Here is a 55,994-nt window from a genome sequence, read left to right on the forward strand (position 1 = left end):
GCCGAGGATCCGCTCGATGTGGCTCACGAGCACCTCGACGTCGTAGCCGACGCCACGCGTGCCGTACGAGCCGATGTAGGACAGGTCCTTGCGGAGCTTCGCCGAGTTGACCCCGGCCGCACCCGCCAGTTCCTCGCTGGAGATGGTGGTCACGCCCTGCTCGACCATGCCCGAGAGGACGCGGAGGTAGACCGCGAGCCGCGCCACCGCCGCCTCGGGGATCGCGCGTGCCCGCTCCCGGACGTCGGCGGGCGCTTCGGTACCGGTCTCCCCTGGGCGGGTCACGACACCGTCACCCTCGCCCCGCTGAGCCGCCACGCTGGAACTCCTCGACATCCGTCGCACTGACCCGCCGGGTACCGCCACCAGCGGAGTGATGCGACCACCGTACCGCTTGTGAACGCTTGCACAAAGTCGGTGACCGGACCCCCGACCCCACTGCGCCCCCGTGGGGTGAATTCCGCACCAGCACCTGTTCGGGTGATCTAGCGGACGGTGCAGAAGACGCTGTGCCAGCCGGTCGCCCCGTCCGGCAGGGGCGCGACGCGGGCCTGCGGTTGGGTGAACCCGGCCCGGTCCGTGGCACGTACCTCGACGGTGTGACCTCCGGGCGCCAGGCCGTCGAGCTCGACCCGCCACATGCGCCAAGCCGAGCCGTTCACCTCGGCGGCGAGGGTCGCGGTCCGCCACGGTCCGCTGTCGACCCGGACCTCGACCCGGTCGACGCCGATGGGCTGGGCCCAGGCGACACCGGTGGCGACGACCCGGCCGGAGACGGTGGACCCGCGCTCCGGGCGGTCGATCCGGGACATCACCTTGACCGGCGCCTCCCGCGCCCACGCGCGGTCGATCCAGTAGCCGCGCCTCGCCTCGAACGTGGTCAGCTCCAGGTCGACCACCCACTTCGTGGCCGAGACGTACCCGTACAGGCCGGGCACGACCAGGCGGGCCGGGAACCCGTGCTCCAGCGGCAGCGGCTCGCCGTTCATGCCGAGCGCGATGAGGGCGCCGCGGTCGGGGTCCAGGACGACGTCGACCGGCGAACCGGCCGTCCAGCCGTCCGCGCTGGTGGAGAACAGCTGGTCGGCGCCGTCCCGGACGCCGGCTTCCAGCAGGACGTCGCGCAGCGGCACGCCGACGAAGTGGGCGGTGGAGATGTAGGGCCCGCCGACCTCGTTGGAGACGCAGACCATGGTCACCGTGCGTTCGACCAGGTCACGGCGGCGCAGGTCGTCGTAGCGGAGGACGAGCTCGCGGTCGACCAGGCCGTGCACGCGCAGCGCCCAGTCCTCGGCGCGGACGCGCGGCACGCTCAGCGCCGTGTCGATCCGGTAGAAGTCCGCGTTCGGCGTGATGAAGGTGGGCGTGCCCTCGGCGGCGAAGTCCGCGCCCGGCGGGATCGGCGGTGCGGGCGAGGCGGGCTTGAGCTCCCCGACCGCACGACGTGACGCCTCGACGTCCACCCGGCTGCCCGCGAACTGGCCGACGAGGGCGGCGAGACCCGTGGCGGCCGAGGTGATCAGGAACGCGCGGCGACCGGCGGTCGGCTCGGTGGGGTTGGTGGCCGTGGCGTGCAGCCACCGGAAGACGGCGACACCGGTGGCCAGGGCGGCGACCGGGGCGAGGACGCCCAGTTGGCCCAGGTCGGGCCGGTACAGCACGGCGGAGACGCCGAGCAGGCCGAGGACGACGGCCAGCACCGTGCCGGGCAGTGGCGTGCGGCGGGACAGCAGGCCCGCGGCGACGGCCGCGCCCAGCAGGACGGCGGCCATGCCGAGCAGCAGCACGAGCTTGTCGTGGGTGCCGAACGCGCGGACCGCGAAGTCCTTCAGCGGGCTCGGCGCCAGGTCGATCGCCGTGTTGCCGACCGCCACGAACGGTGACGCCGAGGGCCCGACCACACCCGCGACCAGGTGACCGGCCGCGAGGGCGGCGACCACGCCGAGGAGTCCCACGAGGGCGGCGGTCAGGCGTGTCATGGGTCAATTCGACACCCTCGGCGCCCCTGGCCGCCGAATCCGTAAGCGGCCGGTAATCGTCAGCGCAGGGCGGCGCGCAGGCGGTCCTCCTCGACCGACCAGTACCCGTGCTCCTCGCCGTCGACCAGGATCACCGGCACCCGGTCGCCGTACTCGGCGCGCAGCTCGCGGTCCGAGTCGACGTCCCGCACGTCCCACGGCACGCCCAGTTCGCCGCAGATCCGTTCCAGGTCGGCTCTGGCCTGCTCACAGGCGTGGCAGTCGACCCGGCTCATCAAGGTGACGTGGTGGCTCACGGCGTTCAGGCTAGGGGTAGGCGCAGCCGGGCCCGCGCGAGCTTGCCGGTCGGCGAGTGCGGGAGCGTGGTGGCGAACTCGACCACGGTCGGGACCTTGAACTTCGCCAGCCGTCCCGCGCAGTGGTCCAGCACGGCGTCCTCGGTCAGCTCCGCGCCCTCGGCGGGCACCACGACGACCTTCACCGACTCGCCGGTCCGCTCGTCCGGCACGCCGACCGCCGCCGCCTCGGCCACGCCGTCCAGCTCGGCCAGCACCTGCTCGACCTCGTGCGGGTAGACGTTGAAGCCGTTGACGATGATCAGGTCACCCGCCCGGTCGACGAGGTGCAGGTCGCCGTCCGCGTCCAGGTAGCCGACGTCACCGGTGCGGAACCAGCCCTCCGCGTCCGGGCCGTGCGCGCCGTCCGGCCAGTAGCCGCTGAACAGGTTGTCGCCCCTGGCCGCGACCAGGCCGGTGCCCGGCTCGTCCTCGTCCTGGTCGAGCGGCCTGCCGTCGGTGTCGACCAGCCGGACCTGCACGCCGGGCAGCGCACGCCCGACCGAACCGGCCTTGGGCACGCCGCCGGCCAGGGTCGTGGTCAGCACGGGGCCGGTCTCGGTGAGCCCGTAGCCCTCGTAGACGGGCAGGCCGGTCGCGACGCGCATGGCGTCCAGCAGGCCGGGCGACAGGGGCGCGGCGCCGGAGGTGAACAGGCGGACCGTGGCCAGGTCCGCGCGGAGCCGTTCGACGGGCTGGGCCAGGATCGCCGCGTACATCGGCGGCACGCCGACCAGCGTGGTCACCCGGTGCTCGCGGATCGCGGTCAACGCCTGGTCCGGGTCGAACCGCTCCAGCAGCACGGCCGTCGCGCCCGCACCCGCCACCTGCAGCAGGCCGGGGCCGAGGCCGTAGACGTGGAACAGCGGCAGCGCGAGCAGCACCCGGTCGCCCGCCGTCACCGGGGCGGGGCGCAGGGCCGCGCACTGCTCGACGTTGGCCAGCAGCGCCCGGTGCGACAGCATCGCGCCACGCGGCGAGCCGGACGTGCCGGAGGTGTAGCCGAGCACGGCCAGGTCCTCGCCCGAGCCGATGGCGGTGAACTCCTCGCCCGGCGCCATGGTCGGCGGTGGCAGCACGGCGACGTCCACACCGCCGGGGTCGCCGATGAGCAGCTTCGCGCCGCTGTCGGCGACCAGGCGCTCCAGCTCGCGCTTCGGCTGGCCCGGTCCGACCGGCACCAGCACGCCACCCGCGCGCAGCACGCCGAACACGGCGACGCAGAACTCCGCTCCGGTGGGCAGCCGCACGACGACCCGGTCGCCGGGTGCCACGCCCGCCGCGGCCAGCCGGTGCGCCTCACCGTCCACGGCGGCGTCGAACTCGGCCCAGGTGTGGCTGTTCGCGGTCGTCCGGTTCCCGGCTTCGCCGGAGGCCGTGACATCGACCAGCGCGACGTGCTTGGGTCCACGGTGCGCGGAGGCGCGAACCAGGTCGGCGATGTTGCTTGCGGAAGCGGTCAACGTGACCTCCTGGTGAACCACAGCGGACCTCAGCGCAGTCTGTCACGCGCGGGCGGCGTCACGCAGTGCCTCCGTCCGGGTCGCAGACTCGACACCACTTGCCGCTACCTACTACGGAGTAACAACACGTATGCTGCCGGCACGGCGACTCTGTGGAGGTGCCGCGAGCCGATGACCGCACGGGCACGCGAGAACTCCGTCCGAACCATCCGGACGCTCCGATCGAGGTGGAGGGCGGGAGGGCAGTCCAGCACGATCGAGAGCGTGGAGAGCAACGCGGCCGAAGAGCCGTGGAACCTGGTCCGCGCCGCTCAGGGCGGCGACACGGACGCGTTCGGCGCGCTGTACGACCGGTACGTCGACGTGGTCTACCGGTACGTGCTCTTCCGGGTGAGCGACCGCACGCTGGCCGAGGACGTCACCAGCGAGACGTTCCTCCGCGCGCTGCGCAGCATCCGGTCCATCAGCTACCAGGGCCGCGACGTCGGCGCCTGGTTCGTCACGATCGCGCGCAACATCGTGTTCGACCACGTCAAGTCGAGCCGCTACCGGCTGGAGGTCACGACGGCCGAACTGGCGGACAACCGCGAGGTCACGGACGGCCCCGAGCAGGAAGTGCTGACCGACGCGACGAACGCCGAACTGCTCCGCTGCGTCGCCCAACTGGGTGACGACCAGCGGGAATGCATCACCCTCCGCTTCATCCAGGGCTTGTCCGTGGCGGAAACGGCGGCGAGGATGGGCCGCAACGAGGGCGCCATCAAGGCGCTGCAGCACCGAGCGGTGCGCCGGTTGGCCCAGCTGCTGCCGACCTGGCTGCGGTGATCACCGTCGCACCACTCGTCGCTCGCGTAACCCCGGAACCTCCCGGTTCGTTGTTCGGGGCAGGATCGCCTAGACAGTGCGGGATGGTTGGCCGAGCGGGATGGCAGGCAAAGGGATCACGCCGCTGTGGCGTCACAGGCAGCGCGAGCAGTTCGCTCGCGCGGTCGACGCGCGGCCCGGTCCGGAGTCGGAAGAGGTCGAGGGCGACGAGCTCGCCGACGAGCTGGCCGTGGTGGCCCTGCTGCGGAAAGCCGCAGTCACGGCGGGGCCCGACGAGGCAGCCAAGGCGCGGATGCGGGCCAGGGTCCTCGGCGCGGCCGCGGCACCGCCCACGAAGCTCGACCAGCCCGTGCGGGAGCGCCGCACCGGTGCGCGCGGCCGATTAGTGGTGGCGCTCGCCGCGGCGCTGTGCCTGTTGTTCTCGCTGACCGGGATGAGCCTGCTGCTCAGCCGGGACGCGTTGCCGGGCGACGCGCTGTACGGCGTCAAGCGCACCGCCGAGTCCGCCTCGCTCGGCCTCACCTTCGACGAGGAGTCGAAGGGCTACAAGCGCCTGGAGTTCGCCGCCGCGCGCGTCGCCGAGATCGAGACGCTGGCCGACCGGTACCGGGAGTCCGGCGGCGGGCCGCTCGGCGGCTACCTGACCGCGTTGACCGACTTCGACGCCGACGCCGCGGCCGGGTCCCGCGTGCTGGCCGCCCTCGGCTCGAACTCGGATCAGCGCGCGCTGGAGGAGCTGCGCGACTGGGCCGAGACGCAGACGACCCGGCTGACCGAACTGCGCGCGTCCCTGCCGCCCGAGGCCGCCGACCGGGCGGGCACGTCGCTGGACCTGCTCGCCCGGATCGCCGAACGCGCGTCCGCGCTGCGCGCCAGGGCCGACTGCGCGTCCGTGACGTCCGGGCAGACCGACCAGGTCGGCCCGGTGCCCGCCGCGGACGCCTGCGCGGTGGCACCCGCCGACCCCGGCACGCCGCCGCCGGGCGTGCCGTCGTCCGTGCCGCCGTCCACGACCGCCGTCGCGCCCACCACGTCCGGCGACGCACCCGGCGAGACCGGCACCGGCACGCCGAGCGGTGTGCCGGGCAGCGGCAAGCCGTCGACCACGGTCCCGCCGACCACCACGACACCCGGCGGACCGCTGCCGCCGCTGCCCACGTTGACGCTCCCGTCGCTGCCGCTGCCGCTGCCCGGCCTCGGCGGCTGATCGCTACCCTGTCCCCATCGGACCGCGGGAGGCGCTGACGTGGTGAAAAGGCGTGTGGTGGAGGGCTCGGCGGAACGGGAGCGGCGTGCCGCGCTGGCCGGCGCGGCCTCGGCCGAGGCCGCGCTCACGATCGCGCCGTCCGGGAGCGCGCCCACCGACCTCACCGCCGCCGCCTTCTTCGACGTCGACAACACCATGATGATGGGCGCGTCGATCTTCCACTTCGCCCGCGGGCTCGCCGCGCGCAAGTACTTCAAGAACTCCGACCTGGCCGGTTTCGCCTGGCAGCAGCTCAAGTTCCGGGTCGGTGGCCGGGAGGACCCGCAGAGCGTGGCGGCGTCGCGGGAGCAGGCGCTGTCGTTCGTGGCCGGGCGGTCCGTGGCGGAGCTGGTGTCGCTCGGCGAGGAGATCTACGACGAGCTGATGGCCGACCGGATCTGGGCGGGCACGCAGGCGTTGGCGCAGATGCACCTGGACGCCGGCCAGCGGGTGTGGCTGGTCACGGCGACGCCGGTGGAGCTGGCGCAGATCATCGCGCGGCGGCTCGGCCTGACCGGTGCGCTGGGCACCGTGTCGGAGAGCGAGGACGGCATCTACACCGGCCGGTTGGTCGGCGACCTGCTGCACGGCCGGGCGAAGGCGCACGCGGTCCGGGCGCTGGCCGCGAAGGAGGGCCTGGACCTGCGGCGCTGCACGGCGTACTCGGACTCGGTGAACGACGTGCCGATGCTGTCGGTCGTCGGTACGGCGGTCGCGGTGAACCCCGACTCCGGCCTGCGCGAGACGGCGCGCAAGCGCGGGTGGGAGATCCGGGACTTCCGGACCGGGCGCAAGGCGGCGAAGATCGGCGTGCCGTCGGTGCTGGGGGCGGGTGCGCTGGCCGGTGCCGTGGCGGCGACCCTGGCCTACCGGCGTCGTGACCGTTGATCGTCGGGTTCATCCCAGGAAGACGTTCCGACGCTGGGTGAGCAGCCGGTACAAGGTCTGCTGGATGGTCTCGCGCACCTGGTCGGTCAGGTTGAACACGAGCATCGGGTCGTCCGCCGCGTGCGCACCGTGGACATCGGTCCGGATCGGCTCGCCGAACTCGATGTACCACTTCGACGGCAACGGGATGGCACCGAGCGGCCCCAGGAACGGGAAGAACGGCGTCACCGGGAAGTAGGGGAAGCCGAACAGCCTGGCCAGCGCCTTGATGTCGCCGATCTTCGGGTAGATCTCCTCGGCACCCACGATCGAGCAGGGGATGATCGGCACGCCGGTGTTCAGCGCCGCCGACACGAACCCGCCCCGCCCGAACCGCTGCAGCTTGTACCGGTCCTTGAACGGCTTGCCGATGCCCTTGAAGCCCTCCGGCCACACGCCGACCAGCTCACCGGACCTGAGCAGCCGTTCCGCGTCCGGGTTGCACGCCAGCGTCTGCCCCGACTTGCGCGCCAACGCGCCGAGCACCGGCGTCTTGAACACCAGGTCCGCGCCCAGCATCCGCAGGTGACGACGTTTCGGGTGCTCGGACCGGATGGCGATCGCGGTCATCGTCGCGTCCAGCGGCAGGGTGCCGGAGTGGTTGGCGACGATCAGCGCACCGCCCTCGCCGGGCACGTTGTGCAGGCCGATCGTCTCGACCCGGAACCACTTCTCGTACAGCGGCTTGAGCGGTGGCATCAGGACGTGGTCGGTCAGGTCCGGGTCGAAGCCGAACTCGTCCACCTCGTAGTCGCCGCGCAGGCGCCTGCGGGCGAACGCCAGCAGTTCCGCCAAGCGCTGCTCCCAGCCCGCCGGCTCGACCGCGTCCTCGACCTCCGGTGCCTCTTCCGCGGCCTCCGTCGCGGCCGGCTCGGGCACGGGAACCGGCCCGAGGGCACCGGTCGTGCCACGCCGTCGTCGAGCCGCCTCCCGGTCGGCACCGTGCAGCGGGATCACCCGTGCCTCTTCCACGCGTCCACCTCCTCGCCCTCGATCGGAACCCGCTAGCGGAACCTGGCGGCCAGGTCGAGCACACCGCGCTCGACGGACGCCACCAGCTCCGGGTCGACGAGCGGACGCAGCGCGCGCCCGCTCACGTAGTCGTCGAACGCCTGCTGGGTGGTCCACCTCGGCGTGAAGCCGAACTCCTCCTTGAGCAGCGTCGTGTCCACCACCCGGCCCCAGTTCAGGAACCTCATCTGGTCCGGGGAGAAGTCCACCAGCCGCGCGCCCCGGAAGAACCGGCCCATGGTCGGCACCGCCGCGCTCGGCACGGGCAGGCTGATCCGGCCGGCACGGCGGATGGCCTGCGACAGCATCAGCACGCCGTCACCACCCACGTTGTAGACACCGGGCAGGTCGTGCAGCGCCGCGCGTTCCAGCACGGCCAGCGCGTCCTCCGAGTGCAGCAGCTGGACCCTGGCGTCGTAGCCCATCACCGTCGGCACCACGGGCAGGGCGAAGTACCTGGTCAGGACCGTGTCGATGCGCGGGCCGATGAAGTTGGTGAACCGCAGCGCGGTCACGTCCACGTCCGGCCTGCGGCGCGCGAACCCGCGCACGTACCCCTCGACCTCGACCGCGTCCTTGGCGTACCCGCTGGACGGCAGGTCCTTCGGGCCCATGTCCTCGGTGAACACGGCCGGGTCGCGCGAGCTCGACCCGTAGACCGCGCTGGTCGACTTGACCACGAGCTTGCGCACGTGCGGCGACTTCTGGCACGCGGCCAGCAGCTGCATCGTGCCGATGACGTTCATCTCCTTCATCACGGTCCGCCCGGACGGGCCGGCCGGGTTCGCCGTCACCGACGCGTGCACGACCGTGTCGACGTGCGCGGTGGAGATGACCTTCGCGATGAGGGGGTTGCGGATGTCGGCGCGCACGAACTCGGCGCGGCCCATGCGGCGCAGCAGGTCGCGTGACGGCGGTTCGGTGTCCACGCCGAGCACGCGGTCGATGTCCGGGTTCGCCGCGAAGCGCGCGGCGAGGTGACCGCCGAGGTACCGGCTGCAGCCGGTGACGAGAACGACCTTGGGCGCCATGCGACTCCCTGTGCGGGTGGGGCGACTCGACGATGCTATCCGGGATCCCGCAGTGGGATCGGCCGTGGAACGTCGTCTTGACGCAGGTCACCGAGGCTTTACCGGTGAATCACCCGGATGGCGGGACGGCACGTCCTGCCCTGGGACGAGCACACCGCCAGTCCCGCGACCCGCAGGGCCGGGGACTGGCGGTGGCAGAACCCGCAGGGGCTACTTGCCGCGCTTCCTGCGCTGGACCCGCGTCTTGCGCAGCAACTTGCGGTGCTTCTTCTTCGACATGCGCTTGCGGCGCTTCTTGATGACCGAGCCCATGCGGGTTCCTTCACTACTAGACGTTGGTGGTCTCCACGCGCCGGTGGAGACACCCGTCAAGTGGGCGCGCCGACACCAGGCACGAACGGCCTATGAGTTTACCCGGCGGCCCGCACGCGCTCTCACCCGGCGTCGAAGTAGGCGTTGCGCAGGTACTCGTGCACCGCCTTCTCCGGCACCCTGAACGACTTGCCCACGCGCACCGCCGTCAGCTCACCGGAGTGGACCAGGCGGTACACCGTCATCTTCGACACGCGCATCATCAGCGCGACCTCGGCGACCGTCATGAATCTGACTTGACCGAGCGACTTCTCCTCCGCAGGCATGGATCACCGCGTCCTTCGACACGCGTCGTGCCGTCGGCTTCCCCACCGACGGTTCGACACGCACGTGCTGCCTTGAGAGTAACGGGACAGGTGGGACTGGTGCGACGGCCAATGGCGGTATCAGTCCGCCTCGTGGGCGCGTCCCAGCTCCACCGAACGGTCGCGCGCCGCCTCCAGGGCCGCCAGCATCGCCGCGCGCACGCCGTGCCGCTCCAGCTCGCGGATGGCCATGATGGTGGTGCCGGCGGGCGACGTGACGGCCTCGCGCAGGATCGTCGGGTGCTGCCCGCCCTCGCTGAGCATGGTGGCCGCGCCGACCGCCGACTGGATGATCAGGCTGCTGGCGAGGTCGCGCGGGATGCCGAGCAGGATGCCCGCGTCGATCATGGCCTCGACCAGGTAGAAGAAGTAGGCCGGGCCGGAGCCGGACAGCGCGGTGACGGCGTCCTGCTGGTTCTCCGGGACGCGGGCCACCTTGCCGACCGTGGTGAGCAGCTCCTCGACCAGGTTCAGGTGCTCGTCGGTGGCGTACTTGCCGGCCGAGATGGCGCTCATCGCCTCGCCGACGAGCATCGGGGTGTTCGGCATGACCCGGACCACGGGGGTGCTGTCGGGCAGCCTGCGCTCGTACAGGGACGTCGGCAAACCCGCGCACAGCGACACCACGAGCGTGCCGGGCTGGAGCACGGGTGCCAGCTCGTCCAGCAGCGGTTCGATGTCCTGCGGCTTGACCGCGACCACGAGGACGTCGGCCCGCTGGGCGGCGCCGGGCACGTCCAGGCCCTCCACCCCGTACCGCTCGGTCAGCGCGGCGGCCCGCTCCGGGTGCTTCTCGGTGAACAGCAGCTCGTCGGCCTTGCGCCCGCCCTGCAACAGCCCCGACAGCAGCGCTTCACCGATCTTGCCAGCCCCCAACACGGCGATGGTCGTCATGCGCCAAGCCTGCCACGGTGGCGCAACGGCAATACCGCAGGTCCCCGGGTCAGGTGGCCGGCGTCAGCGCCAGCTGCCGCGCCTGGCACACCAGCCGCCCCGCCGAGTCGATCACCACGGCGTCCTCGTCGAACCACTGCCCGTGCACCGCGCTGCACGACACCCGCACGCGCAGCCACCCCGGCGCCGGGTTCGCCCGCAGCAACGCCGTCAGCTGCACCGTGGGCGACCACCCGAACCGGCCCAGGTTGAACGTCACCGGCATCGAGACGTCCCCGGCGACCAGCGCGAAGTACGGGTCCGGCCGCTCACCCAGCGGACGGGCCCACAGCCGCAGCACCAGCGGGTCGCCCACCCGCCCGGTCAGGAAACCGGCACCCTCCTGGTCGAGCCGCACGTCGCACACCGCACCGAGCTTGTACACGCCGCCGGAGCCCATGGACGCCAGGTCGATCGCGTCCGCGGGCGGCGCGGCGGGCATGTCGGGCAGGTCCACGTAGTCCGGCGCGGCGGTGGGCATCCGCCCGACCGTGACCACCGACTCCACGCAGCTGCGGCCCCGCTGCTCCAGCGTCGACGCCACCACGGTCGCCGTCCGCCCCGCCTTGCGCACTTGGGTCCGCACCAGCACCGGCCCCACCTCGGGCGCGCGCAGGAACTGCGTGCTCACCGCCAGCGGCGCCAGGTCGTCGGCACCCGGCATGGCCGACCGCGCGCTGTCCACCGCCGCCCGTGCCACCAGGGCCAGCAGGAACCCGCCGTGCGGCTTGGGACCGATCGTCCACTCGGCGGGCAGGGACGCGGTGTACGTGCCGTCGCCCAGGGGGCGGACCGCACTGGCTACCGAGAAGGACACGAGGCTCCTCACGAGCGGCTGACCAGCGAACGCAGGAAGAACGCGACGTTGGCCGGTCGTTCGGCGAGCCGGCGCATCAGGTACCCGTACCACTGCCCGCCGAACGGCACGTAGACGCGCACGACGTGCCCTTCCGCCGCGAGGTGCCGCTGTTCGCCGGTCCGGACGCCGTAGAGCATCTGGAACTCGAAGTCCTCGACCGACCTGCCGTACCAGCGGGCGCGTTCGGAGACGATCTCGACCAGCCGGGGGTCGTGGGTGGCGAACATCGGGTAACCGGAGCCGGCCAGCAGGACGTTGGCGCAGCGCACGTAGTTGAGGTCGACCTCGTGCGGGTCGACGTAGGCCACCGATGGCGGTTCGGCGTAGGCGCCCTTGCACAGCCGGACGCGCGTGTCCGCGAGTTCGCGCACGTCGTCGAGGGTGCGGCGCAGGTACGCCTGGAGCACGGCGCCCACCGAGGGCCAGTGGCGGCGCAGTTCGGCGAGCACGCGCAGGGTCGCGTCGGTGGTGGTGTGGTCCTCCATGTCGAGCGTGACCGTGGTGCCCGCCTGCTCGGCCGCCGCGCAGACGCGGGAGGCGTTGTCGAGCGCGAGCGTCCCGCCCAGGCCGAGGCCCACGGCGGACAGCTTCACGCTGACCTCGGCGTCCGCGGCGAGGCCGACGTCGTGCAGCTGGTCGAGCAGCTCGAGGTACGCGCGCACGGTGCGTTCGGCGGTGGCGCGGTCGGTGGTGTCCTCGCCCAGGTGGTCGAGGGTGACGCGGAGGCCGTCGCCGATCAGCCCGCCGGCGGCGTCGATCGCGTCGGCGGTGGTCTCGCCCGCCACGAACCGGCGCACCACGTCACGGCTGACGGGTGCGGTCGCGACGACCCGGCGCACCGCGTCGTTGCCCGCGGCGGCGAGGATCAACGTGCGCAACGGGTTCACGATCAAGACCCTAGCCGCTGACCGGCGCGGAAGCGGGTGCGAGTTGGCCTGCCGTTGACCTGAACGTTGAATTCGGGGGTCCTGAACGTAGGACACGCGCGTTCTGAACGTAGGACACGCGGGGTCGTGCGGGGTCAGAGGTGCAGGCGGGCGAAGAGGAGCGATTCGGAGAGCAGCTCGGCGCGTTCGGCGGCGGTGCGGGCGCGGCGGGTGTTGACCTCCAGCACGACCTGGCCGGTGAAGCCCGTGCGGGTCAGGTGGGACAGCAGCTCGCCGCACGGCTGGGTGCCGCGGCCGGGCACCAGGTGCTCGTCCTTGGGCAGGCCGGAACCGTCGGCCAGGTGCACGTGGGTCAGCCCGTCGCCCATGCGCTTGGCCAGCTCCATCGTGTCCTGGTGCGCGGCAGAGGCGTGCGACAGGTCCAGCGTGTAGTTCCGGTGGCCCACGTCGGTCGGGTCGATCGACGGCCGGAACGCCGTGACCTGCACCGATCGTCCACGGCCCAGCGGCCTCCGCACCGGGAACATGTTCTCCACCGCGATCGCGACACCGCTGGCGTCCTCCAACGACGCCACCAGGTCGGCGAACCCGTCCGCGTACCGCCGCTGCCACACGAACGGCGGGTGCAGCACGACCGTGCGCGCACCCAGGTCGGAAGCCGCCTGCACACTGCGCCGCAGCCGTTCCGCCGGGTCGGGCGACCACACCCGCTGGCTGATCAGCAGGCACGGCGCGTGCACGGCCAGCACCGGCACCCGGTAGCGCTTGGCCAGCCGTTCGACCGCCTTCACGTCCTGGCTGACGGGGTCGGCCCACACCATGACCTCGACGCCGTCGTACCCCAGCTCGGCCGCCGCCTCGAACGCGGCACCCGCGGGCTGCGGCCACACGGCCGCGGTGGACAGGCCGACCGGGATCAAGAGTTCACCAGCAGCATCGCCGCGGGCGACACCGTCACGATCAGCCCGACCAGCACGGCCAGCACGGTGGTCTGGAGGTCGTCCGCCCGGCGGATCTTGCGGACCATCATCACCAGGCCCACGGTCACCGCCAGGGCCACCACCAGCGCCGCGGGCGCGGCCGTGCGCCACAGGAAGTTGAAGCCGAGCCACAGCGCCGCGCCACCGATCACGCCCGCCGCGAGCTGCCCGATCATGAGCAGCCACTCCTTGCCGGCCGAGCGGTCGGCGGGGCGCTCGTCGTCCTCGTCGTCCAGGTCGGCCAGCCCGGCGGGCCCGTCGTCGTCCGGCTCGCGGCGCTGGAAGCCCCGGCTCGGGTAGTCGTCGTCGTCTTCCTCGTCGAGGTCGACGTACGGGTGGAACGCGGTGCTCTCCTGCTCGACGACCTCTTCCGGCTCGTCGTCGCCGAACCAGTCCTCGGGTGTCTGGTCGGGCAGCGGTTCCGGCAGCCTCGGCGGCGCGGGCGGCACGATCAGCACCGACTCGGTCGGCAACGACTCCAGCGGCACGTTCGGCGTGAGCTTGTCGGCGATGCGCGGCATCACCTCGGTCACCGGCTCGCGCCCGGGCGGGTTCGCCACCGGCGGCTTCACCACGGGCGGCACGCCGGGAGGCGGCCCGGGACGCACCAGGTTCGAGCGCGACGGCTCGGGCTTGACCGGTGGTTTCGGCAGGGTGGACCGGGACGGCTCGCCCGGGTAGTCGGCCACGATCGGCGGCACGACCCTGGTCTCCTCGGCCGGGTCGACCTCGGGCGCGCGTCTGCGCCCCGTTTCGGCCTTCTTCGGCGGCTCCAGCCGGGACACGGGTGGTTCGAGCCGCGAGACCGGCGGCTCCAGCCGGGACACCGGCGGTTCCGGGCGCGCGGCGGGCGGCTCCGGCCGCGACAGCGGCGGCGGGGGTGGCTGGTAGGCCGTGCGCTCGGCCTCGACCGGCCGTTTCCGCTGGGGCAACGGCGCGGGTGGTGGCGCGGCGGGCGGCTCGGGCTCGTCCCGCAGGGCGCGCAGCCTGCCGCTGTCGGAGTTGACCCGGTCGATGATGGCCTGCGGAGCGGTGTCCGAGGACTCTTCGGCCCGGCGCCGTCGCCGACGCGGCGTCACCTCGCCGGAGCCCCCGCCGTACTGGGCGAGCAACTCCGCGACGGTGCGCTGGGTCTGCTCCGACTCGCTCTCTCGACTCATCAACTCCACCGTGCCCCGTGGCGGCCAGTCCGTCCAGTGTCACCCGTCCGGCGGGTGCGGTCCGGCGGGGTGTCCAGGTCCGAACCATTAGTGTGGTCCAGCCGACGCAGGATGACACCTTCCCGCAGCGCCCAGGGGCAAATCTCCAGCTCGTCCAGTGACAGGGCTCGCATCGTGGCCTCCGCCACCAGGGCACCCGCCACGAGCTGGTGGGCGCGGCTGGCGCTCACCCCTTCGAGCTCGGCCAGGTCGGCCGCGGACATCCGGGAGATGAACGCGATGAGCTGCCGCAGCCCCGCGTCGGTGAGCACGCGCCGCGTCCGCGGACCGGACGAGGACGGCGCCGCGCCGGTCAGCCTGGCCAGCGTGCGGAACGTCTTCGACGTCGCCACCACGCGGTCGGGGACGCCCACCCGGCGGATCTTCTTCGCCACCGGCGCCAGCTGCCCGGCCAGCCACTCGGTGGTCTCGCGCACCTCGGCCCGGGTCGGCGGGTCGTGGCGGAACCGGGTCCGGGTCAGCCTGCCCGCGCCCAGCGGCACCGAGAACGCCTCCTCCGGCTCCTCGTCCACGCCGACCGCCAGCTCCAGCGACCCGCCGCCGATGTCCAGGCACAGCAGCCTGCCCGCCGACCAGCCGTACCAGCGGCGCACCGCGAGGAACGTGTACCGCGCCTCGTCCTCGCCGGTCAGCACCTGCAGGTCGACGCCGGTCTCGGCGCGCACCCGGTCCAGCACCTCGGCCGAGTTGCCCGCCTCGCGCACCGCGGACGTGGCGAACGCCATCAGGTCCTCGCAGCCCAGCCGCTCCGCCGCCGCCTTGGACGCGGCGACGGTGCGCACCAGCTGGTCGGCGCCCGCACGCCCGAGCAGCCCGGAGCCGTCCAGCTGCTCCGCGAGGCGCAGCACGGACTTCTCCGAACTCATCGGCGTCGGGTGGGCACCACGATGAGCGTCCACCACCAAGAGGTGGACGGTGTTGGACCCGACATCAAGCACCCCTAGGCGCACGCGGTGCACCGTACCTGGTCGGGATGATCAGGATTCGAACTTGTATCCCAGTCCGCGCACGGTGACCAGGTGGCGCGGCGCCGACGGGTCGGGCTCGATCTTCGACCGCAGCCGCTTGACGTGCACGTCCAGGGTTTTGGTGTCGCCGACGTAGTCCGCGCCCCACACCCGGTCGATCAGTTGGCCACGGGTCAACACCCGGCCGACGTTGCGCAGCAAGTACTCCAGGAGGTCGAATTCCTTGAGCGGCAGGCTCACCTCGGTGCCGTCGACGGTCACCACGTGCCGCTCGACGTCCATCCGGACCGGTCCCGCCTCCAGGACCTGCGGCAGCAGCTCCTCGGACTCGCCGCCGCGGCGGAGCACGGCGCGGATCCGGGCGATCAGCTCGCGGGCCGAGTACGGCTTGGTGACGTAGTCGTCCGCGCCCAGTTCCAGGCCGACGACCTTGTCGATCTCGCTGTCCCGCGCCGTGACCATGATCACCGGCACGGCGGAGCGCGCGCGCAGCTGCTTGCACACGTCCGTGCCGCTCATCCCGGGCAGCATGAGGTCGAGCAGCACGATGTCGGCGCCGTTGCGGTCGAACTCCTCCAGTGCCTCCTGGCCGGTGGCCGCGAGCGCCGCGGTGAAGCCCTCCTTGCGCAGCAGGAAGGCGAGCGGATCGGCGAAGGACTCCTCGTCCTCCACGATGAGCACCCTGGTCACAGCTCTCCTCCGTGGTTGCTGCCCGCGCCGCTCGGCACGGGGCTCGCCAGCGCCTGCGTCGGCAGGTCCTGGGTCGGCTCGTCCTGGTCGGGATGGGCCGGGATGCGCAGCGTGAACGTGGAGCCGGTGCCCGGCAGGCTCCACAGCTTCACCTCGCCGCCGTGGTTGTTGGCGACGTGCTTGACGATGGCCAGGCCGAGCCCGGTGCCGCCGGTGGCGCGCGAACGGGCCTTGTCGACCCGGTAGAAGCGCTCGAACACGCGGGTCTGCTGGTCCTCGGCGATGCCGATGCCGCGGTCGGTGACGGCGATCTCCACGAACCCGTCCGCGAGCTTGCGGCTGACCGACACCGGGCTGCCCGGCGGCGAGTACGCGACCGCGTTGTCGAGCAGGTTGCTCAACGCGGTGACCAGCAGCGTCCGGTCGCCCTCGACCTCGAGGCCGCTGGGCTCGTCGGTGGCGATCTCGATGTTGGCGGACTCGGCGGCCAGCTTGGACCGGCTCAACGCCTCGTCGATGACCACGTCGACCTCGACCCGGCTCAGCTCCGGCAGCTTCTCCGCGCCCTGCAGCCGCGACAGCGCGATCAGCTCGGTGACCAGCGTGCCCAGCCGGGTGGCCTCCTGCATGATCTTGGCGCTGAACCGGCGGACCTCCTCCTGGTCGTCCGCCGCGTCCAGCACCGCCTCGGCCAGCAGCGCGAGCGCGCCGACCGGTGTCTTCAGCTCGTGGCTGACGTTGGCCACGAAGTCGCGCCGGGTCGCCTCCAGCCGCACCGACTCCGACTCGTCGGAGGCGTCCACCACGACGAAGCCCTCGATGAGCACCTTGACGGTGGCGTGCACGGCCTGCGGCTGGCGGCCCTTGATGACCTCCAGCGACGACAGGTCCACCGCCACCACGCCGCCGTTGCGGCGGGCCATCTCGGCGGCGCTCCTGGCCCGGTCGTCCACCCGGTTGTTGCGCACCACGCCCAGCTCCTCGGCACGGGCGTTGTGCAGCACGACGTCACCGAAGCCGTTGAGCACGGCGATGCCGTCGGGGGACGAGTGGACGACCATGGCCATCAGGTCGGCGACCGTGAGGCCACGCGGGCGCGTGTCGCGGACGCGCGCGGTAGCCCGTCCGACGAGAAACGCGGTGCCGCCGATCAGCAGAGCGCCGATCGACAGGACGAGGTAACCCGTTGCGGTCACAAGCGCATCGTAAGCAGGTCAGGCGGGGTACGGCCTAGAGCTCACGCCTGGTTCGTGACGCCTACGACACCGTCCGGGTCCGAAGTTCTCCCCGGAGTCGACCGCCGTTCACCCAATCGTGTCCAATTGAGCCAGGTCGTGTTCGGACAGGTGCAGATCGGCGGACGCCAGGTTCTCCTCCAGGTGACGAGTGGAGGACGTGCCGGGGATGAGGAGCACGTTCGGCGCGCGGTGCCGGCGTGATGCGGGACGGCGGGAGAACGCGACGGCGGCACGGGCGCCGGGCATGTCCCTGCGCACGTGCCGCCGTCGCTTGGCGGAGCTGATGAGGCGTCAGCGGCCCTGGTTGGCGACGGCCTTGATGGCGTCGGCCGCCGCGTCCGGGTCGAGGTACTCGCCGCCCGGCTTGATCGGCTTGAGCTCGTCGTCCAGGTCGTAGCGCAGCGGGATGCCGGTGGGGATGTTCAGGCCCGCGATCGCCTCGTCGGAGATGCCGTCGAGGTGCTTGACCAGGGCGCGCAGCGAGTTGCCGTGCGCGGCGACGAGCACCGTCTTGCCGGTGCGCAGGTCCGGCACGATGGCGGACTCCCAGTACGGGATCATCCGCTTGACCACGTCCAGCAGGCACTCGGTGAGCGGCAGGTCGGGGCCGAGGTCGGCGTAGCGGGGGTCGCTGTCCTGGCTGTACTCCGTGCCGGGCTCGATCGGCGGCGGCGGGGTGTCGTAGGAGCGGCGCCAGAGCATGAACTGCTCTTCGCCGAACTCCTCCAGCGTCTGCTTCTTGTTCTTGCCCTGCAGCGCGCCGTAGTGGCGCTCGTTGAGCCGCCAGTCCCGGCGGACCGGGATCCAGTGCCGGTCGGCCGCGTCGAGCGCGAGGTTGGCGGTGCCGATGGCCCGCCGCAGCAGCGACGTGTGCACCACCTCGGGCAGCACGCCCGCTTCGCGCAGCAGCACGCCGCCGCGCTTCGCCTCGTTCACACCCTTCTCCGAGAGGGGGACGTCCACCCAACCGGTGAACAGGTTCTCCGCGTTCCAGACGCTCTCGCCGTGGCGGAGCAGCACCAGGGTTCCGACAGCCATGGGCGTCAGCCTGCCAGATGGAGGGGCCCGGCTCACGCCGGTGGTAGGTGTGATCTTGATCGGTGCAGCGACCGGGCCGGGTCGGGCCTCGAGCGGGCCCGACCCGAAGCCTGATCAGCCGCCGAGCACGCCGCCGACGCCGGCGAGACCACCGACGCCGGCGAGACCACCGACACCGCCCAGACCACCGACACCGCCCAGGCCGAGACCGCCGGTCAACTGGTTCACCGTGCTCGTGAGCGCCGTCTGCACGGCGCCCGTCGGGCTGCCGCCGGGCACCTGGTCCATCGGGGCCGCGTTGGCGGCCGGTGCGGCGAGCAGGATGGCGGCGGTGGCGCCGGCCGCGAAGGCCAGCCTTCCGAGAATGCGCATGCGTGTGTTCTCCGATGTGTGGTTTCGATTCGCACCCGACATGGTCGTGGAGCGTGACCGGTCCGGCTCGGTGAGTAGCCGGTGTCCACACGATCGTGGGACACCCGAGCGCGAAAACCCCCGGTGGCGTGGTCGCCACCGGGGGTTTCACCGGGCTCGCGTCAGGCGGAGGCCTCGCGGGCGCGCAGGTCCTTGCGGAGGATCTTGCCCGAGGCCGACTTGGGGATCGCCTCGATGAACTCCACGACCCGCACCTTCTTGTGCGGCGCCACCTGGGAGGCCACGAACGCCATCACGCCGGACTCGTCCAGCGCCGTGCCCGGCTGGCGGACGACGAAGGCCTTCGGGACCTCCTCGCCCTCGTCGTCGCGCACACCCACGACGGCCGCGTCGGCGATCTCCGGGTGGGTCAGCAGCAGCGCCTCCAGCTCGGCCGGCGGGACCTGGTAGCCCTTGTACTTGATCAGTTCCTTGACCCTGTCCACGATGCTGACCAGGCCGTTCTCGTCGATGACGGCGACGTCGCCGGTGTGCAGCCAGCCCTCGTCGTCGAGCGTGGCGGCGGTGGCGTCGGGGTTGTTCAGGTAGCCCTTCATGACGTTCGGGCCGCGGCACCAGAGCTCGCCGCGCTCGCCGACGCCGACGTCCTCGCCGGTGGCCGGGTCCACGAAGCGGCACTCCATGTTCGGCGCGATGACGCCCACCGTGCCGACCGGGATGTCGTCGCGGCCGTCCGGGATCGCGTGGCTGACCGGGCTCATCTCGGTCATCCCGTAGCCCTGCGAGACGCGGCAGCCCAGGCGCTCGGCCACGGCCGCGGCCAGGTCGACGTCCAGCGGCGCGGCGCCGGAGAAGATCGTGTCGATGCCGGACAGGTCGTACTGGTCGACCAGCGGGTGCTTGGCCAGCGCCACCGCGACCGGCGGTGCGATGTAGACGCGGTCGGTGCGGTGGTCCTGGATCACCCGGAGGAACTCGGGCAGGTCGAACTTCGGCAGCGTCACCACCGTCGCGCCGACGTGCAGGCCGTTGTTCATCAGCACCTGCATGCCGTAGATGTGGAAGAACGGCAGCACGGCGAGGATCTTCGTGCTCGCGCCGACCTTGAGCAGCGGCCCGCACTGGACGATGTTCGCCACCAGGTTGCGGTGCGTCAGCATCACGCCCTTGGCCCGGCCGGTCGTCCCGGACGAGTACGGCAGCACGGCCACGTCCCCGGCCGGGTCGATCGACACCTCCGGCACCGGCTCCTCGTTCGCCAGCAACGACGACAGGCTGGGGTAGCCCTCGGCGGCGTCCAGCACGACCACGTCCGAGATGCCCGCCTTCTCGGCGCCCGGCGCGGCGTTGGGCAGCAGCACCGACACCGTGAACAGCATCTTCGCGCCCGCGTCCGCCAGCTGGTGCGCGACCTCGTCCGCGGTGTACAGGGCGTTGATCGTGGTCGCGGTGGCTCCCGCGCGCAGGATGCCGTGGAACACGACCGCGTAGTACGGGGTGTTCGGGCTGAGGATGCCGACGACGTCGCCCTTGCCGATACCCCTGGCGGCCAGCGCGGCGGCGAGGCGGTCGACCGCCCCGGCCAGTTGGCGGTACGTCAGGGACGCGCCCGAGGTGCCGTCGACCAGGGCGACCCGGTCGGCGCGCTCGCCGAGGTCGGCGAACAGCAACTCGTGCAGCGTGACGTCCGGGACCGCGACATCGGGGAACGGACTGCGGAAGACCATGCGGCTGCCTCATTCATCCAGGGGGCCGGGATCCCGCCATCGTGAGTCAAGCCACATCGCCGGTCAAGGCACTCGCTCGTGACGCTACAGCGTTACTTAACTCGGCTAAGTACACACGAATGGACTAGCGCCGCCCCTTGTGGTGATCACCGGCGATCTGCCAAGTTGGCAGGGCTTCGCGGGTCGGCTCCCACGCACTCCGATCGACCGGCGCGGCACCACCGCGGTTTGCCATCCCCCCGTCGAACCGCGGCCCGCTTGGACAAACCGGGCTCCCCCCGCCCGGGGTCCAATCGCAGCGGGGAACGACGCGGGGCGGCTTGAACTTGCGACTCCCCCTCTCTCCCAAGCCGCCCCGCGCTCCCGCTCGATGTTGCTCTCAGTAGGTTTTTTCGCTCCGGAACCCGACTCGACCGGGTGTCACGGCGTGCTCGACGACGCGACCGGAACGGCCTTCCGGCGCCGCCGCCACCACAGGTAGCCGAACGTCGGCAGCCCCAGCACCACCGCGAACGGCAGCACGCCGCCCACCACCACCAGCAGCCAGCCGAACGCCTTCAGCAACGCGTTCCAGCCACCGGCGAACGCCGCCAGGAACTCGTTCTCCTCCTCCGGCACCACCACCGGCTCGCCGGTCGCCGAGATCACCACGGTGAGCGTCGACAGGGCGACCTGGCCCTTCAACGTCTCGTACCGGCGCTGCAACGACTCCAGCTCGGACTGGCGCTTGGTCAGCTCGGCCTCGATGTCGGTGATCTCGGCCGTGGTCGTGGCGCGGTCCAGCAGCCCGCGCACCCGCTCCACGCTGGCCCGCTGGTTCGCCAGCCGGACCTCGACGTCCACGATCTGCTCGGTCACGTCCTCGGTGTGCAGCTCCCGCTTGCTGACCTCGGTGCCCTCGAGCTTCGAGATGGACTCCACCACCCCGTCCAACCGGTCACCGGGCACCATCAGCGTCACCGAGGCCCGGTTGGGCTGCGTCTTCTCCTGCGCCGGATAACCGCCCTCGGCCAGGACCAGGTCCTTGACCTGCGTCAACACCGCGTCGGAGTCCGGCGCGCGCAGCTCGACCGTCGCCTTGCGGACGAGCTGCCGGTTCTGCTGCGCCGACGTGCCCGACTGCTGCGCCTCACCCGTCCCGGACTGCTGCTCCTGCTTCGGCGTGCCGCCACCCCGCTGCGCGTTGTCCTGCGCCGGAGCGGGCGCCACCGCCGGTGCGTCCGCCGACTGCCCCGACGTGCTGTTCGCGCCACAACCCGCCAGCGCCAGCGCCGCGAAGGCGGCCACCACCAGCCCCACCCGTCTGCCCATGTGACCCTCCCTGGTTTCCGGTCACCGGTGGGACGGGGCGCGGGTTCACCCCCGTTGCCCGGAGGTGATCACGATTCGGACACCAGGTGCCGGAACGCCTGGAGGTTGGCCAGCGACTCGCCCCGCGAGACCCGCCAGTCCCACTCCCGCTGGATGGCGCCTGCGAACCCCAGTTCCAGCAGCGTGTTGAAGTCGCCGTCCGCGGCCTCCACGACCTGCCCGAGCACCCGGTCCAGCTCGTCGGGCGTCACGGCGTGCAACGCGATCCGGCCGACCAGGTAGATGTCACCGGTCGTGTCGATCGTGTAGTGCACGCCGTACAGCCTGGCGTTGCGGCGCAACAGGAACCGGTAGACGTCCTCGTGCGCCTCGTCCGGCTTGCGGCACACGAACGCCTCCACCACCAGCGCGTGCCTGCCGACCACCAGCCAGCAGTTCGTCTGGAGCTTCTTCGTGCCGGGCAGGGTCACGAAGAAGCGGCCCGGCTCCTTGTGCTCGTAGCGCAGCTCGCGGTCGTCCAACGTCGACCGGATGACGTCGTCCAGGCTCAAGCGAAGACCTCCTCGCGGAACACATCACGTGCCTCGGCGTACCCCGCGAGCAGTGAATCAGTCGTCCGGTCCCACGAGAACCGGCGGGCGTGGCCCACCGCGTTGCCCGCCAGCTCCTCCCGGAACGCCGGGTTCAGCGCGATGGTCGACAGCGCCCGTGCCCACGTCCCGGAGTCGTGACCGTCCACCAGCGCACCGGACAGCCCGTCGCGCACGGCCACCGGCAACCCGCCGACCGCCGCCGCGACCACCGGCGTGCCGCACGCCTGCGCCTCCAGCGCCACCAGCCCGAACGACTCGTTGTAGCTCGGCACGGCCACCACGTCGGCCGCCCGGTAGACCCGCGCCAACGCCTCACCGCCCTGCGGCGGCAAGAACCGCACCACGTCGGAGATCCGCAGCTCGGCCGCCAACCGCACCAGCTCGTCCGGCGTCCTCATGCCCGACCCCGACGGCCCGCCGACGACCAGCACCACCAACCGCGACCGCAACCCCGGCTCACGCGCCACCATCTCCGCCGCCGCTCGCAGCAGCACGTCGGGCGCCTTCAACGGCTGGATGCGCCCCACGAACGCCAGCACGATCGCGTCCGACCGCAACCCCAACGCCGCCCGCGCACCGTCCCGATCGCCCGGGGTGAACCGCTCCAGGTCCACCCCCGGCGGCACGACCAGGACCTTCGCCGGCTCCGCGTCGTACAGCTTGACCAACTCGGCCGCCTCTACGTCGGTGTTGGCCACGAGCCGGTCCGCCACCGCGACGACCTGCTCCTCGCCGATCACCCGCATCCGCGGCTCCGGCGTGTCGTCGGCCGCCAGCGCCAGGTTCTTCACCTTGGCCAACGTGTGCGCCGTGTGCACCAACGGCACCGCCCACCGCTCCCGCGCCAGCCACCCGACCTGACCCGACAACCAGTAGTGCGAGTGCACGACGTCGTAGTGCCCCGGCTCGTGCCGCGCTTCGGCCCGCAGCACACCGGCCGTGAAGGCACACAGCTGACCGGGCAGTTCTTCCTTGCCCAGCCCCTCGAAGGGCCCCGCGACCACGTGCCGCACCTTCACCCCGGGCGCGAGCTCGGCGACCGGCGGCAGGTCCGACGACGTCGCCCGGGTGAAGATCTCCACCGCGATGCCCCGCTGCGCCATCCGCGTGGCGGTCTGCACGATGTAGACGTTCATGCCTCCGGCGTCACCCGTGCCGGGCTGCTCCAACGGCGAGGTGTGCACCGACAGCACCGCGACCCGCTTCACCGCGCGACCCCCGCGACGAACCCGGCCAGGTCGGCGGCGAACCGCTCGGGACGTTCCAGGAACGGCGCGTGTGCGATTCCGTCGTAGCGGCGCAAGTCGGCTCCGGGGATCAGGGCCGCCGCGTACTCCCCGGCGGCCGGGTCGACCACCTCGTCGGCGGTGCCGTGCACCACCAGTGTCGGCTTGTCGACCGCCTTCAGCACAGCGGCGCTGTCCACGTCCCGCCGGAACATCTCCCGCCGGACCCTCGGCGGCACCCGCAACGCCGTACCCAACAGCCGCTGCACCACCTCACCACCCAGCCCCGGCGCCTGATCGCGGCAGAACCTCGCCAACGCGGGCACCGCCACCTCCGGGTCCTCCGACAACGCCCCCGGCAACGCCGCCCGCATCACCGGCCCGGTCACCCCGCCGGCCCGATCCCGCCCGACCTCCGTGATGGCACCGACCAGCACCAACCCGGCAACCCCCGCCGTGCCGTGGACCCGCAGGTAGTCGGCGATCACCAACCCGCCGTACGACCACCCGACCAACACCACCGGCCGTCCCACGTGGTCGAGCACAGCCTTCAGATCGGCCGCCCAACAAGCCGAGTCGCGATACCCACCGTCGACAACCGCCGACTCACCGTGACCTCGCAGGTCCAGCGCGTAGGTGCGCAACGACGGCAACGACGGCCACACCTCCCCGGACTGCGCCCACCCGTGCACCAGCACGACCGCAGGGGCGTCAGCCGGGCCCGCCTCGCGGACCGCCAACCGGACGCCCTCGGCGTCGAGGAGAGTGTTCTGCACGACCTAGCACAACGCCCGGATCAACCCATCACTTCCCAAAGCAAGCGATTTTGCGCCCTCCACCACACCGAACCCACGGCCTGAGCGTTCAACACACCCAACCCGAACGTTCGACATACCCAACCCGAACGTTCGACACGCGGGACCACAACGGACCCGCAGCCCGCCCACCGAGGCCCGATTTGACATGGCTTCGGCCTGCCTGGAGTGCTCGTAAGGGCCCCATGTCAAATCGAGCCGGACTTCAACCACCGAGCCGGACCCGACAACAGCCCCCAGCAACCTCACAGCGCCGACATCGTCTGCCACTGCGACCACGGGATCTGCCAGTCGTACCAGTCGAACTGCGCCGGCAGCGTCATGCTCGCCCCCGTCACCTCCACCGGATCACCCACCAACGCGGTGTCGTAGTACGCCTTGGCATCGGCCTCCAGCAGGTTCACGCACCCGTGGGACGAGTTGACCTTGCCGATGTTCGCCGCGTTGTCGTTGTTCTCGTGGATGAACTCACCGTGGTTCGAGAACCGCACGGCCCACTTCTTGACCACGTTGGTGTACCCGTACCGCGGGTTGTCGAAGCTGAACTGCGGGTCCTTCTGCATGACCACGAACGTGCCGTTCGGCGTGTTCAGCTCCGGGTCGTCGTCCTTGCCGAACGACGCCGGGTACGTGGCGACCGTCTGCCCGTCCCGCTGCACCACCATCTGGTGCGTCGGCGTGTCGATCTTCACGACCTGGTTCCGGCCGATGGTGAAGTCGCTGGTCACGTCCGCGCGCCCGTACGCGCCGCCGCCGTAGTGCACCCCGTACAACTTGGCCTCGACGTGGATCTGGGTGTTCGCGGGCCAGTACTTCTCCGGCCGGTAGTGCACCTCGCGCGAGTTCAGCCAGCCCCAGCTGCCCTGCACGCCCGCCGAGTTCGTCACGGTCAGCGCCTTCTCCACCGTCGCCCGGTCCGCGACGTCGGCGTCGAACTCGACCTTGATCGGCACGGCGACGCCCATCGTCTGGTTGTCACCGGGGAACAGCGTGGCGCGCACCTGCGCGGCCGGGTTCAGCGTGGTGAACCCGCCCTTCAGGTCGACCGGCCGCCCGTCCGTCCCGGTCGCCCGACCCGCGTACTGGTAGGCCTTGCCGAACCCGAGCGGTTCCGTGCTGGTCCACGACTTCTTGTCGTCGGCGAGCTTGCCGGCGACCGCCTTGCCCTCGGGGTTGGTGACCGTGACCTGGTCGATGGCGCCCTCGGCGACGGTGACCTGCACCGGCACGTTCACCGGCACCTCGGTCGCTCCGTCCGCGGGCGCGGTGGTGAACTCGGCCACCGGCGGGTTGTCGCCACCGACCGGCTTGGCCGTGCCCTGCTCCACCTTCGCCGAGCAGCCTGCCACCAGGGACAGGCCGAGCAGCAGAGCCGCCACTGTCCTGTGCACGTTACGACGCACGTTACGACCTCCTGATCGAAGGACGTCCCACCCGGCTCCCGGTGCGAGTGATCCGCATCACATTCGCGTCCCGCACTTAAGATCGCCGGTGTGAACCGTCCTATCGCAGTCGTGACCGGAGCCAGCGCGGGAATCGGTGAGGCCACCGCCCGCAGGCTCGCCGCCGAGGGCTTCCACGTGGTGCTCGGCGCCCGGCGGGTCGACCGCCTCAAGGTTATCGCGGATGAGATCGGGGGCACCGCGGTCGAGCTGGACGTCACCTCCGCCCCGTCCGTCGAGTCCTTCCTCGACGCCATCCCCGCGGCGAACGTGCTGGTCAACAACGCCGGTGGCGCACGCGGCCTGGCAACCGTCGCCGAGGGCGACGAGGAGCACTGGCGGTGGATGTGGGAGACGAACGTGCTGGGCACGTTGCGCGTCACCAAGGGCCTGCTGCCGAAGCTGATCGCCTCCGGTGACGGGCACGTCGTCAGCGTCACGTCCATCGCCGCCTTCGAGGCCTACGACAACGGCTCCGGCTACACCTCCGCCAAGCACGCCCAATCGGCCCTGCACCGCACGCTGCGCGGCGAGCTGCTCGGCCAGCCGGTCCGCGTCACCGAGGTCCTGCCCGGCATGGTCGAGACCGACTTCTCGGTCAACCGGTTCGACGGCGACGCCGACCGCGCGGCCGCCGTCTACCAGGGCGTGACGCCGCTGACCGCGGACGACGTGGCGGACGTGATCGCGTTCGCGGTCACCAGGCCGCCGCACGTCAACCTCGACCAGATCGTGCTCAAGCCCCGCGCGCAGGCGTCGGCGACCCGCGTGCACCGGTCGTCGTGATCAGGTCCACGTCCAGTTGATCGAGCACCGGACCGATGGGGTTCGCGAACCCCCGGTCCGGGCTCCCGCCGCAGTACAGCCCGACGACCCGGTTCGCGTCGTCCAGCAGGACCGCGCCCGAGTCGCCGTGGTCGGCGAACCGGGGCGTCTCGATCCGGATCTGGTCGTGCAGCGTCCGCACGCCCAGCCCGACGCCGAAGTCCAGCGTGATGGCCGCGTCGGTGGACGCCACCACGCCCTCGGTGACCGCCGTCGTCCGGCCGCGCTTGCGCACCCGGTCGCCCACCCGTGCCTCGGCCCGACCTGTGATCGGGCCGAGCCCCACCACTTCGGGACGCGCGCGCGGTGTGGTCAGCATGATCGCGGCCGCGTCCACCCGCCCGGACAGCGCGGCCCGCGCCAGCGCTCCGACCCGGTCGTGCACCGGGTGGCCGCCGTCGATGCGGGACGGGTGCACCATCGGGTCGCCGACCGCCCACGCGTCGTCCACGCACGCCACGTGGAACGACGTCAACGCCATCACCAGGTGCCTGCGCCGCGGCGTGACCAGCGCGCCCAGCGTGCCCGCCACCACGTAGTCGTCCACCTCGGCGACGTCGGGCGGTACCAGCCGGATCGCCCGGCTCGGCCCGATCCCGATGCCGCCGGCCAGCGACTCGTGCCGCTCCGCCCCGCCCACGTCCTCCGGCGACGCGATGGTGTGGTGCGGCCAGAACGTGTCCTCGACGACGTCGGTCGGCACGCCGAGCACGTCCGGCGGGATGGTGAACTGGGCGGCGGGTCCCTTGTGGCGGACGAACACGACGATCGCCAGCTCACCGGTCACCCGGCCGCCGACCACCTTCTCGCCGAGGTCGACACCCACCACGCCGGGCCGGCTCAGGAAATCGTCCTCGACCAGCTTCTTGATCGGCCTGACGGCCGCGCGATCGTCGTCGGGGTAGGCCATGACGACCTCCAACGGGTGCCTCTACCTCCATGAAACGCGTGGAGTGAGGATTCGTCACACGGCGTCACCCGTTCGGCCGTTCAGCCCTTGCGGTGCGACGGTCCGTCTCGGCCCGCCATCACCCCAGTTCGCACCCCACCAGCACCGGTTCCGGGTGCAGTTCCACGCCGAACGCCGCCCGCACCCCGTCGCGCACCTCGCGCGCCAGGTCCAGCAGGTCCTCCGTCGAGGCACCGCCCCGGTTGGTCAACGCCAGCGTGTGCTTGCCCGACAACGCCACCCGCCCACCGGGACCCCGGTACCCGCGGCCGAAGCCGGCGCGTTCGATCAGCCACGCCGCGGACAGCTTCGAGAACCCGACCCCCGCCGGGTACGTCGGCACCTCGACGTGCGGCCCCAGCCGTTCGGCGATCCGGATCAGCACCCCGGCCAACGTCGAGTCGTCCAGCATCGGGTTGGTGAAGAACGAGCCCGCGCTCCACGTGTCGTGGTCCGTCGCGTCGAGCACCATGCCCTTGCCGCGCCGCAGTTCCAGCACCGCCTTGCGGGCCGCGTCGGCGGGCACCCGGTCGCCCGGCGCGACACCGAGCACCCTGGCCAGTTCGCCGTACCGGATGGGCGCGGACTGCCCGCCCGCGGTCAGCGCGAACCGCGCCCGCAGCACCACCGCGTGGTCGGTGCCCTTCAGCACGCTGGTCCGGTACGCCAGCCCCAGCCCCTCGGCCGGCACCTGGTGCACCCGGCCCGTGCGCCGGTCCAGCAGGTCCACCGACGTCAGCACCTGCGACACCTCGACGCCGTACGCGCCGACGTTCTGCACCGGCGTCGCACCGACCAGGCCGGGGATCCCGGACAGGCACTCCAGTCCGCCCAGCCCCTGCGCCACGGCCTCGGCGACGACCGAGTCCCAGTCCTCGCCCGCCTCCACGGTCAGCTGCACCAGCCCGTCGCCCAACGGGTCGAGCCGGCGGCCGGACGTGCCGACCGCCACCACCGTCCCGGCGAACCCGGCGTCCGACACCACCAGGTTCGAACCGCCGCCGAGCAGCAACAACGGCTCACCGTCGGCGTCCAGCGCGCGCACGGTCTCGACCAGCTCGGCGGCTGTGGCGGCACGCGTGAACCTCGTCGCGGGGCCACCGAGCCGCAGCGTGGTGCACTCGGCCAGCGGCACACGGGCACTGGAGGGCGGGGTGGTCACGACCGAGAACGGTAGCCTCCGCGACATGGCACGCCGCATCGAGCACCGAACCACGTCCCGCTGGCCCGCGCGGGACGTGTACGCAGCGCTGGTGGACCAGACGTACCTGCGCGACCGGCTCGCCGAGCTGGGTGGCACGGACCCGGAACTGGTCGCCTTCACCACCACCGACCAGTCCACGTCCTACCAGCTCAAGCAGGGCGTGCCCGCGGACAAGCTGCCCTCGGTGGCCCGCGGCCTGCTCGGCGGCGACCTCGTCATCGACCGCGCCGAGTCGTGGACCGAGGCCGGGCACGCGGGCACGGTCGAGGTGACGCTGAACGGCGTCCCGGGCAGGCTGGACGGCACGATCACGCTCGCCGACACCGCGGCCGGTGGGAGCGAACTCACCCTCACGGGTCAGGTCAAGGTGGGCATCCCGCTCATGGGCGGCAAGCTGGAGGCGTTGATCGCCGAACAGGTGGCCCTGCTGCTCGACAAGGAATCCGAGTTCACCGCCGAATGGCTCGCACGCCGCGCCTAGCCGCGGGCCGGGCGCGTGCGCTCGGCCTGCCCACCAGGGGCACCACCAACCCGAACCGCCTGCGCCGGGTCGACCGGTGGGTCGCGCACACCTACCGCGACCTGCTGTCCGCACCGCAGCCGCTGGTGGTGGACCTCGGCTACGGCTCGTCCCCGATCACCACCGTCGAGATGGCGGCACGGCTGCGCGCCGTGAACGCGGACGTGCGCGTCCTCGGCCTGGAGCTCGACGCCGACCGCGTCGCGGCGGGCAAGGAGGTCGCCGACCCGCCGCTGCTGGACTTCCGGCGCGGCGGGTTCGAGCTGGCCGGTGCCCGCCCGCTGCTGCTGCGCGCGTTCAACGTGCTGCGCCAGTACACCGAGGAGCAGGCCGCCGAGGCCTGGGACACCATGGTCGGCCGGCTCGCGCCCGGCGGTGTGCTGGTCGAGGGGACGTGCGACGAGATCGGCCGCCGGTGCTGCTGGGTCGCGCTGACCGCCGAAGGGCCGCGGACGTTCACGCTCTCGTGCCTGCCCGCCGACCTGGAGACCCCCGGCGACCTGGCCGAACGGCTGCCGAAGGCGTTGATCCACCACAACGTGCCCGGCGAGCGGGTGCACGCCCTGCTCGGCGAGCTGGACGCGTGCTGGGCGACGTGCGCGCCGTTCGCGCCCTACGGCCCGCGGGCCCGGTGGGTGGAGTCCGTGCGGCTGCTGGCCGAACGCGGCTGGCCGGTGCTGGACGACCGGAAGCGGTGGCGGCTCGGTGAAGTCACCCTGCCCTGGGACGTGGTGAGTCCCTAGGGTGTGCGGAGTGGACCACGCGGACTTCGTGCAGCAGTTGAGGACCCAGTACGCCGCCCTGCGGGACGCGGCCGTGGCCGCCGGGCCGGACGCGCCGGTGCCGACGTGCCCCCAATGGACGGTGCGGGACCTCGTCGACCACATGGGTGAGATCCACTCCTGGGCGTTGCGGGCCCTGCACACGCCGCCGGACGGCGAGCGGCCCCGGCCGGAAGACCGCCCCGCCGACTGGGACGAGCTGCTCGACTGGTGGGACAAGAAGGTCACCGACCTGGCCGACACGTTGGCCTACACCACGTCGAACACGCCCGCGTGGTCGTTCATCGGACCCAAGACCTTCGCCTTCTGGTCACGCCGGCAGGCGCACGAGACCGCGATCCACCGGCTCGACGCCGAGCACGCCCGGCACGGCGCGGGCGTGCCGTCGCTGCTGTTCGACGTCGGGTTCGCGGCCGACGGGGTGGACGAGTACCTGACCCGGATGCTGGTGCGCGCCGCCCAGCGCAAGCCGGTCGAGCGGGCGGGCCGGGTGCTGTTCCACGCAGCCGACGCGGGCCGCGCCTGGGAGGTCCGGCTCACGCCCGGGCAGCCGCCCGAGGTCGGTCCGATCACCGATTCGGCGACCGACGAGGACGCCACCGTGGCGGGCACCGCCGACGCGCTGTACCGGGCCGCGTGGAACCGGCCGAGCGGTGCCATCACATCGGGTGACAGGTCTCTGCTGGACGGGCTGCCGCGACCGTAGATACTTCCGGTCGTGCCCCTGCCTGAACGACGCTACGTGATCACCTTCGGCTGCCCCGACCGGACCGGCATCGTGGCGCGGATCTCCTCGTTCCTGGCCGAGCACGGCGGCTGGATCGTCGAGGCCGCGTACCACACCGACCCGACCACCAACTGGTTCTTCACCCGCCAGGAGGTGCGCGCGGACTCGCTGCCGTTCGACGCCGACGAGCTGCGGACCCGGTTCGCCGAGGTGGCCCGCGAGCTGGGCGCGCACCCCGGCTCGTGGCGGGTGACCGACTCCGGTGAGCGCAGGCGGGTGGTGATCCTGGTCTCCAAGGAGGGCCACTGCCTGTACGACCTGCTGGGCCGGGTGGCGTCGCACGAGCTGGACGTCGACGTGTCCGCGGTCATCGGCAACCACGCCGACCTGGCCGGGATCACCAGGGCGCACGGCATCCCGTTCCACCACGTGCCGTTCCCGGCGAACGACCCGGAGGGCAAGGCGGCGGCGTTCGCGCAGCTGCGGCAGCTGGTGGACGCGCACCGGCCGCACGCGGTGGTGCTGGCGCGGTTCATGCAGATCCTGCCTGCGGAGCTGTGCGCGGACTGGGCCGGGCGGGCGCTGAACATCCACCACAGCTTCCTGCCGTCGTTCGTGGGCGCGCGGCCGTACCACCAGGCGCACAGCCGGGGCGTGAAGCTGGTCGGTGCGACGTGCCACTACGTGACCGCGGACCTCGACCAGGGTCCGATCGTCGAGCAGGACGTGATCCGGGTGGACCACACCGACTCGATCAACGACATGGTGCGCAAGGGCCGTGACATCGAGAAGGTCGTGCTGGCGCGCGGCCTGCGGTGGCACCTGGAGGACCGCGTCCTGGTGCACGGCAACCAGACCGTCATCTTCTGAGCGTTGAACTCACCCCTCCCGAACGTTGGACTCTCGCGCCCTGAGCGTTGGACTCTCGCGAGAGTCCGACGTTCGCGGTGCGAGAGTCGTACGTTCGGGCACCGGGAGTTCAACACCCAGCCGTAGGCTGCGCCGGTGCGCACCGAGTACACCGACCTCGACCAGGTCCGCGCGGCGGACGACCTGCGGCACGCCGTCCTCGTCGGGCTCGACCTGAGCGACGTGGACCTGCGCGTGCCGATGGACGGCGCACTGTTCCTCGGCTGCACGCTCTCGCCATTGGCCCACCGACGTGCGGCGGCGGCCGGTGCGCTGGTGTTCCCGGCCATCCCGGACCTGCCCTACGACGTGTACCGGTCGCGGCTCTACGCGCCGGCCGAGCTGTTCGCCGGGTTCGACCCGGACGACCCGCTCACCTACGCCGACACCCCGGACGCCCTGATCTACCAGCACAGCCGCGCCCAGGGCCACAACCCGGACCCGCTGCACGCGCTCGCCGAACGCCTGCACGACCACGCGATCACCGAGGCGCTGGCCGACGTCCTGCCCGAACGGCCGGTCGCCGTGATGGGCGGGCACGCGCTGGGCCGTGACACGGACGGCTACCGGCGGGCCGTGGGGCTGGGCGCGGCGCTCGGCGAGGCCGGGTTCACCGTGCTGACCGGCGGCGGGCCGGGCGTGATGGAGGCCGTGCCGCTGGGCGTGCGGATCGGCGTGGACGAGCCGACGCTCAAGGACCTGGCGAAAGCCCCGAAGTTCGGCGGCGACGCGGAGTCCATCGGCCGCTGGATCGCCGCGTGCCCGACCGACCTGCCCACCACCGACCGGCCGCGCACGATCGGCATCCCGACCTGGTTCTACGGCCACGAGCCGCCGAACCCGGCCTGCGAGCTGCACGCCAAGTACTTCGCCAACTCCGTGCGCGAGGAGGGCCTGCTCACCGTCGCCACCGGCGGCATCATCTACACGCCGGGCAGCGCGGGCACCGTGCAGGAGGTCTTCCAGGACTACTGCCAGAACCACTACGGCTCGGTCGGCCCGGCCGCGCCGATGGTGTTCCTGGGCCGGGCGTTCTGGCTGGACGAGGTGCCGGCCGCGCCACTGGTGCAACGGCTGGCGCGCGGCCGTGACGCCGAGCGCTGGATCCTGGTCACCGACGACGCCGACGAGGCCGTCGCCTTCCTGCGCGGGTACGCGGGCTAGCGAGCCAAGTCGTCGACCACCTCGGCGCCGGGCAGCTTCGCCAGCACCTCGCCGGGCACCAGCAGCTTGCTGCCCCGGATACCGCTGCCGATGACCAGTTCCGGCGCCGCCGCGACCTCCGGCGACAGCAGCACGGGCCAGTCCCCGGGCAGGCCGATCGGCGTGATGCCGCCGTACTCCATGCCGCTGAGCGAGACCGCGTCGTCCATCGGCGCGAACGACGCCTTGCGCGCGTCCAGCCGCCGCCGCACGACACCGTTCACGTCCGCGCGCGTGGTGGCCAGCACGACGCACGCCGCGTAGCGCACGGTGTCGCCCCGCTTGCCCGCGACGACCACGCAGTTCGCCGACGCCTCCAACGGCGAGCCGTAGTGCGCGCAGAACTCGGCCGTGTCCGCCAGCGCGGGGTCGATCTCCGCGACCGCGAGCCGGGCGCCATCGGCCATCGACCGGAGCGCGGCGGCGACGGGGTCGGCCACCAGGTCGAGCCGGTCGAGCGCGGGCACGGGGGTCAGGGTTCCTGCGATGGTCCACACACCGACCATCCTGCCGGCCACGCTTGACGTTGACGTTACGTCAACCCCTAACGTGGTCGGCACAGGGAGGGAGCACGGTCGTGGCCTGGTCGATCGCACAGATCGCGCGGATGTCGAAGGTGTCCTCGCGGACGCTGCGGCACTACGACGCGATCGGCCTGCTCGAACCGGCGTGGATCGGGGCCAACGGCTACCGCTACTACGAGCGGGAGCAGGTGCTCCGGCTGCAGCGGATCCTGCTGCTGCGCGACCTGGGACTCGGCCTCGACACCGTGGCCGAGGTGCTGGACGGGCGGCACCGGGCGGTCGACGTGCTGCGCAACCACGCGCGGTGGCTGGCCGCCGAGCAGGACCGGCTGGCCGCGCTGGCCAGGACCGTCTCCCGCACGATCGAGGAACTGGAAGGGGGTGACGAAGTGAAGTTGGAAGAGTTGTTCGACGGTTTCGACGCCGACCGCCAGGCCCGCTACGAGGCGGAACTGGTGCAGCGCTACGGCGAGGGCGCGCAGGAGCACATCGACGAGGGCAAGCGCCGGATGCAGGGCTGGACCAGGGCCGACGCCGACGCGTACCTGGCCGAGTGGCAGGCGATCGTCCAGGCGTACGCCGACGTGTTCCGCGCCGGCGTCGCAGCCGACGCGCCGCGGGCGCTGGAGGTGACCGACCGGCACCACACCTGGCTGTCCAGGAGCTGGAAGCCGAACCGGGAGTCCTACACCGGCCTGGGTGAGCTCTACGCCGACGCGCCGGAGTTCCGCGCCCAGCTGGACGAGCACGCCGAGGGCTTGGCCGGGTACGTCCGCGACGCCATCGCGGCCTACGCCTCGGCGCGCCTGTAAGGAGTCCACGGGGAGGTGCACATCCCCGTGGACCGGTCGCTCACAGCTCGTTCAGCCCGAAGGCCTTGAGCGCCTCGCGGTTGAACGCGGGCAGGTCGTCCGGCTTGCGGCTGGTCACCAGGGTCCAGCCGGCCACGGTGCAGACCCGGACCTCTTCGTCCGCCCAGTCGCCGCCCGCGTTGCGGATGTCGGTGGCCAGGCTCGGGAACGAGGTCAGCACCTTGCCCCGCACCACGTCGGCCTCGACCAGCAGCCACGGCCCGTGGCAGATCGCCGCGACCGGCTTGCCCGCGGCCACGTGCTGCTTGACGAACTTCACCGCGTCGCGGTCCATCCGCAGGAAGTCGGCGTTGGCCACCCCGCCGGGGATGACCACGGCGTCGTAGTCCATGGGGTCGGCGTGCGCGAACGGCACGTCCACGTCGAACTTGTCGGCCGGGGTCAGGTGGTCGTACCCCTGCACCTGTCCGAGCTTGGGCGCGAGCAGCCTCGGCACCGCACCGGCCTTCTCCACGTGCTGCCAGGGATCGGTCAACTCGACCTGTTCGATGCCCTCCGTGTCGACCAGGAAGGCGATCTTCTTCTGTTCGGCCATGCTGTTCGGCTACCCGCGCAGGAAGTCGAGCAACCACCCGCGGACCTCCGCGCGGTGGGTCGTCCACGACGGCACGAGCTCCAGCCTGCCGTTCGGGAACGCGGCGGCCACCTGCTTCGCCACGTCCTCGGGGTGCAGCGGGTCCTCGGTCGCCCCGATCACCAGCACCGGTGCCGTGACCCGGGCCAGCACCGCGCGGTCGGTGACCGCGACCTGGCCGGGCAGCTCGGCCAGCGCGCCGTCGAGCCGGGCGAACGCCCGCCGCCGTTCCGCCTGGTAGTCCGGCGGACCGCCGACCGCGGTGATCGCCTCTTCCCGGCCGAGCGGGCGCCGCGGCTCGTCCAGCACGGCGGGCAGCAGCAGGACGACCTGGTCGAACGCGTCGGGTTCGTCGGCGAGCAGGGCGAGCAGCGCGCCCGCCGTCAACGACACGCCGACGGCCCGGGTCGCACCGGTCTCCCGTGCGGCCTCACGCAGGTCGGCGGCTATGCGCCGGTAGTTCCAGTAGCCCTCGGGCGCGTCCGGCGCGTCGCCGTGGGAGGGGAGGGTGACCACCACTTTCGTGCCCGGCAGGCCGGACGTGGGCAGGCGGGCCTCACCGGGTGTCGCGCCCAGGCCGTGGCCGACGAGCGTGACGGGCGCGCCGGAGCCGAAGCTCCGGTGCGTCACCACCGCGGGCCGCGCTGGACCTCGATCAGTCGCGGCCGGACGTCGACCACGTACACCGTGACCGCGACCAGCCCGGCGAGCCAGAACATGCCGCCGGCGGAGAACGGGTGGAACAGCAGCAGCGCGAACGCGCCACCGCCGGTGATGCCGAGCCACGCGGGCTTGGTCATGCGCTCGGCCGCGGTGTAGGCGTCGGCCCGCTGCGAGAGCGCGTGCGCGAACGCGAACACGCCCGTGACCAGCGCGGCGTAGTAGGCCGCGAACATGACCCAGAGGTCCAGGTAGACGGGACTGAAGTCTGGGAACGGTGGCAACACATCTCCAGACTACGTGCGCGAAGCGGTCGCGGTACAGACGGAGCGGGGCGCCCCTGGTGGGACGCCCCGTCGCGGTCGGGTCACTTGGTGCTGTCGGTCGGCTTCTTCGCCGTGGTGGGGCGGGTGCCCGTGGTCTTCGCCGTGCCCGCGGGCTTCGTCGCGGTGACCGGCTTGGTGGCGGCGGGCTTGCGCGGCGCGGCCTTGCGGGTGGTGCCGCGCACCTCGGCGGCGACGTCACCGCCGATCTCGACCACGGTCTCGGCCAGCTTCTCGCTCGCGTCGTCCAGGTCGTCGGCGACCTTCTCGCCGACCGCGCGGGTGCGGCGGGAGACCTTGCCGAGCACGTCGTCGGCCAGCACGCGGGCGTCCGCGGCGGCGGCCTCGGTGCGCTTCTGCGCGGTCTCGACGGCCTCCTCGACCTGGTGCAGCGCCTTCTGCAGGCCCGGCTGGGTCTTCAGCTTCTCCAGCGCCTCCTCGCCGTGCTGGGCGAGGAACTGGTAGAGGTTCAGCGCGGACTGCGTGTAGGCGTCCACGACCTTGCGCAGCTCAGCCGGGTCGAGCTTGTCGCGCAGGTCCTTCTTCAGGTCCGCGGACTCGGCCGCGGTCTTCGCCGACTCGGCGCGCTCGCGGGCCTTGTTCAGCGCCTCGATGACGGCCTTGGCGGCCAGGTCACCGGCGCCCAGGGCGGCGAGCAGCGGGGTGCGGGCGGCGGCGACGGCCTGCTCGCCCGCCTTGCGCAGTTCCTCGGTGGTGGGCAGGTTCGGCATGGAGATCATTCCTCCGGCTTGTTCTGGTGGGCGGTCGGGCCACCGGCTGGACCGGCGGTCGTGTCCGCCTTGGCGGTTGTCTGGTTGCCGGCTCCGCCGGCGGTGTTCTCCCGCCGGAACGACTCGTAGACGTCGAGCAACACCTGTTTCTGCCGCTCGGTCAGGTCGGGGGCGGTGACGATGGCGTCCGCGAGAGCACCGCCCTCGCGCTGCTCCAGGATCCCGGCCTCGACGTACAGCGCCTCAGCCGAGATCCTCAACCCTTTGGCGATCTGCTGCAGGATTTCCGCGCTCGGCTTGCGCAGGCCGCGTTCGATCTGGCTCAGGTACGGGTTGGAGACCCCGGCGAGCTTGGCCAGCTGCCGCAACGAGATCTTCGCGGTGTTGCGCTGCTGGCGGATGTACTCGCCGATGTCGCGGCCGAGATCGGCCACCGCCTCGTCGATGGACTTGTCCAACTTCGCGGCACCTCCTCGATCCGATGTCGACGGTACGCGGAGGTGCTAGCTACTGCAAGCGCTCTGCTAGCGATCCGGACGTGTGCTCCCCCACAGGGCTACGGTGGACCTCGTGGACGTTGCGGCGAACCTGCGAGCGCGGCTGGTCGACTCGCTGCTGGTCGCCGACGTGCTGCGCGACCAGCGTTGGGCGGACGGGTTTCGCCAGGTCCCGCGGCACGTGTTCCTGCCGGGGTTCTTCGTCCAGCGGCCAGACGGCTCGTGGGAGCCGGTGACCGCCGAGCACCCGGACCACCTCGCGCTGGTCTACCGCAACGACGTCTGCGTGACCCAGCTCGACGGCGACGACCGGGCGTGGGAGCAAGCACTCTCGACCGGCGCCGTGACGGGAGTACCCACGAGTTCGTCGAGCATGCCGACGATCATGGCGATCATGCTGGAGGCCCTGGCCGTCGCGCCGGGCGACCGGGTGCTGGAGATCGGCACCGGCACCGGCTACAACGCGGCGCTGCTCTGCCACGCGCTCGGGGACGAGCGCGTGACCTCGATCGACGTCGACCCCGGTGTGCTGGTGCGCGCCGAGGCACGGCTGGCCGCCGCGGGCTACCACCCGACGTGCGTGGCGGGCGACGGCGAGCAGGGCTACGCGCCGCGGGCTCCGTACGACCGGGTCCTCGGCACGTGCGCCGTGTCCCGCATTCCCACGGCGTGGCTGGAGCAGACCGCGCCCGGCGGGCTGATCGTGACCACGTTCAACCGGGCCATCGGCGCCGGTCTGGTGCGGTTGACCGTGCGGGACGGGCAGGCGACCGGCCGCGTGCTGCTGGAGGACGGTCGGTTCATGCCGTTGCGCGCGCACCGGCAGGCGTGGGCGGACGAGGCGCTGCTGGAGGCGCTGACCGCGACGCCGACGACGTCGCGCACGACGCTGTTGTCCTCGCGCAGCGTGCTGGACCCGGCCAGTGCGTTCGAGTTCTTCGCCGGGCTGGCGCTGGCCGAGGTGGCGGTGGCGGCCGACCCGATCCGGCTCGTGCACCCGGACGGCTCGTGGGTGCGCCACCGCGGCGCCGTGGTCGACCAGGGCGGTCCCCGCGCGCTGTGGGACGTGGCCGAAGCCGCCCACCGGCAGTGGCGGGCGCTGGGCAGACCCCGCCGCCACCAGTTCACCTTCACCGCGGCGCCGACCGGGCAGCACTTCGCCCTGGACGACACCTCGCTGACCTGGCCACTCCCGTGAGTCGTACCTCCACGCCCCGCGTGTCCTGCGTTCGCGTCCCGCGTGTCCTGCGTTCAGAACGACCGTGTCCTACGTTCAGGACCCCCGAGTTCAACGCTCGGAACGCGTTCAGTCGAGCAGCTCCTCCAGGAAGCTGCGCTTGCGGCGCGGCGGGTAGCGCGGGTCGTAGTACCCAGGCGGGTACACCGGCGGTGGCGGCGCGACGGGCTGCGTGCCGGGTGGCGGCTGGTAAGGCGGCGGCGGGCCGACCTGCGTGCCGGGCGGCGGCTGGTAGGGCGGAGGCGGACCCGCGGCGGGCTCGGCCGGCGGCACGGGCGCGACGGGCGCGGGAGGCTGCCCACCCTCCACCGGCGCGGCACCGTCAGCCGGCAGCGTCCCCTCGACCGGCATGACCGCGGTCGGGTCGGCGGCAGCCACCGGAACGGGCACGGGTACCGGCACCGACGCGGGAACCGGCACGGGCATCGACACCGGCACGCCCTCCGGCCGGTACGGCTGCGCGTAATGCGCCCGCTCGGCGGCGATGATCTGCTCGAGCTCGCCGCCGTCCAGGAACACGCCCTTGCAGTTCTCGCACTGCTCGATGTGCACGGAACCACGGCTGATGGTCCGCATGAGGTCCTGGCATTTCGGACAGATCACGCCATCGAGGGTACGCAAACGACACGGGGGTGACCGCGTCACCACCATCCGTGATGGGTCCGTCATGATGCGGAGGTGTCCAGATTCCGCCAGCGGGCCGTGCTCGCCGTGTGCGTGCTGGCCGCCGTGCTCGCCGCGGCCGGCCTGTTCGTCACCGACTACGGCATCGACCCCGACCTGTGGCTGACCGGTCTCGCCCTCGGCTTCCTGGGGCTGCTCGCCGCGCTCGACCCGTGGCTGCACCGCAGGCGCGCCGCCGGCCTGGCCACCGACGACAACCTCGACGCCGCCGCGAGCGCCCTCGCCCGCGCCCTGCACGCCCAGTGGAACGAGGAGTGCCGCGCCCGCGGCCTGCACGACCACGTCCTGGACCTGCACTGGAGCGCCACGCGAGGCGAACCGGGGCACAGCGACGCGGTCGTCCGCGCGTTCCAGCGCAACCCGCGCATGGTGTTCCTCGGCGAACCCGGCGCGGGCAAGAGCACGACCGTGACGCTGCTCACGATCGGGCTGCTCGACCGCCTCGTGGACGGCCCGGTGCCGTTCCTGCTTCCGCTGTCCACGTGGAACCCGGAGGTGGAGGACGTCCGCACCTGGATGACCCGCCGGCTGTACGAGGACCACCCGGCGCTGCGCAACACCGAGCTGTACGGCAGCTACGCCGGTGACCTGCTGGTCGAACAGCGCCGGATCTTCCCGGTGCTCGACGGCCTGGACCAGATCCCGGCCGAACGGCGGGCCGATGCGCTCGACCGCATCAACCGCGCGTTCCCGGGCTCGCACCCGCTGGTGCTGACCTGCCGCACGGACGAGTTCGCCGAAACGGCGACCGAGGTGCCGAACGCGCAGGTCGTGGAGCTGCAGCCGGTGGACCTGGAGGAGGTCGCGGGCTACCTGCGGTCGGTGTCGAACCCGGTGACGGCGGCCCGCTGGGAACCGGTCTTCCTGCACCTGCGCGACGAGCCGGACGGACGGCTGGCCGACGCGCTGTCCACGCCGCTCGCGGTGTGGCTGGCGGGCGTGGTCTACGGGTACGGCGAGCCGAGCGAGCTGCTGGACCGGGGCCGGTTCCCCGACCGCGTCGCCATCGAGAACCACCTGGCGGACCTGCTGGTCACCGGCGCGTTCGGCGACCGGGGCGTGGCGCACCAGGCCCGGGCGAGCCAGGTCTGGCCGCGCGACAAGGCGGCGCGCTGGCTGACGTTCCTGGCCACCGAGATGCATCGCCGCGGCGTGCGCGAGCTGGGCTGGTGGGAGCTGCGCCGCTCGGTCGCCAACACGTGGCTGGCGCTGCTCGGCGCGCTCACGCTCGGGCTGATCGGCGGCTTCGGCGTGGCCTGGCTGATGGCCTACGCGAGCACGCCGAAGCTGGCACCGATCACCGGCCTGGCCGCCGGTGTCGCGGTGGCGGTCGCCGCGCTGTACGCGTCCGGGCACCGCGTGGTGAAACCCCGGCTCGGGGTGTGGCGCAGCCTCGTCGTGGTCAGCGGCGTGCTCGGCACGGCGGCGGGCCTGGTGTTCGGCGCCCTGTACGGGCTGTCCGCGGGCCTGGTCGTCGGCCTGGGCATCGCGGTGGCGGTGGCGCTGCGGTTCGGGTTGGCGAACAACGCCGAGCTGAGCCACCCGTCGAGTCCCAAGTGGACGATGGCACGGGACCGGATCGCGGTGTGGACCGGCTCGCTGGTGCTGGCCGTGGTGTTCGGCGCGGCGGCCGGGCTGGTGTTCGGGCCGACCCAGTCGGGCATGGTCGGGCTCGGCCTGGTGTGCGGGCTGATGCTCGGCTTCACGCTGTCCGTGCTGCACCTGCGCTGGTGGTGGTTCACCGTGGCGCGGATCTGGCTGGCGGCGCGCGGCAAGCTGCCGTGGGAGCTGATGGTGTTCCTGGACGACGCGCGCAAGCTGGGGGTGCTGCGGCAGGCGGGCGCCGCCTACCAGTTCCGGCACGCGCTGGTGCAGGACCGGCTGGCGGGCGACCGCCCGTCCCAGGTCAGGTCAGACGCCGAGCTTGCGTAGCCGCGAGATCGCCTCGTCCAGCACCTCGTCGCGCTTGCAGAACGCGAACCGCACCAGGTGCCGCCACTGGTCGGGGTGGTCGGTGAACACCTGCACCGGCACGCCCGCCACGCCGATCCGCTCGGGCAGCTCGCGGCACAGCTGCGCGCCATCGGTGAAGCCGAGCGGCCGGACGTCCGCGGTGATGAAGTAGGTGCCCTCGCTCGGCCGCACCGCGAACCCGGCGTCGGCCAGGCCTTCGGACAGCCGCGACCGCTTGTCCTGCAACGACGTGCGCAGGCCCTCGACCCAGTCCAGCTCGTGCCGCAGCGCGTGCGCGACGGCGGGCTGGAACGGCGCGCCGCCCACGAAGGTCAGGAACTGCTTGGCCGCCCGCACCGCGCCGATCAGCTCCGCCGGGCCGCACGCCCAGCCGATCTTCCAGCCCGTGCAGTTGAACGACTTGCCCGCGCCGGAGATGGTCACGGTCCGCTCGGCCATGCCGGGGAACGTGGCCAGCGGCACGTGCGCGAGCCCGTCGAACACCAGGTGCTCGTACACCTCGTCGGTGATCGCCACGAGGTCGTGCTCGACGCACAGCGCGGCGACGGCGGACAGCTCGACGTAGTTGAGCACGGTGCCGGTCGGGTTGTGCGGCGAGTTGAGCAGCAACGCCCTGGTGCGCGGGCCGATGGCGGCGCGCAGCGCGTCGACGTCCAGGCCGAGCCTGCCCGTGCCCGGCTCCTCGACCAGCCCCACCGTGCGGCGGGTCGCGCCGGCCAGCGCCACGGACGCCGCGTACGAGTCGTAGTAGGGCTCGATGAGCACGACCTCGTCACCGGGCTCGACCAGGGCCAGCAACGTGGCCGCGATGGCCTCGGTGGCGCCGACCGTCACCAGGACCTCGGTGTCGGGGTCGTAGTGCGTGCCGTAGCGGGCGCGGTGCTCGACGATCGCGTGGCGCAGCTCGGGCATGCCCGGCCCCGGCGGGTACTGGTTCAGCCCGGCGTCGATGGAGGCCTTGGCGACCTCCAGCATCCCGGCCGGGCCGTCGGTGTCCGGGAAGCCCTGCCCGAGGTTCACCGCCCCCGTCCGCGTGGCCAACGCCGTCATCTCGGCGAAGATCGTCGAGGTGAACGGCCTCATCCTGGGGACTAGCGCTGGTACCCGCACAACGCCGAATCTTCACGGACAATGGCGGCGTGGAGCAACTGACCCCCGCTGACCAGCTCAAGCGCCAGGGCCTGCGTCGGATGAAACTCGTGGCCACCGGCTTCTTCGTGGCCGCCACCGCGATCTTCCTGGTCGCCCTGCTGTTCGAGGACGGCGGCCCGGCGTGGGTCGGGTACGTCCGCGCGGCGGCCGAGGCGGGCATGGTCGGCGCGCTGGCCGACTGGTTCGCGGTGACCGCGCTGTTCCGCAGGCCGCTGGGCCTGCCGATCCCGCACACGGCGATCATCCCGACCCGCAAGGACAGCTTCGGCGACGCGCTGGGGTCGTTCGTCGGGACGAACTTCCTGTCCGAGGCAGTGGTGCGGGACAAGCTGCGCCGGGCGGGCATCGGGCGGCGGCTAGGCGAGTGGGTCGCGCAGCCCGAGCACGCCGAACGCGTGACGTCCGAGCTGGCCAACGTGGTGAAGGGCGCGGTGACCGTGCTGCGTGACGACGACGTGCAGGCCGTGGTCGAGCAGGCGCTGGTGCGGCGGTTGGTCGACCAGCCGTGGGGCCCGCCGCTGGGCAAGCTGCTCGGCCAGGTGCTCACCGATGGCGCGCACCACAAGCTCGTGGACCTGGTGTGCGACCGGGCGTACGACTGGGTGCGGGACAACTACGAGAAGGTCATGGGCGTGGTGTCGGACCGGGCGCCGTCGTGGTCGCCGAAGTTCGTCGACTCGCTGCTCGGCGACAAGGTCTACACCGAGCTGCTGAACTTCGCGTGGGCGGTGAAGACCGACGTCAACCACCCGATGCGGCTGGCGGTGGACCAGTTCCTGATCGAGTTCGCGGGTGACCTGCGCACGGACCCGGCGACCATGCAGCGGGCCGATCAGGTCAAGCAGCAGCTCGTGACGCACCCGGACGTGCAGCGGCTGATCGGGTCGGCGTGGGGCACGGCGAAGAAGATGCTGCTGGACGCGGCCGAGGACCCGTCGTCGGAGCTGCGCAAGCGGGTGCGCGAGGGGTTGATGACGTTCGGCCGCCGGATGGTGGACGACGAGTCGCTGCGCGCCAAGGTCGACGGGTGGCTCGAGGGCGCGGCGGGGTACGTGGTGACCAACTACCGCGACGAGATCACCACCTTGATCACCGACACGGTCGAGCGCTGGGACGCCGAGGAGACCTCGCGCAAGATCGAGCTGCAGGTCGGTCGGGACCTGCAGTTCATCCGCATCAACGGCACGGTCGTGGGCGCGCTCGCGGGTCTGGTGATCTACACCGTCGCCCAGCTGGTGACGTGACCTGAGCGTTGAACTCGGGTACGCGAACGTAGGACACGGTGGTCCTGAACGTGGGACACGCGCGGGGTGAACGTAGGACTCTCGCGCGAGTCGAACGTTCAGGTCCCGCGTGCCGAACGTTCCGGTACCCCGAGTTCCGCGTTCAGGTCACGCTCAGCGCGCGCCGTTCCCGCCAGTTGCGCGCCTTCTCCCGGTTGCCGCACGTCTGCATCGAGCACCAGGTGCGCGAGCGGTTGCGCGAGCGGTCGAAGAACGCCCACCGGCAGTCGTCCGCCTGGCAGATCTTGAACCGCTCCCACGACCCGAGCACGGCCAGCCGTGCCGCCGCGCCCAGCACCGCGCCGAGCGCGTCGGTGCTGGACATGGTGGGCACGCCGTGGCTGAGGTCGACGCGGATCAGGCCCGCGGCGGGGGTCGGATCGGGTCCGTCGTACCGTTCACCCAGCGAGGCGCGCAGCGCGGCGCGAACGGCGCGGACCTCGTCCGGGTCACCCGCTCGGCCCAGGCCGCGTTCGGTGACCCACGCGCGCCAAGCGGCGGCGCTGTCCAAGACGTCCGTGCCGAGTTCGAGGTCTCGGGTGTTCAGGAAAGCGAGCAGCAGCTCCACATCGTGTTCCGCATCGCCGGCTCGACCCTGCGTGAAAGCCGCGTGGTCCCAGCCGGCCGCCAGACCAGTCACCCCTCCACTGTAGGCGTCGAAGAGTCACGATGTGGCGAAGTAACCGTCGAACAACCTTCATCGGTTACTCCGACTGCCTGCTCGGCCAGCGGCCCCACTGCGCCGATCAGGCTATGAACCATGTGTATACATCGTGTGTATAGTCGCGGTCATGTCGATCGGACACACCCTGCTGGGCCTGCTCGAAAAGGGCCCGCGGCACGGATACGACCTGAAGAAGGCCTACGACGAGCGCTTCGGCCAGGACCGGCCGCTGCACTACGGGCAGGTCTACACGACGCTCTCCCGCTTGCTGCGCAACGGCCTGGTGGAAGAGGCGGGCGTCGAGGCGGGCGACGGTCCGGAGCGCAAGCGGTACGCGATCACGGACGCGGGCGTGACGGACGTGGAGCACTGGCTGGGCACGCCGGAGAAGCCCGAGCCCTACCTGCAGAACACGCTCTACGTGAAGGTCGTGCTGGCCCTGCTGTCCGGTCGCAGCGCGGACGAGGTGCTCGACGTCCAGCGCACCGCCCACCTGACCACGATGCGCGAGCTGACCAAGCGCAAGGCCGGCGGCGACCTCGCCGACCAGCTGATCTGCGACCACGCCCTGTTCCACCTGGAAGCCGACCTGCGCTGGCTGGAGCTCACCGCCGCGCGCCTCGGCCGGCTCAAGACGGCGGTGACCCGATGACCGGCGACCAGACCACCGGCGACCCGACCGACGACGCGCAGCCGGCGCGGCCCCTGCTGGAGGCCGTCGACCTGCACAAGTCGTTCGGCCCTACGCCCGCGTTGGACGGCGCGGGGCTCGGCGTGCGCGCGGGCGAGGTGGTGGCCGTGATGGGCCCGTCCGGCTCGGGCAAGTCCACCCTGCTGCACTGCCTGGCGGGCATCCTCACGCCCGACAGGGGCACGGTCCGCTACCGCGACGTGGAGCTCAGCGCGATGGGCGACGGCCAGCGCAGCGAGTTGCGGCGCACCGAGTTCGGGTTCGTGTTCCAGTTCGGCCAGCTGGTGCCCGAGCTGAGCTGCCTGGAGAACGTGGCGCTCCCCCTTCGGCTCGGCTCGGTCAAGCGCAAGCAGGCCGAGGCCCGGGCCCGCGAGTGGCTGGAGCGGCTGGAAGTCGCCGACGTCGCGGACAAGCGGCCCGGCGAGACGTCCGGCGGCCAGGGCCAGCGGGTGGCCGTCGCGCGCGCCCTGGTCACCGGACCGCGCGTGGTGTTCGCCGACGAGCCCACGGGCGCGCTCGACTCGCTCAACGGCGAACGCGTGATGCAGCTGCTGGTCACCGCGGCGAAGGAGACCAACGCGGCGGTGGTGCTGGTGACGCACGAGCCGCGGGTGGCGGCGTACTCCGACCGCGAGGTCGTGGTGCGCGACGGCCGGTCCCGCGAGATGGAGCCGGTCACGTGAGGCGGTGGGTCGCCGATCTCGCGCTGGGCGTCCGGCTGGCGCTGGGCGGCGGGCGCACGTCGTGGGTGCGGCTGGCGTTGACCGGCGCGGGCATCGGCATCGGGGTGGCCGTGCTGTTCGCGGCGGCGTCGATGACGAACGTGCTGGCCGAACGCGCCGAGCGGCAGGCCGCGGCCTCTCCCGTCACCGCCGGGTCGGCGTCGGGCGACGTGCTGTACTCGCGGTTCTGGAACACCGAGTACCGCGGCGAGTCGATCGTCGGCCGGTTCGTCAGGGCGGGCGGGCCGGGCGCGCCGGTGCCGCCGGGTGCGTCGAGGGTGCCCGGCGACGGCGAGATGTTCGCGTCGCCCGCGCTGGCGGAACTCCTGGCCTCACCGGAAGGCGAACTGCTGCGGGAGCGGTTCCCGCAGCGGGTCGTCGGCACGGTCGGCCAGGCCGGTCTGAACGCGCCGAGCGACCTGACGTTCTACATCGGTGACGCGAGCGTGGCGGAGGACGACGCCGACGCGATCACCGGTTACGGCGGCGAGGCGCAGGAACGCACGCTCGACCCGATGCTGACCCTGTTGGTCATCGTCGGCGTGGTCGCGCTGCTGTTCCCGGTGCTGGTGTTCGTCGGGATCAGCACCCGGTTGGCGGGCGCCGAACGGGACCGCAGGCTGGCGGCGTTGCGGCTGGTCGGCGCGGGCGCCCAACGGGTGCGCCGGATCGCGGCCGGTGAGGCGCTGCTCGGCGCGGTGGTCGGCCTGGCGGTCGGCGCGGCGGTGTTCTTCACCGCACGGCAGTTCGTGGAGTCAGTCCAGCTGCTGGGGCTGAGCGTGTTCGTCAGCGACCTCACGCCGGCGCCGGCGATGGCGGTGCTGATCGTGGTGCTGGTGCCGGTGATGGCGGTGGTGACGTCGGTGGTCGCGATGCGCCGCACGGTGGTCGAGCCGCTGGGCGTGGTGCGCCGGACCAAGCCGGTGCGCCGGGTGCTGTGGTGGCGCGTGGTGCCGATCGCGCTCGGCGCGGCGCTGCTGCTCACCCAGGCGGGCGGGTTCGGCGGCACGGAGATCATCGGGTCGACCGAGATCGTGATCGCCGGGGTCATCCTGCTGCTGCTGGGCATCCCGGTGCTGCTGCCGTGGGTCGTCGAACGGGCGGTGGGCCGGTTGCGCGGCGGTGCGCCGTCGTGGCAGTTGGCGATCCGCAGGCTGCAACTGGAGAGCGGCACGGCGGCGCGCGTGGTCGGCGGCGTGGCCGTGGTCCTGGCCGGCGGGATAGCCCTGCAGTCGGTGATGGCGAGCACGCAGAGCGCCGTCGTCGTCCGCCTGGCGCCGGACGCGGACCGGGGCCGGATCGTGGTCAACGTGGCCGACTCGGCGCCCGAGGTGACCGAGCAGGTCGTCGGCCTGGTGTCCAGGGCGGACGGCGTGACGCGGGCACACCCGTTGCGGAGCCTGGCGTTCAAGACGGGCCCGCGGGACTACCACTCCGCGACGGTCGGCACCTGCGAGGCGCTGCGGGCGCAGGCCGAGCTGCCGGACTGCCGCGACGGTGACGCGTTCTACCTCGAGAACCCGGCCGCCATGCGCAGCTCCGAGTTCGCGAAGGTCGAGGCGGGCCAACAGGTTTCGATGTTCGCCGACGACCAGGAGCAGGAACCGAGTCTGAAGTGGACGGTGCCCGCGTTCACCGACGTCCGGGTGCCCGAAGGCATGACCAGCCACCGGTCGGGCCTGCTGCTCACGCCTTCCGTGGTCGAGGACCTGCCGGTGGTCGGCGAAGCCAGCGTGCACGTGGTGGTCGACCGCGATCGGCCTGACGTCGGCGAGCACGTCCGCAACGCCGTGGCACCGCTGACCTGGCGCACCATCGTCTCGTACTTCGGCGAAGTCGACCCGTCCGAACGGGTGCAGGAGTTCGAGAGCATCCGGCAGGCACTGCTGGCGGGCTCGCTGATCACGCTGCTGCTGGCCGGTGCCAGCCTGCTGGTGCTGGCGCTGGAACAGGTCCGCGAACGCAGGCGGCCCCTGGCCGTGCTGGCGGCGAGCGGTGTGCCGCGCGGCGCGCTCGGCCGGTCCCTGCTCTGGCAGAACGCCGTGCCGCTGCTCCTGGCGATGGTCGTGGCCATCGGCGTGGGCGGTGCCCTGGCGGTCCTGCTGCTGAGGATCATCTCCCGGCCGATCGTGCTCGACTGGCCCGGGATCGCGGTGCTCAGCGGCGCCGCCGCCCTGATGGTCGTGATCGTGACCCTGCTGTCGCTGCCGTCCCTGCGACGGGCCACCGGCGCCCTGGGGCTGCGTTCCGAGTAGGCCGAAGTCGGCGTCGTCGCCCCGAGTCCGGGGCGGCGACGCCAACCAGTTGGCACACCGAAGCCACGTTCCACCGCCCCGAGACGTCTGAACAGATGTGACCCCACTCCCACACCACACCGACCACGTCGCCCGCCAGGGCGGCCGGAGCGCGCCGGGCGTGCTCCGATGAGGTGGGCCGCCGACCTGGTCCTCGGCATCCGGCTGGCTGTCGGGGGCAGCCGGACGTCCTGGGCCAGGTTGGCGCTCACCGCCGCCGGCGTGGGCCTCGGCGTCACGGTCCTGCTGCTGGCCGCCTCGATCGGCCCCGCGCGTGAGGCGAAGTCCCACCGCGTGCAGGCCGCGTCCCTCGACTCCACGACGGCGGGCGCCACCCTCAAAGCCCGCCACGTCAGCGTGTCCTGGCAAGGACGCCTCATCACCGGGGTGGAACTGGCCGCCACCGCGCCCGACGCGCCCGCGCCGCCCGGCGTCGGCCGCATCCCCGGTCCGGGCGAACTGGTCGTCTCACCCGAGCTGCTCGACCTGATGCGCACCGAGGACTCGGTCCGCGCACGCTTCCCGGAGAGCGTCATCGGCGTGATCGCCGACGCGGGACTGCCCCGGCCCAAGTCGCTGATCTTCTACGCGGGCCTGCCCGACGCGCACCACGACAGCGCCCACCCGGCCGCCGGGTTCGGCAGCGACCTGACACCGGCCACCCTGCTGCCGATCTACCGGCTGCTGATGGTCGCCGCGATCAGCGCGCTGCTCGTGCCGCTGGGCATCTTCGTCCTGGTCGCCACCCGCCTCGGCGCGACCGGCCGGGAACAGCGCCTGGCCGCGATCCGGCTGGTCGGCGCGTCACGCACCCAGCTCCGCTGGATCGCCAGCGGCGAGACGTTGACCGGAGCGGTGCTCGGGCTGCTCGTCGGCGTGGCGCTGTTCTTCGCGGCACGGCCGCTGGCCCGGTTCATCGAGGTCGAGGGCGTCGGCTTCTTCCCGACCGACCTGCTGCCCGACCCGCTGCTCGGCGCCCTGATCGCGGTGGGCGTGCCGGTGGTGGCCGTCGTGTCGGCGCTGCTGGCCCTGCGCACGGAGGACGTCGGTCCACTCGGCCTGTCCCGGGCCGTCGAACTGCCCCGGTACCGGGCGTGGTGGCGGTTCGGGCTCATCGGCGCGGGCGCGGCGCTGATCGTGGTGATCTCCGCGGCCAGCAACTACTGGCAGGTGATGGCCGACGCGCGCCTGGCGGTCGGGCTCGGCATCGGCATCGCGCTCGTCCTCGCCGGCACGGGCGCGGTGCTGCCGTGGCTGGTCGGCCAGGTCGCCCACCGCGTCGAACCGGAAGGCGTCGCGCCGCTGCTCGCCCTGCGCACCTTGCGCTTCGACGCGGGCGCGCCGCGCGTGCTGTCCGGGGTCGTGGTGGTGCTGACCGGCTCGCTGACGTTGCAGGTGCTGCTCGGCGTGGCGGCCCAGTTCACCGCCGCGCCACCGTCCGACACACCCGACCGCTGGGTGCTCGACCTGCCCCAGCACACCTCCGTGCGGACGTTGGAGGAGGCGATCGCCCTGGTCGGGGGCGTGCGACAGGTCAGCGAGGTCCGCGTGCACGCCTCCAAGGCCGCCATCGTCACCAGCACCGACTGCGTCGAGATCGCCGACCGCCTCGACGTCTCCGACTGCACCAACGGCTCCGCCTACCTGGTCGGCTCGGGACCGGCGCCGGGCACCAAGCTGACCGTCGACGGGCGCGAGTGGGTCGTGCCGCCGTACCGGACGGTGACCGGCGAGCTGTACGGGCTGGTGGTCGCGGGAGGCGGCGATCCGGTGCTGGCCTCGTTGCCGCCCACCGAACTGGTCGTGCGGGGTGACCCGGACGAGTCGTTCGGCGACCGCCTGCTCGCCGCCACCGGCCGGGCCGACCGCGGCGTCACGCTGCGCCGGCAGTTCGAGGTCGGCCAGGTCGAGTTGTTCGCGTCCCTGCGCAGCGGCGTCATCGGCGGATCGGTGCTGCTCACCCTGCTGGCCGTGATCGGGCTCGCGGCGGCGGCCGTGGACCAGGTCCACGAACGCCGTCGCCCCACCGCGGTGCTGGCCGCGAACGGCGTGCCGCCGAGGGTGCTCGCGGTGTCCGCGCTGTGGCAGTCGGCGATCCCGACCGCGCTCGGCATCGGGCTGGCCATCCCGGTCGGCCTCGGCACGGCGTGGCTCGTCGCGCCCGCCGGGCGGTTCCGGGTCGACTGGACCGAGATCGCCACCACGGTCGCCTCGGCGGCGGTCGTCGTGCTCGTGGTGTCGCTGTGCACGCTGCCCGCACTGCGCTCGGCGATCCGCCCGGCGGTGCTGAGAACGGAGTAGCGACGCACGGCCGCGAGCGCCGGTTCCCCCGACCACACCATCGTGCGGCAGCGGTATCCCCAGGTCAGACCCGGTGCTCTCAAGGAGCATGCAAGATCGGGACAACACAGAGCTGCTCATCCTCGCCGGCCGCGGTGACGCCGCCGCGTGGCACGAGATCGTCCGCCGGTACGTGCGCCTGGTCTGGGCGGTGCCGCGTTCGCACCGGCTGAGCCCGGACGACGCGGCCGACGTCTGCCAGGCCACCTGGCTGGCGCTGGCCGAGAACCTGTCCCGGATCCGGCGGCCCGATCGGCTGGGCGCGTGGCTGGTGACCACGACCCGGCGCGAGACGCTGACCGTGCTGCGGCTGCGCGGCCGGGAGGTGCCGCGGGAGGTGTGGGAGGCGGCCGGCGACGAGCCGACCCCGGAGGAGGCGGCGCTGGCGCGTGACGCCGGGCTGTGGCGGGCCTACGCGACGTTGACCGACCGCTGCCGGGAGATCCTGCGGCTGGCCGCGTTCGCGCCGGAGCTGTCGTTCACGCAGGTCGCGGAGGCGGTCGGCGTGCCGGTGAACAGCCTGGGCGCCACCCGCGGCCGGTGCCTGTCGGTGCTGCGCCGGCGGCTCGGGCTGGGAGGTGACCGATGACCGTCTTCGTGTCGTGCACCGATCGTGAACTGCTCGACGCCCTCGCGCGGGTGATCGACGTCCTCGACCCGGCGCCGGAAGCCGTTGCCGTGCGGGCTCGGTCGGCGTTCGGCGAGCGCACCGGCGCGGCCTGCCTGCGGTTGCTGTCCGACTCGGTCCGCGTCGACCCGTCCGGTGGCCCGCGGAGGGTGGCGTTCACCGGCCTCGACCTGCGGCTCGAGCTGGTCGTCGGTGGGTGGGACGTGACCGGGGTGGCGCGGGTCGGGACCGTTGTCGGGGCGCGGTGGCCCGGAGGCGGGGTGACGGCGGCGGTCGACGAAGTCGGTCGCTTCCGGCTCGGTCGGGTGCCGTCCGGGCCGGTCTGGTTCGTGCTGCGGTGCGCGGGCCGTGAGCACGCCACGCCGTGGTTCGTCGCATGATGCCGCGTGATCGGATCCTGCGACTGGAGCGGGAGATCCAGGTGCTGTCGCGGTCGGCCGCGGTGGGGCGGCCGGCCGTTCCGCTCAACGACGTCGTGGACGCGTTGGGCGACCGGGCGTTGCTGGTGTTCATCAGCCACCGGGGGCGGCTGGTCGGCGTGTCCGTCGTCGGCGGGCGGGTCAGGTCGCACGACTTCGGCGAGGCGCGGGCCGTCGCGCGGCACGTCCGTTCGCTGTCCTCCGCCGCGCCGCGCGTGGCCGAGCTGGACCGCTCGCTGCGGCCGGCCGGTGACCGCCCGCTGGTCGTGGTGCCGAGCCCGGAGCTGGCGCGGATGCCGTGGGCCGCGCTGCCCTCGGCCCGCGGGCGGGCGGTCTCGGTGGCCCCATCGGTGAGTTGCTGGTTCCGGGCGGACACCCGGCCGCTGGCGCTGACCGACCGGCTGTGGGTGGCCGGGCCGTCGCTGCCGCGTGCGTGCCGTGAGGTCGAGGCGTTGCGGTCGGTGCACGGCGGTCGGATTTGTTCGACGGTGGACGAGGCGTTGCGGGAATTGGCGCATGCGGATGTCGTGCACTTCGCGGCGGGTGGCGTGCGGCAAGACGAATTGTTTTCGTATCTGCAATTGGGCGACGGGCCGTTGCACGGGCACGATCTCGACGGTTTGCCGCGCGTACCTTCGGTGGCAGTGCTCTCGGCGGGTCATTCGGGGCTGGCGCGGATCTTGTTGCGGCGCGGCGCCCGGGTCGTGGTGGAGTGCGTTCGGCCGATGCCGGACGACCGGGTGGTGGAACTCGTGGTCCACCTGCACGCTAACCTGGCGGAGCCCGCGCAAGCGCTTGCGGATGCCCAGGCCAGGCGCGGCGACCTGGGCTTCGTCTGCCTGGGGTCGGGATGACTGTGCGCATTCTTTGGTCCGATCGAGGGACGCCCGGAAAGGTGAACGGCACCGTTGGCGGCAAAGCCGCCGGTCAGACGTCCACACCGGACGCGACGCGGGCGTCCACACCGGACATTTCCCGCCATCACACCTTCAGGTGGACACGACGGACTGTGTTCAAAGGACGGTGTGACGACACGGACAGCCGCACCGCACCGCCCTTCCGAGTGGGTTCGCGCGGAGAACGTTCGAAAATGCGGTTCCCAGTGCTAGACATAGCAGAACGTCGACCTCGAACGGTCCGTCCCGTTCGCCTCACCCGGAACGGTGGTGATCCACGGTGTCAACTCCCTTCGCGGCACGCCGCGGCGGATCACCGCTGCTCCGGGTACTCGCCGTCGGTGGTTTCGCGGCGGCGGCGTGGTTCCTGTGCGCCGGAGTGGCGACAGCGGAGGAAGACCACTCGGACGAGGCAGCGAAGACGCACGACGTGGTGAACGTGGCGCTCGACGGGCAGCAGGCGGTGGACACCGGGCTGCTGCTCGCCGAGACCGTGCCGCAGCAGTCCGCGCCGTTCGCCTCCGTCACGCTCGAACCTCAGCCGTTCGAGTCGGCTCAGTCGTTCGAGTCATCGTCGATCGCCGGGGTCGAGACGTCGGTGGTCGAGTTCGCCGGCGCCGACGTGCTCGACCACCGGCTGCCGGCGGTCGTGGCCGAGCCGGAGGCCGACCGCGACCCGTCCGACTCCGACATGTCCTCGGACACCGGTGGCTACAGCTACTCCGGCTACCCCACCTACACCGGCGGCCACAGCTCGTCGGGCGGCTACTCCAACGGCTACAGCCACTCGGGCACGGTGTCGAACACCATGCCCGCGCCGCTGTACGAGGCGAAGGTGGCCGCGAAGATCGCCGCCCGTGCGGCGGCCGTCGAGGCGGGGACGCCCGAGTCGCCGCCGGCCCCCGTGTCCGAACCGGCCCGCGTGACCGCGCTGCCGTTCGCGCCGAGCACCGAGCCGTCACCGGACGCCACCCGGGTCGCACCGGACACCGACGTGGTCTGGCAGGCGCCGGAGCCGAGCGCTCCCGCACCGACGCCGAAGCAGGCGCCCGCTCCCAGCGCGCCGACTGCGTCCTCGGGCAGCGCGTCCGATGGCGGCGGCGGGCACCGGGGCGGCGTGATCGCGTCGCTCACCGGTCAGGCGGACCTGAAGCCTTCGGCCGCGTGGTCGGTCGAGCGGTGGGACGACGGCAGGTCTCCGGGCAGTGTGCCCGGGCTGCCGAGCACGTCACCGGATTGACGTCAGACGGGACCCGTGTGCCCTGAGCACGCGTGACCACCACCGTCTGACCAGCTCATTTCGCACCTTCACGCATTTCGCGCACGCCAAATCAGGCTTCCCGTCCTGCCAACCGCGCCCTGGCAGGAACGGGCGAGGTCCCATCGCCGCGCTGCCCCCGCGAGCTTTGGGACCGCACGGGAACCTGCGGCAGGGGACGCCAATCCCTGGAGCGTCCCCGCCGCAGGTCCACGAACCGCCGTCGGGCTCCGGCTCAACGAGGGGCTGCGCCGGACCCGACGCCGGGAAACACGATCGGGTGATCATCGCCCCAAAATGTACGGAAACACTGTTACCACCCCTCGGTTAAAACATGAGGAGCCCGCCAACCACCCCCCCACATCCACAACCCACCGCCAGCCGCCAGCAACCTCCCGCCACCACCAACCCACCACCTGCCGCTCGCCCCACCGACCGCCGCCTGCCACTCGCCGCCGCTGCCACTCGCCCCACCGCCACCACCCGCCGGTCGCTAGCCAGCACGCGACACCAGCTGGTCCGGACCGCCACCCACTCGCCGCCGCCTGGACGCGAGCCGCAGCCATCCGATCGCGGACCGCCCTCACAGGCCCCCGCCCGGTCGCGAGCCGCCACGCGCTGGCCGCCGCCCGCCAGCCGCCGCCCAGCTGCGAGTCGCCGGCCACACCCCGTCGAGCCGTCACCGGCACCGGCACCGGCGGCCAGCTGGCGGCGAGGCAGGAGCCGCCCGCACGCGAGGCAGCGCGGCGGCACGGTCGTGAGGCGGCCGGCACCGGGGCACGGGCGGTTGGTCAGGCGACCGGAACGGTGAGATCCGCGTCGGTCGGCATGGCGGGTCCCGTGACGGACGCGGCGACGAGGCCAAGGCGGCGCACGGCGTCGCGGAGGACGTCCGGCGGTTGGACGAACGGCAGGCGCAGCCAGCGTTCGAAGCCGCCGTGGGCGCCGAAGCGGGAGCCCGGTGCCAGGCGGATGCCGTGGTTCTGGGCCACGACGGCGATGCGGGTGCTCACCGGTGCGTCCAGCTCGCACCACACGCTGAGCCCGCCCTGAGGTCGGCGGAAGCGCCAGGTCGGGCAGTGTTCGCGCAGGCCCTCCAGCAGCACGTCGCGCTGGGCCGCCAGTTGGGCACGCCGTTCGCGCAGCCCGGGTTCGGGGTCGGCCAACAGTTCAGCCAGCACCAGCTGCTCGACCACCGCGGAACCCAGGTCGAGCGCGGTGCGGGTGGAGATCAGGCGGTGGACGATTTCGGCGGACGCGCGGATCCAGCCGATCCGCAGGCCGCCCCAATGCGACTTGCTGGCCGAGCCCAGGGTCACGACCAGGTCGTCGGCGAACGTCGCCATCGGCGGCGGGCCGTCCAGCGGGTCGCCGTCCAGGTCCAGTTCGACGACGGTCTCGTCCACCACCAACGGGGTGCGGGCGCGGCGGGCGGTGTCGGCCAGTTCGGCGCGGCCCTCGGCGTCCAGCCGGTGCGCGGTGGGGTTGTGGAAGTCGACCACGACGTAGGCCATGCGCGGTGCGGCTTGGCGCAGGGCGGCGGCGATTCCGGGCAGGTCCCAGCCGGTGTCGGTCATGCCGACCGGTACCGGGATCGCGGAGACCGCCTTGATCGCGTCCAGCGCGTTCGGGTAGCTCGGCTGCTCCACCAGCACGCGGTCACCCGGACCGGTGAACAAGCGCAGCGCCAGCGCCAGCGCGTGCTGCGCGCCGCTGGTCACCACGATCTGGTCCGGTGACGTCGGCAGCCCCCGCGCGGTGTACCGGTCGGCGATGCGCGCGCGCAGCTCGGGCACGCCGTGCTCGTAGTACCCGTGGTCGGCCAGGTGATCCGGCAGGTACCGCCTGACCTGGTCGAACGCCGCCAGCACACCGGGCAGCGCGGGAGGCGCGGCACGGGCGAAGTCGACCATGCTGTGCCCCACCAGCGGGGTGTCCGGCACGACGCCCAACGTGCCGGTCGGCAGGCTGATCCACGACCCCGCGCCACGGCGGCTCGCGACCAACCCCTCCGACCGCAGCTGGTCCAACGCCGCCGTGATCATGGTGCGGCTCACCGGCAGCACCTCGGCCAGCTCCCGCTCCGCGGGCAGCCGCGTACCGGCGGGCAACCGGCCGTCCAGCACCAGCATCCGGATCGCCGCGGCGAGGTCGGCCGAGCCGTGACGTGCGCCACGGCGCCGCCACTCGCCGAGCAATCGGGCCAGGCTGAAGCCGGATATACGTCCACCTGGTGGGACGTCGGAGTTCATAAGGCCAATTATTGCCAATTGGATCTGGAATGCAAGGCCAATCGGCACGAAGGATGGCCACATGCTCGCCGCACTCACCCAGGTCCCGATCACCGTCTCGCCCGTTCGCCGCGTCCCGCAGCTCCTCGCGGGCCTGTGGCTCTACGGGGCGAGCATGGCGCTCCAGATCCGCGCCACCCTGGGCCTGGACCCGTGGGACGTGCTGCACGAGGGCCTGACCAAGATCACCGGTTTGTCGTTCGGCCTGATCACCGCGCTCGTCGGCGCGGTGGTCCTGCTCTGCTGGATCCCGCTCAAGCAGAAGCCCGGCGTCGGCACGGTCAGCAACGTGGTGGTCATCGGCGTCGCCGTCGACGTCACGCTCGCGCTCCTGCCGATCCCGACCGACCTGCTGCCGCGCATCCTCT

Annotated in this window: 59 protein-coding genes (2 of these 59 cut by a window edge); 22 read left to right on the plus strand and 37 right to left on the minus strand. The window is 72.3% G+C overall.

Annotation, left to right across the window (positions count from 1 at the left end):
* The 4 genes from B0I31_RS20335 to B0I31_RS20350 form a co-directional block, all read right to left on the minus strand.
* Positions 1-318, minus strand: partial view of a redox-sensing transcriptional repressor Rex gene (locus tag B0I31_RS20335; RefSeq protein WP_106616929.1) — the 5' portion only. 453 nt of this gene lie to the left of the window's left edge; 318 of the gene's 771 nt are visible here — the first part of the coding sequence; it begins with the start codon at positions 316-318; the stop codon falls past the left edge of the window.
* A gap of 167 nt (positions 319-485) precedes the next feature.
* Entirely contained in the window at positions 486-1,979 is a 1,494-nt protein-coding gene (locus B0I31_RS20340; RefSeq protein WP_106616930.1) for a molybdopterin-dependent oxidoreductase, read from the minus strand.
* Positions 1,980-2,038: 59 nt separating this feature from the next.
* Entirely contained in the window at positions 2,039-2,275 is a 237-nt protein-coding gene (locus B0I31_RS20345) for a glutaredoxin family protein (RefSeq protein ID WP_181320253.1), read from the minus strand.
* Between the two features lie 5 nt (positions 2,276-2,280).
* Positions 2,281-3,777: an AMP-binding protein gene (locus tag B0I31_RS20350; RefSeq protein ID WP_106617068.1), complete on the minus strand. Its 1,497-nt coding sequence runs from the start codon at positions 3,775-3,777 to the stop codon at positions 2,281-2,283.
* 171 nt (positions 3,778-3,948) lie between these two features.
* Here B0I31_RS20350 and B0I31_RS20355 point away from each other — a divergent pair, with 171 nt between their 5' ends.
* The 3 genes from B0I31_RS20355 to B0I31_RS20365 all read left to right on the plus strand — a co-directional run bounded on the left by B0I31_RS20355 (position 3,949) and on the right by B0I31_RS20365 (position 6,736).
* A complete protein-coding gene (locus B0I31_RS20355; protein WP_106616932.1) occupies positions 3,949-4,602 on the plus strand; it encodes a sigma-70 family RNA polymerase sigma factor in 654 nt (217 codons plus the stop codon).
* 100 nt (positions 4,603-4,702) lie between these two features.
* A complete protein-coding gene (locus B0I31_RS20360) occupies positions 4,703-5,809 on the plus strand; it encodes a DUF5667 domain-containing protein (RefSeq protein WP_106616933.1) in 1,107 nt (368 codons plus the stop codon).
* A 39-nt stretch (positions 5,810-5,848) separates the two neighbouring features.
* Entirely contained in the window at positions 5,849-6,736 is an 888-nt protein-coding gene (locus B0I31_RS20365; protein WP_073886038.1) for an HAD family hydrolase, read from the plus strand.
* Positions 6,737-6,745: 9 nt separating this feature from the next.
* Here the strand turns inward: B0I31_RS20365 and B0I31_RS20370 are convergent, their stop codons facing one another.
* From B0I31_RS20370 to B0I31_RS20470, 21 genes are all read right to left on the minus strand, one after another.
* Entirely contained in the window at positions 6,746-7,747 is a 1,002-nt protein-coding gene (locus B0I31_RS20370; protein WP_106616934.1) for a lysophospholipid acyltransferase family protein, read from the minus strand.
* A 32-nt stretch (positions 7,748-7,779) separates the two neighbouring features.
* The gene (locus B0I31_RS20375) at positions 7,780-8,817 is read right to left on the minus strand and encodes an NAD-dependent epimerase/dehydratase family protein (RefSeq protein ID WP_106616935.1); all 1,038 of its coding nucleotides are present in this window, start codon (positions 8,815-8,817) and stop codon (positions 7,780-7,782) included.
* Between the two features lie 210 nt (positions 8,818-9,027).
* A complete protein-coding gene (locus B0I31_RS20380) occupies positions 9,028-9,129 on the minus strand; it encodes a 30S ribosomal protein bS22 (protein WP_015105422.1) in 102 nt (33 codons plus the stop codon).
* 122 nt (positions 9,130-9,251) lie between these two features.
* On the minus strand, positions 9,252-9,455 hold the full coding sequence (locus B0I31_RS20385; RefSeq protein ID WP_053722699.1) for a helix-turn-helix domain-containing protein: 204 nt from the start codon (positions 9,453-9,455) through the stop codon (positions 9,252-9,254).
* Between the two features lie 120 nt (positions 9,456-9,575).
* Positions 9,576-10,388: a pyrroline-5-carboxylate reductase gene (gene proC / locus B0I31_RS20390; protein ID WP_106616936.1), complete on the minus strand. Its 813-nt coding sequence runs from the start codon at positions 10,386-10,388 to the stop codon at positions 9,576-9,578.
* 49 nt (positions 10,389-10,437) lie between these two features.
* On the minus strand, positions 10,438-11,244 hold the full coding sequence (locus tag B0I31_RS20395; RefSeq protein ID WP_106616937.1) for a thioesterase family protein: 807 nt from the start codon (positions 11,242-11,244) through the stop codon (positions 10,438-10,440).
* An 8-nt stretch (positions 11,245-11,252) separates the two neighbouring features.
* Complete coding sequence (locus tag B0I31_RS20400; RefSeq protein WP_106617069.1) at positions 11,253-12,173, minus strand: proline dehydrogenase family protein; 921 nt, start codon at positions 12,171-12,173, stop codon at positions 11,253-11,255.
* Positions 12,174-12,307: 134 nt separating this feature from the next.
* On the minus strand, positions 12,308-13,093 hold the full coding sequence (locus tag B0I31_RS20405; protein ID WP_106616938.1) for a sugar phosphate isomerase/epimerase family protein: 786 nt from the start codon (positions 13,091-13,093) through the stop codon (positions 12,308-12,310).
* Positions 13,090-14,313 carry a hypothetical protein gene (locus tag B0I31_RS20410; protein WP_106616939.1) on the minus strand — a complete coding sequence of 408 codons (1,224 nt, stop codon included), beginning with the start codon at positions 14,311-14,313 and terminating at the stop codon, positions 13,090-13,092. The genes B0I31_RS20405 and B0I31_RS20410 overlap by 4 nt, the downstream gene beginning before the upstream one ends.
* Positions 14,313-15,323 carry a Ppx/GppA phosphatase family protein gene (locus tag B0I31_RS20415; protein WP_106617070.1) on the minus strand — a complete coding sequence of 337 codons (1,011 nt, stop codon included), beginning with the start codon at positions 15,321-15,323 and terminating at the stop codon, positions 14,313-14,315. Before B0I31_RS20415 ends, B0I31_RS20410 begins: the two co-directional genes overlap by 1 nt.
* Before the next feature lie 27 nt (positions 15,324-15,350).
* Positions 15,351-16,031, minus strand: coding sequence for a response regulator transcription factor (locus tag B0I31_RS20420; protein ID WP_106616940.1), 681 nt, complete (start codon positions 16,029-16,031; stop codon positions 15,351-15,353).
* Positions 16,028-17,227 (minus strand): sensor histidine kinase, encoded by a 1,200-nt coding sequence (locus tag B0I31_RS20425; protein ID WP_106616941.1) that lies wholly within the window; start codon positions 17,225-17,227, stop codon positions 16,028-16,030. The genes B0I31_RS20420 and B0I31_RS20425 overlap by 4 nt, the downstream gene beginning before the upstream one ends.
* 108 nt (positions 17,228-17,335) lie before the next feature.
* Positions 17,336-17,527: a hypothetical protein gene (locus B0I31_RS43105; protein ID WP_425444378.1), complete on the minus strand. Its 192-nt coding sequence runs from the start codon at positions 17,525-17,527 to the stop codon at positions 17,336-17,338.
* A 33-nt stretch (positions 17,528-17,560) separates the two neighbouring features.
* A complete protein-coding gene (locus B0I31_RS20435) occupies positions 17,561-18,307 on the minus strand; it encodes a phosphoglyceromutase (protein WP_106616942.1) in 747 nt (248 codons plus the stop codon).
* Positions 18,308-18,421: 114 nt separating this feature from the next.
* Positions 18,422-18,679: a hypothetical protein gene (locus B0I31_RS40700; protein ID WP_106616943.1), complete on the minus strand. Its 258-nt coding sequence runs from the start codon at positions 18,677-18,679 to the stop codon at positions 18,422-18,424.
* Between the two features lie 161 nt (positions 18,680-18,840).
* Positions 18,841-20,406, minus strand: coding sequence for a 4-coumarate--CoA ligase family protein (locus B0I31_RS20445; protein WP_106616944.1), 1,566 nt, complete (start codon positions 20,404-20,406; stop codon positions 18,841-18,843).
* Positions 20,407-20,826: 420 nt separating this feature from the next.
* Positions 20,827-21,717, minus strand: coding sequence for a DUF4349 domain-containing protein (locus B0I31_RS20450; protein ID WP_106616945.1), 891 nt, complete (start codon positions 21,715-21,717; stop codon positions 20,827-20,829).
* 68 nt (positions 21,718-21,785) lie between these two features.
* A complete protein-coding gene (locus B0I31_RS20455) occupies positions 21,786-22,268 on the minus strand; it encodes a type III secretion system chaperone family protein (protein ID WP_106616946.1) in 483 nt (160 codons plus the stop codon).
* Positions 22,265-23,518: a D-inositol-3-phosphate glycosyltransferase gene (mshA, locus tag B0I31_RS20460; RefSeq protein ID WP_106616947.1), complete on the minus strand. Its 1,254-nt coding sequence runs from the start codon at positions 23,516-23,518 to the stop codon at positions 22,265-22,267. The genes B0I31_RS20455 and mshA overlap by 4 nt, the downstream gene beginning before the upstream one ends.
* The gene (locus B0I31_RS20465) at positions 23,515-24,312 is read right to left on the minus strand and encodes an alpha/beta fold hydrolase (RefSeq protein WP_106616948.1); all 798 of its coding nucleotides are present in this window, start codon (positions 24,310-24,312) and stop codon (positions 23,515-23,517) included. The genes mshA and B0I31_RS20465 overlap by 4 nt, the downstream gene beginning before the upstream one ends.
* Before the next feature lie 284 nt (positions 24,313-24,596).
* On the minus strand, positions 24,597-25,742 hold the full coding sequence (locus B0I31_RS20470; protein ID WP_106616949.1) for a L,D-transpeptidase: 1,146 nt from the start codon (positions 25,740-25,742) through the stop codon (positions 24,597-24,599).
* A gap of 102 nt (positions 25,743-25,844) precedes the next feature.
* Here B0I31_RS20470 and B0I31_RS20475 point away from each other — a divergent pair, with 102 nt between their 5' ends.
* The gene (locus B0I31_RS20475; protein ID WP_106616950.1) at positions 25,845-26,579 is read left to right on the plus strand and encodes an SDR family NAD(P)-dependent oxidoreductase; all 735 of its coding nucleotides are present in this window, start codon (positions 25,845-25,847) and stop codon (positions 26,577-26,579) included.
* Here the strand turns inward: B0I31_RS20475 and B0I31_RS20480 are convergent.
* Positions 26,530-27,528 carry a chymotrypsin family serine protease gene (locus tag B0I31_RS20480; RefSeq protein ID WP_106617071.1) on the minus strand — a complete coding sequence of 333 codons (999 nt, stop codon included), beginning with the start codon at positions 27,526-27,528 and terminating at the stop codon, positions 26,530-26,532. The two genes, B0I31_RS20475 and B0I31_RS20480, sit on opposite strands and share 50 nt — an antisense overlap.
* A gap of 118 nt (positions 27,529-27,646) precedes the next feature.
* Positions 27,647-28,756: a UDP-N-acetylmuramate dehydrogenase gene (locus tag B0I31_RS20485; RefSeq protein WP_245950116.1), complete on the minus strand. Its 1,110-nt coding sequence runs from the start codon at positions 28,754-28,756 to the stop codon at positions 27,647-27,649.
* Between B0I31_RS20485 and B0I31_RS20490 the strand changes: the two genes are divergently transcribed.
* The 5 genes from B0I31_RS20490 to B0I31_RS20510 all read left to right on the plus strand — a co-directional run bounded on the left by B0I31_RS20490 (position 28,755) and on the right by B0I31_RS20510 (position 32,873).
* The gene (locus B0I31_RS20490) at positions 28,755-29,252 is read left to right on the plus strand and encodes a DUF2505 domain-containing protein (protein WP_181320254.1); all 498 of its coding nucleotides are present in this window, start codon (positions 28,755-28,757) and stop codon (positions 29,250-29,252) included. The two genes, B0I31_RS20485 and B0I31_RS20490, sit on opposite strands and share 2 nt — an antisense overlap.
* Positions 29,231-30,034: an SAM-dependent methyltransferase gene (locus B0I31_RS20495; RefSeq protein WP_106616951.1), complete on the plus strand. Its 804-nt coding sequence runs from the start codon at positions 29,231-29,233 to the stop codon at positions 30,032-30,034. Before B0I31_RS20490 ends, B0I31_RS20495 begins: the two co-directional genes overlap by 22 nt.
* A 10-nt stretch (positions 30,035-30,044) precedes the next feature.
* On the plus strand, positions 30,045-30,779 hold the full coding sequence (locus B0I31_RS20500; RefSeq protein WP_106616952.1) for a maleylpyruvate isomerase family mycothiol-dependent enzyme: 735 nt from the start codon (positions 30,045-30,047) through the stop codon (positions 30,777-30,779).
* A gap of 12 nt (positions 30,780-30,791) precedes the next feature.
* On the plus strand, positions 30,792-31,670 hold the full coding sequence (purU, locus tag B0I31_RS20505; protein WP_106616953.1) for a formyltetrahydrofolate deformylase: 879 nt from the start codon (positions 30,792-30,794) through the stop codon (positions 31,668-31,670).
* A 135-nt stretch (positions 31,671-31,805) separates the two neighbouring features.
* The gene (locus tag B0I31_RS20510; protein ID WP_106616954.1) at positions 31,806-32,873 is read left to right on the plus strand and encodes an LOG family protein; all 1,068 of its coding nucleotides are present in this window, start codon (positions 31,806-31,808) and stop codon (positions 32,871-32,873) included.
* On the opposite strand, the gene B0I31_RS20515 is transcribed toward B0I31_RS20510, so the two are convergent.
* Positions 32,870-33,418 (minus strand): YbaK/EbsC family protein, encoded by a 549-nt coding sequence (locus B0I31_RS20515; RefSeq protein ID WP_106617074.1) that lies wholly within the window; start codon positions 33,416-33,418, stop codon positions 32,870-32,872. The genes B0I31_RS20510 and B0I31_RS20515 overlap by 4 nt on opposite strands.
* Positions 33,419-33,489: 71 nt before the next feature.
* Here B0I31_RS20515 and B0I31_RS20520 point away from each other — a divergent pair, with 71 nt between their 5' ends.
* Positions 33,490-34,248 (plus strand): MerR family transcriptional regulator, encoded by a 759-nt coding sequence (locus B0I31_RS20520; protein WP_106616955.1) that lies wholly within the window; start codon positions 33,490-33,492, stop codon positions 34,246-34,248.
* 40 nt (positions 34,249-34,288) lie between these two features.
* Here the strand turns inward: B0I31_RS20520 and B0I31_RS20525 are convergent, their stop codons facing one another.
* The 5 genes from B0I31_RS20525 to B0I31_RS20545 form a co-directional block, all read right to left on the minus strand.
* The gene (locus tag B0I31_RS20525) at positions 34,289-34,843 is read right to left on the minus strand and encodes a type 1 glutamine amidotransferase domain-containing protein (RefSeq protein ID WP_106616956.1); all 555 of its coding nucleotides are present in this window, start codon (positions 34,841-34,843) and stop codon (positions 34,289-34,291) included.
* A 9-nt stretch (positions 34,844-34,852) separates the two neighbouring features.
* Complete coding sequence (locus B0I31_RS20530; protein WP_106617075.1) at positions 34,853-35,512, minus strand: alpha/beta fold hydrolase; 660 nt, start codon at positions 35,510-35,512, stop codon at positions 34,853-34,855.
* Positions 35,509-35,793: a DUF2516 family protein gene (locus B0I31_RS20535; protein WP_274534283.1), complete on the minus strand. Its 285-nt coding sequence runs from the start codon at positions 35,791-35,793 to the stop codon at positions 35,509-35,511. The genes B0I31_RS20530 and B0I31_RS20535 overlap by 4 nt, the downstream gene beginning before the upstream one ends.
* Before the next feature lie 116 nt (positions 35,794-35,909).
* The gene (locus B0I31_RS20540) at positions 35,910-36,596 is read right to left on the minus strand and encodes a hypothetical protein (protein ID WP_106617076.1); all 687 of its coding nucleotides are present in this window, start codon (positions 36,594-36,596) and stop codon (positions 35,910-35,912) included.
* A gap of 5 nt (positions 36,597-36,601) precedes the next feature.
* Positions 36,602-37,054, minus strand: a complete 453-nt coding sequence (locus B0I31_RS20545; protein WP_245950118.1) for a helix-turn-helix domain-containing protein — start codon at positions 37,052-37,054, stop codon at positions 36,602-36,604.
* A gap of 112 nt (positions 37,055-37,166) precedes the next feature.
* On the opposite strand from B0I31_RS20545, the gene B0I31_RS20550 reads away from it, so the two are divergent.
* Positions 37,167-38,291 carry a methyltransferase domain-containing protein gene (locus tag B0I31_RS20550; protein WP_245950120.1) on the plus strand — a complete coding sequence of 375 codons (1,125 nt, stop codon included), beginning with the start codon at positions 37,167-37,169 and terminating at the stop codon, positions 38,289-38,291.
* Between the two features lie 108 nt (positions 38,292-38,399).
* Here the strand turns inward: B0I31_RS20550 and B0I31_RS42940 are convergent, their stop codons facing one another.
* On the minus strand, positions 38,400-38,933 hold the full coding sequence (locus tag B0I31_RS42940) for a zf-TFIIB domain-containing protein (protein WP_106616958.1): 534 nt from the start codon (positions 38,931-38,933) through the stop codon (positions 38,400-38,402).
* A gap of 75 nt (positions 38,934-39,008) precedes the next feature.
* Between B0I31_RS42940 and B0I31_RS20560 the strand changes: the two genes are divergently transcribed.
* Entirely contained in the window at positions 39,009-40,946 is a 1,938-nt protein-coding gene (locus B0I31_RS20560) for an NACHT domain-containing protein (protein ID WP_106616959.1), read from the plus strand.
* Here the strand turns inward: B0I31_RS20560 and B0I31_RS20565 are convergent.
* The gene (locus B0I31_RS20565; protein ID WP_106616960.1) at positions 40,926-42,098 is read right to left on the minus strand and encodes a pyridoxal phosphate-dependent aminotransferase; all 1,173 of its coding nucleotides are present in this window, start codon (positions 42,096-42,098) and stop codon (positions 40,926-40,928) included. The two genes, B0I31_RS20560 and B0I31_RS20565, sit on opposite strands and share 21 nt — an antisense overlap.
* A 29-nt stretch (positions 42,099-42,127) precedes the next feature.
* Between B0I31_RS20565 and B0I31_RS20570 the strand changes: the two genes are divergently transcribed.
* On the plus strand, positions 42,128-43,384 hold the full coding sequence (locus B0I31_RS20570; protein WP_425444379.1) for a DUF445 domain-containing protein: 1,257 nt from the start codon (positions 42,128-42,130) through the stop codon (positions 43,382-43,384).
* Between the two features lie 142 nt (positions 43,385-43,526).
* On the opposite strand, the gene B0I31_RS20575 is transcribed toward B0I31_RS20570, so the two are convergent.
* Positions 43,527-44,063 (minus strand): CGNR zinc finger domain-containing protein, encoded by a 537-nt coding sequence (locus tag B0I31_RS20575; protein WP_083667837.1) that lies wholly within the window; start codon positions 44,061-44,063, stop codon positions 43,527-43,529.
* 151 nt (positions 44,064-44,214) lie between these two features.
* Between B0I31_RS20575 and B0I31_RS20580 the strand changes: the two genes are divergently transcribed.
* The 8 genes from B0I31_RS20580 to B0I31_RS20615 all read left to right on the plus strand — a co-directional run bounded on the left by B0I31_RS20580 (position 44,215) and on the right by B0I31_RS20615 (position 53,317).
* On the plus strand, positions 44,215-44,739 hold the full coding sequence (locus B0I31_RS20580; RefSeq protein ID WP_106616961.1) for a PadR family transcriptional regulator: 525 nt from the start codon (positions 44,215-44,217) through the stop codon (positions 44,737-44,739).
* Complete coding sequence (locus tag B0I31_RS20585) at positions 44,736-45,461, plus strand: ABC transporter ATP-binding protein (RefSeq protein WP_106616962.1); 726 nt, start codon at positions 44,736-44,738, stop codon at positions 45,459-45,461. The genes B0I31_RS20580 and B0I31_RS20585 overlap by 4 nt, the downstream gene beginning before the upstream one ends.
* Complete coding sequence (locus tag B0I31_RS20590; RefSeq protein ID WP_106616963.1) at positions 45,458-47,755, plus strand: FtsX-like permease family protein; 2,298 nt, start codon at positions 45,458-45,460, stop codon at positions 47,753-47,755. Before B0I31_RS20585 ends, B0I31_RS20590 begins: the two co-directional genes overlap by 4 nt.
* 168 nt (positions 47,756-47,923) lie before the next feature.
* Entirely contained in the window at positions 47,924-50,095 is a 2,172-nt protein-coding gene (locus B0I31_RS20595) for an FtsX-like permease family protein (RefSeq protein ID WP_106616964.1), read from the plus strand.
* An 88-nt stretch (positions 50,096-50,183) separates the two neighbouring features.
* Complete coding sequence (locus tag B0I31_RS20600; protein WP_106616965.1) at positions 50,184-50,723, plus strand: RNA polymerase sigma factor; 540 nt, start codon at positions 50,184-50,186, stop codon at positions 50,721-50,723.
* A complete protein-coding gene (locus B0I31_RS20605; RefSeq protein ID WP_106616966.1) occupies positions 50,720-51,142 on the plus strand; it encodes a hypothetical protein in 423 nt (140 codons plus the stop codon). Before B0I31_RS20600 ends, B0I31_RS20605 begins: the two co-directional genes overlap by 4 nt.
* Positions 51,139-52,035 (plus strand): CHAT domain-containing protein, encoded by an 897-nt coding sequence (locus B0I31_RS20610; RefSeq protein WP_106616967.1) that lies wholly within the window; start codon positions 51,139-51,141, stop codon positions 52,033-52,035. Before B0I31_RS20605 ends, B0I31_RS20610 begins: the two co-directional genes overlap by 4 nt.
* A 322-nt stretch (positions 52,036-52,357) precedes the next feature.
* Positions 52,358-53,317 carry a hypothetical protein gene (locus B0I31_RS20615; protein ID WP_146173897.1) on the plus strand — a complete coding sequence of 320 codons (960 nt, stop codon included), beginning with the start codon at positions 52,358-52,360 and terminating at the stop codon, positions 53,315-53,317.
* 809 nt (positions 53,318-54,126) lie between these two features.
* Here B0I31_RS20615 and yczR read toward each other — a convergent pair.
* Positions 54,127-55,587 (minus strand): MocR-like transcription factor YczR, encoded by a 1,461-nt coding sequence (yczR, locus tag B0I31_RS20620; protein WP_106616969.1) that lies wholly within the window; start codon positions 55,585-55,587, stop codon positions 54,127-54,129.
* 61 nt (positions 55,588-55,648) lie between these two features.
* Here yczR and yczE point away from each other — a divergent pair, with 61 nt between their 5' ends.
* Positions 55,649-55,994, plus strand: partial view of a membrane protein YczE gene (gene yczE / locus B0I31_RS40710; protein WP_181320255.1) — the 5' portion only. It continues 284 nt past the right edge of the window; the window shows 346 of its 630 coding nt (coding positions 1-346); its start codon is at positions 55,649-55,651; the stop codon falls past the right edge of the window.

Origin of the sequence: Saccharothrix carnea, assembly GCF_003014735.1 — a bacterium.
GTDB classification, from domain to species: Bacteria; Actinomycetota; Actinomycetes; order Mycobacteriales; family Pseudonocardiaceae; genus Actinosynnema; species Actinosynnema carneum.

Coding starts and splice junctions, on each gene's coding strand:
- B0I31_RS20340 (WP_106616930.1), bottom strand. CDS start 1,979: ATGACACGCCTGACCGCCGCCCTCGTGGGACTCCTCGGCGTGGTCGCC.
- B0I31_RS20355 (WP_106616932.1), top strand. CDS start 3,949: ATGACCGCACGGGCACGCGAGAACTCCGTCCGAACCATCCGGACGCTC.
- B0I31_RS20360 (WP_106616933.1), top strand. CDS start 4,703: ATGGCAGGCAAAGGGATCACGCCGCTGTGGCGTCACAGGCAGCGCGAG.
- B0I31_RS20375 (WP_106616935.1), bottom strand. CDS start 8,817: ATGGCGCCCAAGGTCGTTCTCGTCACCGGCTGCAGCCGGTACCTCGGC.
- B0I31_RS20380 (WP_015105422.1), bottom strand. CDS start 9,129: ATGGGCTCGGTCATCAAGAAGCGCCGCAAGCGCATGTCGAAGAAGAAG.
- B0I31_RS20385 (WP_053722699.1), bottom strand. CDS start 9,455: ATGCCTGCGGAGGAGAAGTCGCTCGGTCAAGTCAGATTCATGACGGTC.
- proC (WP_106616936.1), bottom strand. CDS start 10,388: ATGACGACCATCGCCGTGTTGGGGGCTGGCAAGATCGGTGAAGCGCTG.
- B0I31_RS20410 (WP_106616939.1), bottom strand. CDS start 14,313: ATGAGTCGAGAGAGCGAGTCGGAGCAGACCCAGCGCACCGTCGCGGAG.
- B0I31_RS20435 (WP_106616942.1), bottom strand. CDS start 18,307: ATGGCTGTCGGAACCCTGGTGCTGCTCCGCCACGGCGAGAGCGTCTGG.
- B0I31_RS40700 (WP_106616943.1), bottom strand. CDS start 18,679: ATGCGCATTCTCGGAAGGCTGGCCTTCGCGGCCGGCGCCACCGCCGCC.
- B0I31_RS20445 (WP_106616944.1), bottom strand. CDS start 20,406: ATGGTCTTCCGCAGTCCGTTCCCCGATGTCGCGGTCCCGGACGTCACG.
- B0I31_RS20450 (WP_106616945.1), bottom strand. CDS start 21,717: ATGGGCAGACGGGTGGGGCTGGTGGTGGCCGCCTTCGCGGCGCTGGCG.
- B0I31_RS20480 (WP_106617071.1), bottom strand. CDS start 27,528: ATGGCCTACCCCGACGACGATCGCGCGGCCGTCAGGCCGATCAAGAAG.
- B0I31_RS20490 (WP_181320254.1), top strand. CDS start 28,755: ATGGCACGCCGCATCGAGCACCGAACCACGTCCCGCTGGCCCGCGCGG.
- B0I31_RS20485 (WP_245950116.1), bottom strand. CDS start 28,756: ATGTCGCGGAGGCTACCGTTCTCGGTCGTGACCACCCCGCCCTCCAGT.
- B0I31_RS20495 (WP_106616951.1), top strand. CDS start 29,231: ATGGCTCGCACGCCGCGCCTAGCCGCGGGCCGGGCGCGTGCGCTCGGC.
- B0I31_RS20515 (WP_106617074.1), bottom strand. CDS start 33,418: ATGGTCGGTGTGTGGACCATCGCAGGAACCCTGACCCCCGTGCCCGCG.
- B0I31_RS20525 (WP_106616956.1), bottom strand. CDS start 34,843: ATGGCCGAACAGAAGAAGATCGCCTTCCTGGTCGACACGGAGGGCATC.
- B0I31_RS20540 (WP_106617076.1), bottom strand. CDS start 36,596: ATGCCGAACCTGCCCACCACCGAGGAACTGCGCAAGGCGGGCGAGCAG.
- B0I31_RS20580 (WP_106616961.1), top strand. CDS start 44,215: ATGTCGATCGGACACACCCTGCTGGGCCTGCTCGAAAAGGGCCCGCGG.
- B0I31_RS20585 (WP_106616962.1), top strand. CDS start 44,736: ATGACCGGCGACCAGACCACCGGCGACCCGACCGACGACGCGCAGCCG.
- B0I31_RS20595 (WP_106616964.1), top strand. CDS start 47,924: ATGAGGTGGGCCGCCGACCTGGTCCTCGGCATCCGGCTGGCTGTCGGG.
- B0I31_RS20600 (WP_106616965.1), top strand. CDS start 50,184: ATGCAAGATCGGGACAACACAGAGCTGCTCATCCTCGCCGGCCGCGGT.
- B0I31_RS20605 (WP_106616966.1), top strand. CDS start 50,720: ATGACCGTCTTCGTGTCGTGCACCGATCGTGAACTGCTCGACGCCCTC.
- B0I31_RS20610 (WP_106616967.1), top strand. CDS start 51,139: ATGATGCCGCGTGATCGGATCCTGCGACTGGAGCGGGAGATCCAGGTG.
- yczR (WP_106616969.1), bottom strand. CDS start 55,587: ATGAACTCCGACGTCCCACCAGGTGGACGTATATCCGGCTTCAGCCTG.